Annotated in this window: 51 protein-coding genes, 4 tRNA genes and 1 pseudogene (2 of these 56 cut by a window edge); 30 read left to right on the top strand and 26 right to left on the bottom strand. The window is 64.8% G+C overall.

What is annotated here, in order from left to right; translation table 11 throughout:
- Both LK434_RS03725 and aroQ read left to right on the top strand, forming a co-directional pair.
- Positions 1–878 carry the 3' portion of a shikimate kinase gene (locus LK434_RS03725; RefSeq protein WP_227917838.1) on the top strand. It extends 394 nt beyond the left edge of the window, so only the last 878 of its 1,272 coding nucleotides appear in the window; its start codon lies beyond the left edge, outside the window; the stop codon is at positions 876–878.
- A 364-nt stretch (positions 879–1,242) separates the two neighbouring features.
- Positions 1,243–1,680, top strand: coding sequence for a type II 3-dehydroquinate dehydratase (aroQ, locus tag LK434_RS03730; RefSeq protein WP_040361218.1), 438 nt, complete (start codon positions 1,243–1,245; stop codon positions 1,678–1,680).
- A 172-nt stretch (positions 1,681–1,852) separates the two neighbouring features.
- On the opposite strand, the gene LK434_RS03735 is transcribed toward aroQ, so the two are convergent.
- From LK434_RS03735 to LK434_RS03750, 4 genes are all read right to left on the bottom strand, one after another.
- Positions 1,853–2,074 (bottom strand): hypothetical protein, encoded by a 222-nt coding sequence (locus LK434_RS03735; RefSeq protein ID WP_148334570.1) that lies wholly within the window; start codon positions 2,072–2,074, stop codon positions 1,853–1,855.
- A 226-nt stretch (positions 2,075–2,300) separates the two neighbouring features.
- Positions 2,301–4,592, bottom strand: a complete 2,292-nt coding sequence (locus tag LK434_RS03740) for a polyribonucleotide nucleotidyltransferase (RefSeq protein WP_227917839.1) — start codon at positions 4,590–4,592, stop codon at positions 2,301–2,303.
- A gap of 284 nt (positions 4,593–4,876) precedes the next feature.
- Positions 4,877–5,155 (bottom strand): 30S ribosomal protein S15, encoded by a 279-nt coding sequence (gene rpsO, locus LK434_RS03745; protein WP_006721138.1) that lies wholly within the window; start codon positions 5,153–5,155, stop codon positions 4,877–4,879.
- Positions 5,156–5,367: 212 nt separating this feature from the next.
- Complete coding sequence (locus LK434_RS03750; RefSeq protein ID WP_006721136.1) at positions 5,368–5,820, bottom strand: RrF2 family transcriptional regulator; 453 nt, start codon at positions 5,818–5,820, stop codon at positions 5,368–5,370.
- 191 nt (positions 5,821–6,011) lie between these two features.
- On the opposite strand from LK434_RS03750, the gene sufC reads away from it, so the two are divergent.
- The 12 genes from sufC (at position 6,012) to LK434_RS03810 (ending at position 18,103) form a co-directional block, all read left to right on the top strand.
- On the top strand, positions 6,012–6,902 hold the full coding sequence (gene sufC, locus LK434_RS03755; RefSeq protein WP_006721135.1) for a Fe-S cluster assembly ATPase SufC: 891 nt from the start codon (positions 6,012–6,014) through the stop codon (positions 6,900–6,902).
- Positions 6,903–6,912: 10 nt separating this feature from the next.
- The gene (gene sufB, locus LK434_RS03760) at positions 6,913–8,325 is read left to right on the top strand and encodes a Fe-S cluster assembly protein SufB (RefSeq protein ID WP_006721134.1); all 1,413 of its coding nucleotides are present in this window, start codon (positions 6,913–6,915) and stop codon (positions 8,323–8,325) included.
- A gap of 14 nt (positions 8,326–8,339) precedes the next feature.
- Positions 8,340–9,596, top strand: coding sequence for a SufB/SufD family protein (locus LK434_RS03765; RefSeq protein ID WP_227917840.1), 1,257 nt, complete (start codon positions 8,340–8,342; stop codon positions 9,594–9,596).
- A complete protein-coding gene (locus LK434_RS03770; RefSeq protein WP_006721132.1) occupies positions 9,593–10,945 on the top strand; it encodes an aminotransferase class V-fold PLP-dependent enzyme in 1,353 nt (450 codons plus the stop codon). Before LK434_RS03765 ends, LK434_RS03770 begins: the two co-directional genes overlap by 4 nt.
- Positions 10,946–11,062: 117 nt before the next feature.
- Positions 11,063–11,485 (top strand): Fe-S cluster assembly sulfur transfer protein SufU, encoded by a 423-nt coding sequence (gene sufU / locus LK434_RS03775; protein ID WP_006721131.1) that lies wholly within the window; start codon positions 11,063–11,065, stop codon positions 11,483–11,485.
- Positions 11,486–11,533: 48 nt separating this feature from the next.
- Positions 11,534–12,175, top strand: a complete 642-nt coding sequence (locus tag LK434_RS03780; protein WP_227917841.1) for an ABC transporter permease — start codon at positions 11,534–11,536, stop codon at positions 12,173–12,175.
- A gap of 22 nt (positions 12,176–12,197) precedes the next feature.
- Complete coding sequence (locus LK434_RS03785) at positions 12,198–13,106, top strand: glycine betaine ABC transporter substrate-binding protein (protein WP_006721129.1); 909 nt, start codon at positions 12,198–12,200, stop codon at positions 13,104–13,106.
- Between the two features lie 28 nt (positions 13,107–13,134).
- Positions 13,135–13,896, top strand: coding sequence for an ABC transporter ATP-binding protein (locus tag LK434_RS03790; protein ID WP_006721128.1), 762 nt, complete (start codon positions 13,135–13,137; stop codon positions 13,894–13,896).
- Positions 13,897–14,529 carry an ABC transporter permease gene (locus LK434_RS03795; RefSeq protein ID WP_006721127.1) on the top strand — a complete coding sequence of 211 codons (633 nt, stop codon included), beginning with the start codon at positions 13,897–13,899 and terminating at the stop codon, positions 14,527–14,529.
- Between the two features lie 143 nt (positions 14,530–14,672).
- Entirely contained in the window at positions 14,673–16,118 is a 1,446-nt protein-coding gene (locus tag LK434_RS03800; protein WP_148334569.1) for a lysylphosphatidylglycerol synthase transmembrane domain-containing protein, read from the top strand.
- Positions 16,119–16,346: 228 nt separating this feature from the next.
- On the top strand, positions 16,347–17,081 hold the full coding sequence (locus tag LK434_RS03805) for an iron-sulfur cluster assembly scaffold protein (RefSeq protein ID WP_006721124.1): 735 nt from the start codon (positions 16,347–16,349) through the stop codon (positions 17,079–17,081).
- A 17-nt stretch (positions 17,082–17,098) separates the two neighbouring features.
- The gene (locus tag LK434_RS03810) at positions 17,099–18,103 is read left to right on the top strand and encodes a GGGtGRT protein (protein ID WP_006721123.1); all 1,005 of its coding nucleotides are present in this window, start codon (positions 17,099–17,101) and stop codon (positions 18,101–18,103) included.
- 223 nt (positions 18,104–18,326) lie between these two features.
- Here LK434_RS03810 and LK434_RS03815 read toward each other — a convergent pair whose 3' ends face one another.
- Complete coding sequence (locus tag LK434_RS03815; RefSeq protein WP_040361434.1) at positions 18,327–19,316, bottom strand: D-isomer specific 2-hydroxyacid dehydrogenase family protein; 990 nt, start codon at positions 19,314–19,316, stop codon at positions 18,327–18,329.
- Positions 19,317–19,791: 475 nt separating this feature from the next.
- Between LK434_RS03815 and LK434_RS03820 the strand changes: the two genes are divergently transcribed.
- The 4 genes from LK434_RS03820 (at position 19,792) to LK434_RS03835 (ending at position 22,282) form a co-directional block, all read left to right on the top strand.
- Positions 19,792–21,717, top strand: a complete 1,926-nt coding sequence (locus LK434_RS03820) for an FAD-dependent oxidoreductase (protein WP_006721119.1) — start codon at positions 19,792–19,794, stop codon at positions 21,715–21,717.
- 290 nt (positions 21,718–22,007) lie between these two features.
- A tRNA-His gene (locus LK434_RS03825) sits at positions 22,008–22,084 on the top strand.
- A gap of 26 nt (positions 22,085–22,110) precedes the next feature.
- Positions 22,111–22,187: transfer RNA gene (locus LK434_RS03830), tRNA-Lys, on the top strand.
- Positions 22,188–22,208: 21 nt separating this feature from the next.
- A tRNA-Lys gene (locus tag LK434_RS03835) sits at positions 22,209–22,282 on the top strand.
- Between the two features lie 342 nt (positions 22,283–22,624).
- Here LK434_RS03835 and LK434_RS03840 read toward each other — a convergent pair.
- Both LK434_RS03840 and LK434_RS03845 read right to left on the bottom strand, forming a co-directional pair.
- Complete coding sequence (locus LK434_RS03840; protein WP_006721116.1) at positions 22,625–23,101, bottom strand: VanZ family protein; 477 nt, start codon at positions 23,099–23,101, stop codon at positions 22,625–22,627.
- Positions 23,102–23,106: 5 nt separating this feature from the next.
- A complete protein-coding gene (locus LK434_RS03845) occupies positions 23,107–24,297 on the bottom strand; it encodes a hypothetical protein (RefSeq protein ID WP_227917842.1) in 1,191 nt (396 codons plus the stop codon).
- A gap of 357 nt (positions 24,298–24,654) precedes the next feature.
- On the opposite strand from LK434_RS03845, the gene LK434_RS03850 reads away from it, so the two are divergent.
- Positions 24,655–25,431 (top strand): SDR family NAD(P)-dependent oxidoreductase, encoded by a 777-nt coding sequence (locus LK434_RS03850; RefSeq protein WP_006721112.1) that lies wholly within the window; start codon positions 24,655–24,657, stop codon positions 25,429–25,431.
- A gap of 269 nt (positions 25,432–25,700) precedes the next feature.
- Here LK434_RS03850 and rho read toward each other — a convergent pair whose 3' ends face one another.
- Positions 25,701–28,145, bottom strand: coding sequence for a transcription termination factor Rho (rho, locus tag LK434_RS03855; protein WP_006721111.1), 2,445 nt, complete (start codon positions 28,143–28,145; stop codon positions 25,701–25,703).
- A 256-nt stretch (positions 28,146–28,401) separates the two neighbouring features.
- Complete coding sequence (argS, locus tag LK434_RS03860) at positions 28,402–30,246, bottom strand: arginine--tRNA ligase (RefSeq protein WP_040361212.1); 1,845 nt, start codon at positions 30,244–30,246, stop codon at positions 28,402–28,404.
- Between the two features lie 321 nt (positions 30,247–30,567).
- On the opposite strand from argS, the gene LK434_RS03865 reads away from it, so the two are divergent.
- Together LK434_RS03865 and LK434_RS03870 are read left to right on the top strand one after the other, a co-directional pair.
- Positions 30,568–31,071 (top strand): CarD family transcriptional regulator, encoded by a 504-nt coding sequence (locus LK434_RS03865; RefSeq protein WP_006721108.1) that lies wholly within the window; start codon positions 30,568–30,570, stop codon positions 31,069–31,071.
- 280 nt (positions 31,072–31,351) lie between these two features.
- On the top strand, positions 31,352–31,951 hold the full coding sequence (locus tag LK434_RS03870; protein WP_006721107.1) for an HD domain-containing protein: 600 nt from the start codon (positions 31,352–31,354) through the stop codon (positions 31,949–31,951).
- Between the two features lie 21 nt (positions 31,952–31,972).
- Here the strand turns inward: LK434_RS03870 and LK434_RS03875 are convergent, their stop codons facing one another.
- The 12 genes from LK434_RS03875 to LK434_RS03930 all read right to left on the bottom strand — a co-directional run bounded on the left by LK434_RS03875 (position 31,973) and on the right by LK434_RS03930 (position 44,353).
- Positions 31,973–33,238: a glutamate-5-semialdehyde dehydrogenase gene (locus LK434_RS03875; protein WP_006721106.1), complete on the bottom strand. Its 1,266-nt coding sequence runs from the start codon at positions 33,236–33,238 to the stop codon at positions 31,973–31,975.
- Between the two features lie 10 nt (positions 33,239–33,248).
- Positions 33,249–33,491, bottom strand: coding sequence for a DUF2442 domain-containing protein (locus LK434_RS03880; RefSeq protein WP_148334567.1), 243 nt, complete (start codon positions 33,489–33,491; stop codon positions 33,249–33,251).
- A 9-nt stretch (positions 33,492–33,500) separates the two neighbouring features.
- Positions 33,501–33,767, bottom strand: coding sequence for a DUF4160 domain-containing protein (locus tag LK434_RS03885; RefSeq protein ID WP_006721104.1), 267 nt, complete (start codon positions 33,765–33,767; stop codon positions 33,501–33,503).
- A 270-nt stretch (positions 33,768–34,037) separates the two neighbouring features.
- The gene (locus LK434_RS03890) at positions 34,038–35,516 is read right to left on the bottom strand and encodes a glycoside hydrolase family 1 protein (RefSeq protein ID WP_006721102.1); all 1,479 of its coding nucleotides are present in this window, start codon (positions 35,514–35,516) and stop codon (positions 34,038–34,040) included.
- An 85-nt stretch (positions 35,517–35,601) separates the two neighbouring features.
- Positions 35,602–36,888: a PTS sugar transporter subunit IIC gene (locus LK434_RS03895; protein WP_006721101.1), complete on the bottom strand. Its 1,287-nt coding sequence runs from the start codon at positions 36,886–36,888 to the stop codon at positions 35,602–35,604.
- 12 nt (positions 36,889–36,900) lie between these two features.
- Positions 36,901–37,200, bottom strand: a complete 300-nt coding sequence (locus tag LK434_RS03900; protein WP_006721100.1) for a PTS sugar transporter subunit IIB — start codon at positions 37,198–37,200, stop codon at positions 36,901–36,903.
- 66 nt (positions 37,201–37,266) lie between these two features.
- Positions 37,267–37,617 carry a PTS lactose/cellobiose transporter subunit IIA gene (locus LK434_RS03905; protein ID WP_006721099.1) on the bottom strand — a complete coding sequence of 117 codons (351 nt, stop codon included), beginning with the start codon at positions 37,615–37,617 and terminating at the stop codon, positions 37,267–37,269.
- Between the two features lie 95 nt (positions 37,618–37,712).
- Positions 37,713–39,470, bottom strand: a complete 1,758-nt coding sequence (locus tag LK434_RS03910) for a BglG family transcription antiterminator (protein ID WP_187371210.1) — start codon at positions 39,468–39,470, stop codon at positions 37,713–37,715.
- 497 nt (positions 39,471–39,967) lie between these two features.
- On the bottom strand, positions 39,968–41,086 hold the full coding sequence (gene proB / locus LK434_RS03915) for a glutamate 5-kinase (protein ID WP_006721097.1): 1,119 nt from the start codon (positions 41,084–41,086) through the stop codon (positions 39,968–39,970).
- A complete protein-coding gene (locus LK434_RS03920; protein ID WP_006721096.1) occupies positions 41,086–42,597 on the bottom strand; it encodes a nicotinate phosphoribosyltransferase in 1,512 nt (503 codons plus the stop codon). Before LK434_RS03920 ends, proB begins: the two co-directional genes overlap by 1 nt.
- Positions 42,598–42,742: 145 nt before the next feature.
- Positions 42,743–43,249: a hypothetical protein gene (locus LK434_RS03925; protein WP_006721095.1), complete on the bottom strand. Its 507-nt coding sequence runs from the start codon at positions 43,247–43,249 to the stop codon at positions 42,743–42,745.
- A gap of 159 nt (positions 43,250–43,408) precedes the next feature.
- On the bottom strand, positions 43,409–44,353 hold the full coding sequence (locus LK434_RS03930; protein WP_050754981.1) for a radical SAM protein: 945 nt from the start codon (positions 44,351–44,353) through the stop codon (positions 43,409–43,411).
- Between the two features lie 492 nt (positions 44,354–44,845).
- Here LK434_RS03930 and LK434_RS03935 point away from each other — a divergent pair.
- The 8 genes and pseudogenes from LK434_RS03935 to LK434_RS03970 all read left to right on the top strand — a co-directional run bounded on the left by LK434_RS03935 (position 44,846) and on the right by LK434_RS03970 (position 51,280).
- Positions 44,846–44,921: transfer RNA gene (locus LK434_RS03935), tRNA-Ala, on the top strand.
- A gap of 202 nt (positions 44,922–45,123) precedes the next feature.
- Entirely contained in the window at positions 45,124–46,581 is a 1,458-nt protein-coding gene (gene rlmD, locus LK434_RS03940) for a 23S rRNA (uracil(1939)-C(5))-methyltransferase RlmD (protein WP_262360827.1), read from the top strand.
- 94 nt (positions 46,582–46,675) lie between these two features.
- Positions 46,676–47,221 carry a DJ-1 family glyoxalase III gene (locus LK434_RS03945; protein WP_006721092.1) on the top strand — a complete coding sequence of 182 codons (546 nt, stop codon included), beginning with the start codon at positions 46,676–46,678 and terminating at the stop codon, positions 47,219–47,221.
- A complete protein-coding gene (locus LK434_RS03950) occupies positions 47,218–47,769 on the top strand; it encodes a Maf family protein (RefSeq protein ID WP_006721091.1) in 552 nt (183 codons plus the stop codon). Before LK434_RS03945 ends, LK434_RS03950 begins: the two co-directional genes overlap by 4 nt.
- A gap of 173 nt (positions 47,770–47,942) precedes the next feature.
- Positions 47,943–48,968: a P1 family peptidase gene (locus tag LK434_RS03955; RefSeq protein WP_006721090.1), complete on the top strand. Its 1,026-nt coding sequence runs from the start codon at positions 47,943–47,945 to the stop codon at positions 48,966–48,968.
- Positions 48,958–49,317: a hypothetical protein gene (locus tag LK434_RS03960; RefSeq protein WP_006721089.1), complete on the top strand. Its 360-nt coding sequence runs from the start codon at positions 48,958–48,960 to the stop codon at positions 49,315–49,317. The genes LK434_RS03955 and LK434_RS03960 overlap by 11 nt, the downstream gene beginning before the upstream one ends.
- 91 nt (positions 49,318–49,408) lie before the next feature.
- Positions 49,409–50,883 (top strand): annotated as a pseudogene (locus LK434_RS03965) (basic amino acid/polyamine antiporter).
- A 145-nt stretch (positions 50,884–51,028) separates the two neighbouring features.
- Positions 51,029–51,280 carry a hypothetical protein gene (locus LK434_RS03970; protein ID WP_006721085.1) on the top strand — a complete coding sequence of 84 codons (252 nt, stop codon included), beginning with the start codon at positions 51,029–51,031 and terminating at the stop codon, positions 51,278–51,280.
- A gap of 192 nt (positions 51,281–51,472) precedes the next feature.
- Here LK434_RS03970 and LK434_RS03975 read toward each other — a convergent pair whose 3' ends face one another.
- On the bottom strand, positions 51,473–52,477 hold the full coding sequence (locus tag LK434_RS03975) for a nucleoid-associated protein (protein ID WP_006721084.1): 1,005 nt from the start codon (positions 52,475–52,477) through the stop codon (positions 51,473–51,475).
- A 376-nt stretch (positions 52,478–52,853) separates the two neighbouring features.
- Between LK434_RS03975 and LK434_RS03980 the strand changes: the two genes are divergently transcribed.
- Entirely contained in the window at positions 52,854–53,519 is a 666-nt protein-coding gene (locus LK434_RS03980; RefSeq protein WP_006721083.1) for a Crp/Fnr family transcriptional regulator, read from the top strand.
- 26 nt (positions 53,520–53,545) lie between these two features.
- On the opposite strand, the gene LK434_RS03985 is transcribed toward LK434_RS03980, so the two are convergent.
- From LK434_RS03985 to LK434_RS04000, 4 genes are all read right to left on the bottom strand, one after another.
- Positions 53,546–54,781, bottom strand: coding sequence for an Mbeg1-like protein (locus LK434_RS03985; RefSeq protein ID WP_006721082.1), 1,236 nt, complete (start codon positions 54,779–54,781; stop codon positions 53,546–53,548).
- A gap of 230 nt (positions 54,782–55,011) precedes the next feature.
- Positions 55,012–55,962: an L-lactate dehydrogenase gene (locus LK434_RS03990; RefSeq protein ID WP_006721081.1), complete on the bottom strand. Its 951-nt coding sequence runs from the start codon at positions 55,960–55,962 to the stop codon at positions 55,012–55,014.
- Positions 55,963–56,107: 145 nt separating this feature from the next.
- Complete coding sequence (locus tag LK434_RS03995; protein WP_006721080.1) at positions 56,108–57,274, bottom strand: pyridoxal phosphate-dependent aminotransferase; 1,167 nt, start codon at positions 57,272–57,274, stop codon at positions 56,108–56,110.
- Positions 57,275–57,376: 102 nt separating this feature from the next.
- Positions 57,377–57,671, bottom strand: the 3' end of a protein-coding gene (locus LK434_RS04000; protein ID WP_006721079.1) for a hypothetical protein. It continues 422 nt past the right edge of the window; only the last 295 of its 717 coding nucleotides appear in the window; its start codon lies beyond the right edge, outside the window; it ends in the stop codon at positions 57,377–57,379.

Here is a 57,671-nt window from a genome sequence, read left to right on the forward strand (position 1 = left end):
GTTCGGGAGGTGCGGGATCCACGGCGATGATGGTGCTCGCGGACCTCGGCATGCGCCCCGTGTCCATCGACCGCAGCGGCGAGAACACGTATGAGAACCTTGAGCGCCATGCCGACGCCGCCCTTGCGCTCAATTGCACTCCCGTGGGCATGTTCCCCGCGTGCCCCGCCGCCCCCTGCAGCCTCGAGAGCCTTCCCGCGCTCGAGGGGCTCATCGACATCGTGTACAACCCCGCTCGCACCGCGCTCATGATGGAAGCCGAGCGCCGCGATGTCCCGAACGCCGGCGGCCTGCTCATGCTCGTCGCCCAGGCAGCGCAGGCAGTCGAGCGCTACACCGGTGAGCACATCGACATGGCCCGCATCATGGATGTGACGGCGCGCCTCTCCGCCAGCGAGCAGAACGTCGCCCTCATCGGCATGCCCGGCTGCGGAAAAACCCGCGTGGGCGAGCAACTCGCAAAACTGCTCGACAGGACGCACGTCGACATCGACCGCGCCTTTGGAGAGGAGGTCGGCATGAGCTGCGCGGAGTTCATCGAGACGCAGGGCGAGGAGGCCTTCCGTGTGCGCGAGACGGAGGTGCTCGGACGCATCGCCGCGCAATCCGGCTTGGTCATCTCGTGCGGCGGCGGCGTGGTCACGCGTTCGGAGAACTACGCCCTGCTGCACCAGAACAGCATCATTGTCATGCTGGATCGACCCATCGACCAACTTTCCAAGAAAGGACGCCCCATCACCGCGCGCGATGGCATCGAGGCGCTCGCCGAGCGCAGGCTGCCCCTCTACCGCGCATGGGCGGACGTCGTTGTCCAGTCGCGCGAATGCGCCGCAAGCACCGCCGCGGTCGCGCGCGATGCGCTGCCGGCCATGCTGTAACGTCTCCGCAGGCCAGCCAAGGCGACTCCTCGATCTTGCGCATCGTGTCCCATACAGCATCCCGTCCGCCAGACTCACGCCGCCCGTAACTCCAACCCAAACGCTGCCGGCACGCCGCACACACCTCCAACCCAGGCGCCGCCATCACGCCGCACACAACTCCAGCGCAAGCGCCGCCATCGGGTGCGCTTGGCATGAACAGGCGGACGAACATGCCACTTGAGAGTCTTATTGTTGAGAAGACGCTCTCACCGACGTTTCCGACAAGATGGCGTTCTTCAAAAGCGCACGAGCATCAAGCTCGTTTCACCGTGCTGCGAGGGATATGCATCAGAAAGAACGAACTCGAAAGAGGGAGAACACCATGAAAGCACTCGTCATCAACGGACCCAACCTCAATATGCTGGGGATTCGCGAGCCGGGAATCTACGGCACGGAAACCTACGAGACGCTCGTCCAGATCTGCCAGGATGCTGCCGGCGACCTGGGCTTTGACGGCGTCGAGGTCTTTCAATCCAACCATGAGGGCGCGATCGTCGACCGCATCCAAGAGGCGTACGGCTCCGTGGACGGCATCGTGATCAACCCGGCCGCGTACACGCACACGAGCGTCGCCATCCTCGATGCCCTCAAGGCCGTGTCACTTCCCGCTGTCGAGGTTCACATCTCCGCCGTGGAGGACCGCGAGGACTTTAGGCAGATATCGTACGCCGGTATGGCCTGCTTTGCCCGCGTCACAGGCGAAGGACTGCAGGGCTATGCACATGCCCTCAAGCTCCTTGCGGAGAAGCTCGCGAAATAAATCAAGGAAGCCCGCCTGTCATTTCTGCATGAAGATATGAACGAATTGAGGATATGAACGATGCGATTTTTGCCTCTCACTTTGTGACGACGTTTGCCCAGCTAGAACCCCCGGCACAAATGGAGAATATGAATGATTCGTTCATATCCTCCATCCATGCCAGAAAAACCGTTCATATCTTCAAGTCGTTCACATCTTCCATTTGTGCCAAAAAATCGTTCACTTCCTCAACGCGTTCATATCCTTGGCCCGTGCCAAGCAAACCATTCATATCTTCCATCCATGCCGAACATAACGTTGACGCCAACAAAATCACTCTAAGCCTCTGTGCACCACAAAAATGGGGCTTATAGGACAAAAGCGTGTATCCGGCACGCTCCTCATCCCAATCCATGCGATACGGCTCCGAAGCACAAGCATCGAAGCCCATTTGGCCATCAGCCTCAGGGACCTTTGACCGCAAGAACAAGGTAATGAGGGCACAGAAAATCACGCCGCGCCCAGATGCCAAGGCGGCAAAACAGTCGCCTCTCTCGCTAACCTACAAAAGAAACCCCGGGCATCGAGCCCTGGGGTTTCCTTTTAACTACTTAGTTGTAGCGCAGCACGCAAAGTAACGGTTACTCCGCCTCGTGGTGGCGGCGCGGGGCGCGACCAGCACCGCCGTTGTCGCCGGGGTGACGCGGACGGTCGCCGCGCTCACGGCGCGCAGGGCGGTCGAAACCGCGCGCACCGGTGTCACGGGCACCGCGACCCGGACGGTCACCACGCTCGCGACGCTCACCGCCACGACCCTCGCCCGAACCGGAGCCAGCCGGGGCCTCGGGCTTGTCAAGGCGATCGAGGGAGATCTTGCCACGGTCGTCGATCTCGATAACCGTGACCTTGACCTCATCGCCCACGTTGAGGACGTCCTCGACCTTCTCCACGCGACCCTGGGCAACGCGGGAGATGTGCAGCAGGCCGTCCTTGCCGGGCAGCAGGTTCACGAACGCGCCGAAGGGTTGGATGGAAACCACGCGACCGGTGTACTCCTCGCCCACCTCGGGCACCTTGACGATGAGCTCGATGCGCTCGATGGCGGCGGCGACGGAATCGCCCACGCCACCGACGTACACGGTGCCATCCTCGTGGATGTCGATGGAGGCGCCGGTCTCGTCCTGGATGCCGCGGATGGTCTCGCCGCCCTTGCCGATGACGTCGCGGATGTTCTCCGTCGGGATGGTGATGCTCTGGATCTTGGGCGCGGTAGCGCGGGTGTCCTCGCGCGGGCCGGGGACGACCTCGAGCATCTTGTCGAGAATGAACGCACGGCCCTCCTTGGCCTGCTCAAGGGCAGTGCGCAGGATGTCGAACGTCAGGCCGGTGGCCTTGTTGTCCATCTGCAGGGCGGTGATACCGCGCTCGGTACCGGTGACCTTGAAGTCCATGTCGCCCAGGAAGTCCTCGAGGCCCTGGATGTCGGACAGGACCACGGTCTTGCCCTCCTCCTGGATGAGGCCCATGGCGATGCCGGACACGGGGCGCTTGATGGGCACGCCGCCGTCCATGAGCGCCAGGCAGCTGCCGCAGGTGGACGCCATGGACGAGGAGCCGTTGGACTCCATGACCTCGGAGACCACGCGGATGGCGTAGGGGAACTCGTTCTCGTCGGGCAGCACGGGAATCAGCGCGCGCTCGGCGAGGTTGCCATGGCCGATCTCACGGCGCTTGGGGCTACCCATGCGACCGGTCTCACCCGTGCAGTAGGGCGGGAAGTTGTAGTGGTGCATGTAGCGCTTGCCCTCGACGGGCTCGATGGTGTCCAGGCGCTGGCCCTCGTTGAGCATGCCGAGCGAGAGCACGGAGAGCACCTGGGTCTGACCGCGCTGGAACAGGCCGGAGCCGTGAACCAGGGGCAGGTAGTCGCCCTTGACCATGATAGGGCGGATCTCGTTGGCGGCACGTCCGTCGACGCGCTCGCCGGTCTCGACGACCATGCGGCGCATGGCGGTCTTCTCGAGCTTCTTGAGGTTCACCGGGATCTCGCGCTCCCACGCGGCCTGCTCCTCCTCGGTGAACTCGGCCTTGATGGCCTCCTTGAGCTCGGCGACCTTGTCCTGGCGAGCGAGCTTGTCGGCGTCGCGCAGGGCGGCGGCCATCTCGTCGTAGTGGGCGAAGATGCGGTCGTGGACCTCCTCGTTCGGCTCATCGAGCGGGTACTCGCGCTTGACGATCGCGCCGTTGACCTGCTCCCACTCGGCCACGAACTCGAGCTGGGCATCGCAGAAGGCGCCGATGGCCTCCTGGCCGAACTGCATGGCGGCGAGCATGTCCTCCTCGGAGACCTCCTCGGCACCGGCCTCCACCATGGAGATGAAGTCTCGGGTGCCCGCGAGCTCGAGGTCGAGATCGGAGGCGTCGCGCTCCTCATAGGTGGGGTTGACGATGAACTCGCCGGTCTCCTTGTCGCGGCCGATGCGCACGCAGGCGAGCGGGCCCTCGAACGGCACGCCGCCGAGCGTCATGGCAAGGGATGCGCCCATCACGCAGATCACGTCGACGGGGTTCTTCTGGTCGGCCACGAGGGAGGTGGCGACGACCTGGACCTCGTTGCGGAAGCCGTCGGGGAAGGACGGGCGGATCGGACGGTCGATCATGCGGGCGGTGAGGGTGGCCTTCTCGGAAGGACGGCCCTCGCGCTTGAGGTAGCCTCCCGGGATGCGGCCGGCGGCGTACATCTTCTCGTTGAAGTCGACGGTCAGCGGGAAGAAGTCGTAGTTCTTGCGCTCCTTGGAGACGACGACCGTGGTGAGCACGGTGGAGTCGCCCTGCTTGACGAGCGCGGCACCCGTGGCCTGCTTGGCAAGCTCGCCGGCCTCGAGCACGTAGGTCTTGCCGAACAGGTCAAAGGTCTTGCTTACGAGTGTCATTTCTTACTCCTATCCCCACGCGCCCCTTGCGCGCGGGCTTCTCAGGGTCGGCGGGACCCTCCCGCCGATCGGCTGCGGGGCGCTCGCGCGGCGCGGCCGCCCCGTGTGGAGACGCATGTCGATGTGCGTGTTAGGTGGATGAGGGAAGCGTAGTCCCAACCGAGGTGCTTGGCAGGCACCTCATCCAACCCAGCGCAAAAACCGATGCGCTCCGGGTTCGAGGCACCTGCCTCTCCCCCACATGAAAAAGGGGCGTCCCAGAAGGACGCCCCACCATGCGCGATTTACTGGATGTTGTCGCGGATGCCGAGCTCCTTGATGAGCTCACGGTACTCGTTGATGTCGTTCTTCTTGATGTAGGAGAGGAGACGACGACGCTTACCGACGAGCATGAGCAGACCGCGGCGGGTGTGGAAGTCCTTCTGGTGGGACTTCATGTGCTCGGTGAGCTCCTTGATGCGCTCGGACAGGATGGCCACCTGGACCTTGGAGTTACCGGTGTCCTGGGCGTTCTTGCCGAACTTGGCGGTGAGCTCCGCCTTGCGCTCCTTGGAAATCGTCATGATTTCACCTTTCTTGTTACGGCCGCGGGGATGCGCTCCCCCATGGCCTCGATTCGCCCCCAACTGGGAAGCCGCCGGTGCAGCGCGCATCCAAGACGAGGGTACCAACGGGCATGAATACTACCACAAGCCCCGTACCTGCGCGGGAACTGCATAACTTTGCGCGCGGAGACCGTCGCGCGACGGTCTCCGCTCGAGCGGTGGCGCGTCGATCACAGGGCGACGTCGAGCGATATCTCGGGCACATGCGCGAGCTCGGCGAGCGTCACGCCGTCAACATAGGCCTCGATCGTCTCCTCGAGGCCGGTCCAGAACTTCACGGTCGAGCACAAGTCGCTCCTTCCGCACGTGCCCTCCAGCCCCTCGCACGCGACCGTCGAGCGCTCGCCCTCGGCGGCGCGCAGGATATCGCCGGCACGGATGTCCTGCGCGGGAACGGCCAGCACGTATCCGCCGCCCTTGCCGCGCACGCTCCGGAGCAACCCCGCGTTCATGAGGGGGCGCACGAGCTGCTCAAGGTACTTGAGCGAGATCTGCTCGCGCTCGGCCACCTCTCGCAGGGAGACCGCGGGCGCTGCCTTGGCCCCGGCAGCCGGGTCCCCGCCGATGGCGGCGATGTAGATCATGAGTTTGAGCGCATAGCGGCCCTTGGACGAGATGAGCATGGGAAGACCCCCTTGCGAACATGGGATATGAAGCGCGCGAGGCGAGCGAGAACGTCGGAATATATACGCGAAAATCGGCTATCATCGTATCGTTAATCCGAGTGAACTTCTAGAGTTTAGCGCGGATCGCCCCGAGCGCACGCGCTTCTTGCGCATGGCGCGCGGGCCGCGCCCCCTCGAAAGGACTTGATATGAGCGCTACGCCTTTGCTCGCCATCGAGCGCCTCACCGCCTCGGTGGACGAGAAGACCATCCTGCACGGCATCGACCTCTCCGTCGCCGCGGGCGAGACCCACGTCCTCATGGGCCCCAACGGCGCCGGCAAGTCAACCATGGGCCACGTGATCATGGGCGACCCCGTCTACACCGTCAACCAGGGCACCATCACCTTCGATGGTGCCGACATCACCGACCTCTCCACCGACAAGCGCTCGCACGCCGGCCTCTTCCTCTCCTTCCAGGCCCCGGTCGAGATCCCGGGCGTGCCGCTGTCCAGCTTCCTGCGCGCACAGATCGCCGGGCGTCCCGGCCTGGAGATGAAGGGCAAGGAGTTCCGCCGCCGCGTCAAGGAGCTCGCCGCGGAGCTCGACATGGACACCGCCTACCTCAACCGCGAGCTCGGCGTGGGCTTTTCGGGCGGCGAGAAGAAGAAGGTCGAGATGCTGCAGCTCCTGCTGCTCCAGCCCAAACTCGCCATCCTCGACGAGACCGACTCCGGCCTGGACGTCGACGCCCTCGGCGTGGTCTCGCGCGGCATGGACGCCTACCGCCGCTCCACCGACGGCTCGCTCGTCATCATCACCCACAACACGCGCATCCTCGAGCACCTCGAGGTCGACCGCGTGCACGTCATGGTGAACGGCCGCATCGTGCGCGAGGACGATGCCTCGCTCATCCCGTGGATCGACGCGAACGGCTTCGACTCCTTCGAGCGCGAGGCCGCCCAGGCCGCGGCGGCCGACGAGGCCGATCGACCCGCAGCCTCCTCGATTCCGGTGAACCTCGGAGCGGGCATGTCGCAGTCCCTGCGATCCGTCCTGGATGCCGAGGGCCCCACCTGCGACGCGAAGAACGCGCAGTAGGGGGCGCGCCATGGCAAAGAACCGCACCGAGGTCGCGGACATCGACCGCAGCCTCTATGACTTCTCCTACGGCGAGGAGGGCTTCGAGCGCCTCGACGCCGGCCTCACGCCTGAGATCGTACGCGAGATCTCCGAGCGCAAGAACGAGCCCGCCTGGATGCTCGAGCGTCGCTTGAAGTCGCTCGAAATCTACCACAAGACCCCCAACCCCACCTGGGGCCCGGGCATCGACGGGCTAGACATGGACCACATCGTCACCTACGTCAAGCCCAACACGTCGCAGAAAAACGACTGGGACTCCGTCCCGGACGACATCAAGAACACCTTCGAGCGCCTGGGCATCCCCGAGGCGGAGCGCAGCTACCTCGCCGGCGTGGGCGCGCAGTACGACTCCGAGCTGGTCTACCACAACATGCAGGACACCGCCGCCAAGATGGGCATCGTGTACTCCGGCATCGAGGAGGCCCTGCAGGTCCCCGAGTGGGAGGCCCTGATCCACGAGAAGTTCATGACGCTCATCCCGCCCACCGACCATAAGTTCGCGGCCCTGCACGGCGCCGTGTGGTCCGGCGGCTCCTTCGTCTACGTGCCCAAGGGCGTCAAGCTCGACTTCCCCCTGCAGAGCTACTTCCGCCTGAACGCCGCGGGCGCCGGCCAGTTCGAGCACACGCTCATCATCGTCGAGGACGACGCCGACCTGCACTTCATCGAGGGCTGCTCCGCACCCAAGTACAACGTGGCGAACCTGCACGCGGGCGCCGTGGAGCTCTTTGTGGGCAAGCGCGCGCACCTGCGCTATTCGACCATCGAGAACTGGTCGAAGAACATGTACAACCTCAACACCAAGCGCGCCCGCTGCGAGGAGGAGGGCGAGATCGAGTGGATCTCGGGCTCCTTCGGCAGCCACGTGGGCTATCTCTACCCCATGAGCGTGCTCTCCGGCTGCAAGAGCCGCTCGAGCTTCACCGGCATCACGTTCGCGGGCGCCGGCCAGAACCTCGACACCGGCTGCAAGGTCGTGCTCGGCGCGCCCGACACCACCGCGACCGTGGAGACCAAGTCCATCTCCAAGGGCGGCGGCATCTCGACCTTCCGCAGCTCCATCGTGGCCACCCCGGCCGCCGAGGGCTCTGCGGCGTCCGTCTCCTGCCAGTCGCTCATGCTCGACGACATCTCGCGCTCCGACACCATCCCGGCCATGGACATCCGCGCCAAGAACGTCGACATCGGCCACGAGGCCACCATCGGCCGCATCGGAGACGACAAGATCTTCTACCTCATGAGCCGCGGCATCTCCGAGGAGGAGGCGCGCACCATGATCGTGAACGGCTTTGCGAACCCCGTGTCCAAGGAGCTGCCGCTCGAGTACGCCGTCGAGATGAACAACCTGATCAAGCTCGAGATGGAAGGGGCAATCGGATAATGAAGATGGATGCCATGACCATTAAGAAGGCCTCCGCGATGCCCGCCCCCACCTGGAGCTGGCTCAAGATGAACAGCGTCGACATCGAGGTCCCCGATGGACTCGAGCGCCGCTGCCGTGTCGAGATCGAGGCGGCCGAGTCGCTCACCGACAACATGAAGAGCTTTGAGGGCGCGCTCGCCGAGCTGCAGGCCCGCTTGGATGAGGCCCGTGCCGCGCAAGGTGCCGCCGCCGATTCCCGCGCGGTCGTCCGCGCCGCGCGGGGCGTCGACCAGGGCGCCGCGGACCTCGACACCCCCGCGCTCTCCGCCTCCGAGCGCACGGCGGTGCTCTCCGAGGTCGCCGGAGACGCCCAGCGCGACTTCGAGACCGGCGTGGGCATCAACGCCCGCTCCTACCTGAACTTCCTCGCGGGCGGCTCCGTCGTGCTCGCCACCGAGAAGGGTGCCGTCGAGGAGGCGAGCATCCGCGTGACGGCGCAGGCAGGCGAGGCGTCCGGCGCGAGCGTCGACGTGGTGGCCGCCCCCGACTCCGCGCTCACGCTCACCGTCTCCCTGGATTCCGATGCGAGCGAGCCTGCGTTCACGGGTTCGACGCTGCGCGTTTTCGCCGGCGCCCGCTCCCGCGTGGACGTCACGGTCTACGTGACGGGCTCCGACGCCGTGACGGCCGTCGAGGACTCCGGCTTCGTGCTGGACGAGGGCGCCCGCGTGAACGTGCGCCACGTGGTGCTCGGCGGCCGCTTTGCCGCCACCGGCCTGGCGGCCGACCTGCGCGGCGACCGCTCGCGCATCGACATCGACACGAGCTACCTGGCCGGCGGCTCCAGCCAACGCGACTTCAACTACGTGATTCGCCATCGCGGCAAGAAGACCGTCTCCAACATGGACGCCAACGGCGTGCTCACCGGCACCACCAAGAAATGCCTGCGCGGCACCATCGACCTCATCCATGGCGCCAAGGGCGCCGAGGGCAACGAGCGCGAGACGGTGCTGCTGGCCTCGCGCGGGGTCGACAACAAGACCATCCCCACCATCCTGTGCGACGAGGACGACGTCGCGGGCAACCACGGCGCGACCATCGGCCACGTCCGCCCCGAGCAGCTCTTCTACGCCGCATGCCGCGGCCTGTCGCAGGAGCAGACCGAGGCGCTGTTCCTCTCCGCCAAGCTCGAGGAGGCGGCGCTCACGGCCCCGACCGACGAGATCCGCGCCCATGTGATCCGTCTGGGCAACCAGATCATCCCTGATTTTGAGGAGGAGATCGCGTGATCGACACCGAGAACGTGACTTGCGATACCTGCACGGCTCCCTCCGAGTTCGTGTTCGACGCGTCCGACGAGCAGAGCCGCGGCTGGCCTCGCCTGGACATCGGCCTGAACCCCTTCAAGGGCGACTTCCCCCTGCTGTCTGAGCGCGACGACCTCGCGTTCCTCGACAGCGGCGCCACCGCCCAGCGCCCCGCATGTGTGCTCGAGGCTCAAAAGCGCTTCTACGAGACCATGAACGCCAACCCGCTGCGCGGCCTGTACTCCCTTTCCGTCGAGGCGACCGAGGCGATCGCCAAGGTCCGCGCCCAGATCGCCGAGCTACTCGGAGCCGTGGACGAGCGTGGTCGCGCCCGCTCCAAGGAGGTCGTGTTCTGCCGCAACACGAGCGAGGCCCTGAACCTCGTGGCCAAGGGCTTTGCCCCTCATGTCCTGAGCGAGGGCGATGAGGTCGCCATCACCGTGATGGAGCACCACTCGAACCTGATCCCCTGGCAGCAGGCCTGCCGTGCCGCGGGCGCCAAGCTCGTGTACCTGTACCCCACGCGCACGGGCCGCATCACCGACGAGGAGATCGCCGCCAAGATCGGCCCCAAGACCAAGATCGTCGCGGCGGCGCACGTGTCCAACGTCCTGGGCGTCGAGAACCCCATCGCCAAGCTGTCCGCCGCCGCGCATGCGAACGGCGCGTACATGGTGGTCGACGCCGCGCAGTCCGTGCCGCACATGGCCGTCGACGTCGATGAGCTCGGGGCGGACTTCCTCGCGTTCTCCGCGCACAAGGCGCTCGGCCCCATGGGCGTGGGCGTGCTGTGGGGGCACGCCGAGCTGCTCGACCGCACCGACCCCGTCCTCACGGGCGGCGAGATGATCGACGCCGTGAGCGAGCAGGATGCCACGTGGGCACCCGTCCCCGAGAAGTTCGAGGCGGGCACGCAGGACGCGGCCGGCATCTACGCCACCGGCGTCGCCCTCGACTACCTGGTCAACAAGGTGGGGTACAAGACCATCCAGGCGCGCGAGGCCGCGCTCGTCCACTATGCCATGAGCCGCATGGTCGAGATCCCCTTCGTGGACATCATCGGCTCCATCTACTGGGACCAGCACCACGGCGCCATCAGCTTCAACGTGCGCGGCATCCACCCGCACGACGTCGCGAGCATCATGGACATGGACGGGGTGTGCATCCGCGCCGGACACCACTGCGCGCAGCCGCTGCTCACGTGGCTCGGCGTCGAGAACCTCGCCTGCTGCCGCATGAGTCTGGCGTTCTACAACGACCAGAACGACATCGACCAGTTCATCGAGGCGCTCTATCGCGTGTGGCACACGTTCCACCCCGTGGGGGCGTAGCGCTCGAGCAGGACAGCCGCCGCAGTCGCCGCGACCGTCGGGTACGCGCCTGAGGCGCAATCCCCACCCGCGGCGATCTCGCGCACGCGAACGGCGCGTACCGGAAAGGAAACCACCATGGGCAACCTCTACAGCTCCGCGAGCTTCATGGAACACAGCTCCCACCCCGACTACAAGTACGAGATGGACGCACCCACCCACACGCACGACGGCATCAACCCCAGCTGCGGCGATGAGCTCACGCTCACGCTGCGCGTCGAGGACAACGTGATCGAGGAGGCCGCGTTCACCGGCCACGGCTGCGCCATCAGCCAGGCATCCGCCGACATCATGGCCGACCTCATCACCGGCGAGACCGTCGAGGAGGCCCGCCGCCTGAGCGGGCTCTTCCTTGCGATGATCCGCGGCGAGGAGCTCTCCGAGGAGGATTATGAGGACCTCGACGAGGCCGCGCAGCTGCGCGACATCTCGCACATGCCCGCGCGCGTCAAGTGCGCCGAGCTCGCCTGGCGCACGCTCGACGGCATGCTCGGCGCCTAGCCCCCGCCTCAGATTCGTGCCCGTCCCTACATTGAGGTGGAAGACGCCGTGAGTTATTTTGCCGAACGATGGCCGGAGTGGCTCGCGCTCGTGGGCGAGCACCTGTGGATCAGCGGCCTTGCCCTGGGGGCCGCGCTTCTCATCGCCGCGCCGCTCGGCATCCTGTGCAGCGCTCGCCCTTGGGCGGAGCGCCTGGCGACGGGCCTCACGGGCGTCCTGCGCGTCATCCCCAGCCTCGCGGTCCTCATCATCTGCGTACCGATTCTGGGCGTCGGCGACCTGCCGGCCGTCATCGCCCTCACCGTGCTCGCCATACCCCCGATCCTCATCAACACCTGCGTGGCGTTTCGCTCCGTCCCGCCGGCGATCATCGAGGCGGCGCGCGGCATGGGCATGAGCAGAACCCAGCTCTTCTTCTCCATCAAGGCGCCCTTGGCGTTCCCCCTCGCCTTCTCGGGCGTTCGGACCGCCGCCACGGAGGTCATCGCCTCCGCCTCGCTTGCCGCCTACATCGGCGCGGGTGGCCTGGGCGTGCTCATCTACACCGGCCTGGGCGCGCTCAGGACCGACCTGCTGTGGATCGGCGGCCTATCCGTCGCCGCCCTCTCCCTCATCGTCAACCGAGCGCTCGCCGCAGTCGATCGCCGCGTTCGCCGTTACGAGCGCGCGGCGGTTGCGACACGCCGCTGAACCCCTTGCGAAAGGACCATCCATGAACTCCCCCATCACCCGTCGCGGCGCTTTCGCCCTCATGGGGACCGCCGCCCTCTCCCTCGCAGGCACGGGAGCGCTTGCCGGCTGCGGAGCCGACGGCAACGACGAAGGCGCCGTGACCGTCGGCTCGAAGGCCTTCACCGAGGGCGTCATCCTCTCCGAGCTCTACGCGCTCGCCTTGGAGGACGCCGGGATCCAAGTCAAGCGCTCGTTCGAGATATCGGGGTCGCTCATCCACACGGCGCTCACCAGCGGGGACATCGACCTGTACCCCGAATACACCGGCACCGGCCTCATCAGCGTCTTGCAGATGGCCCCCATCACCGACCCGCAGAAGGCCTACGACACCGTCAAGGAGGCCTACGCGCGCGAGTTCGACCTCACGTGGCTCGACCAGTCTCCCGCCGCCGACGGCCAGGGGCTCGTCATCCGCACCGACGTCGCCGAGAAGTACGGCATCGAGACCATCTCCGACCTTCAGCAGCACGCCCCCGAGCTGCGCTTTGCGAGCCAGGGGCAGTTCGATGAGCGCCCCGACGGCCTGCCCGCCCTCGAGGCGACGTACGGCCCCTTCGACTGGAAGGAGCGCGCCATATTCGACGAGGGCCTCAAATACGAGGTCCTCAGGAACGACGAGATGGACGTCACGCCCGCCTACACCACCGAGGCGCAGCTCACCGATGACGCCTTCACCCTGCTTGAGGACGACAAGCGCGTCTGGCCGCCCTACAACGTGGCACCCGTCGTGCGCAGCGAGGTCCTCGAGGCAAACCCCGCCATCGCCGAGGCGCTCAACCGCGTGAGCGCGGCCCTCACCACCGAGGACCTCACGCGGCTCAACGCGCGCGTCGACATCGATAAGGAGGAGTACGAGGATGTCGCCCGCGACTTCTACGAGTCCCTGTAGCGAGCGCGGCGACAGAACGGGAACGGCAATGACCCCGGCAGTCGAATTCAAGGACGTGACCAAGCGCTTCGCGGGCGCGGCCTCGCCGGCGCTCGACCACGTGAACCTTACCATACAACCCGGCGAGCTCGTCTGCGTGCTGGGCACGTCGGGCGGCGGCAAGACGACCCTCATCAAGCTCATCAACCGCCTGCACGACCCCGATTCCGGCACCGTACTCGTCAACGGCCGTGACGTCTCCACCATCGATCCGGTCACCCTGCGCCGCGGCATCGGCTACGTCATCCAGCAGACGGGGCTCTTCCCGCACATGAGCGTCGCGAAAAACATCGCCTGCGTGCCCACCATCCTCGGATGGGACCGCGACCGCATCGACGCGCGCGTCGACGAGTTGCTGAACCTGGTCCACCTCGATCCCGCGGTCTTTAGAGACCGCTACCCCGCCCAGCTCTCGGGCGGGCAGCAGCAACGCGTCGGCCTCGTGCGCGCCCTCGCGGCCTCCCCCGACCTCATGCTGCTCGACGAGCCCTTCGGGGCCATCGACGCCATCACCCGCGCCAGCCTGCAAGACGAGCTCCTGCGCATACACCGTGACAGCGGCAAGACCTTCATCTTCGTGACGCACGACGTCACCGAGGCGCTCAAGCTCGGCACGAAGGTCCTGGCCATCGATGAGGGGCGCATCCAGCAATACGCCGAGCCCGACGAGCTGCTCGCGCACCCCGCCACGCCATTCGTGCGCGAGCTGCTCGCGTGCCAGGGCTACACGCGCGATGGTCGGAGGGGCTAGATGAGCGTGTTCGCCTACATGGCATCCCACGCCGACCAGCTCATCGAGGCGACGCTCGAGCACCTCGCGCTCTTGGGAGCCACGATGGGCATATCCTGCGTCTTGGCGGGATTCGTCACCCTCGCGTGCCTGCGACGCGAGCGCCTGGCGGACGCCGTGGTGGAGCTTCTGGGCGCCGTCTACTCGATTCCCAGCATCGCCCTGTTCGCGCTGCTCATCCCGCTCACCGGGCTTGGAAGTACCAGCGCGGTCCTGGTCATGGTGGTCTACAACCAGTTCATGCTCGTCCGCAACGCCCTGGAGGGGCTGCGCGGAGTGGATGCCGACCTCATCGAGGCCGCTCGCGGCATGGGATTCAGCGAGAGGCAGGTCCTGCTCGATGTGCGGCTCCCCCTCGCCCTTCCCGCCATCATCGCCGGCGTGCGTCTCGCCTCCATCTCCACCGTCGGCATCGCCACCATCGCCGCCACCATCAACGCCGGCGGCATGGGCGCGATTCTGCTCAGCGGCCTGCGCAGCATGAATATGGACAAGATCCTCGCGGGCACACTCTGCAGCGCCGCGATCGCGCTCGCGTGCGACGCCCTCTGCCGCGCGCTCGAGGCCCGGGTCCGCACCCGCATGCCGCGGTAAGCACGCCTCGACCGCAAGGCATCGCCGGCCGCAACGTATCCATCTTGTGCACCGCGCCAATCGCCGCGCAGATCCCCCTGTTCCGGGTACACTGTGTGGGTATGCGCGCACATGCGCGCCCATCGATGACCCGGAGGCAGAGCATGACGCCACAACACGATCGCGAGCCTGAGCGAGACGGCGCTCTCGGGAACGTCGAGGGCGAGAGCGGCACCCCGGGCCGTGAGCACCGCGCGCCCAAGATCAGCGTGGGCGACGCCTCTTCCGCCCAGGACCGCAAGGCGGACTCCTCCTCGATGAAGCAGGTCCGCACCACGTTCATCTTCCTCGGCTTCGTGTCCCTCGCCTACGTCGCGTACCTGGTCGTAAGCGGTCAGGTCGACGACTTCGTGCGCGCCCTCATCGGCGTCAATCCCGCTTGGCTCATCGCGGGCGTCGTCTGCTTTTTGTGCTATTACCTGTTCGGCATCCTCGCCTACACCGCCATCGTCGTGGTGGACCACGACTCCCCCGTCGGGTTTCGCGACCTCATGAGCGTCGAGGCGTCGGGCGTCTTCTTCATGCGCCTCACCCCCGGGGGCGCGGGCGTCATTCCCTCCCAGATCTATCGCCTGACCCGCGCGGGACTGCCCTTGGCAGACGCGTCGGCGTTGCAGTTCGTGCGCTTCACCCTGTACGAGGCGGGCGAGGGCATCTTCGCCGCCATCATGCTCCTGTTCTGCGGGGACTACTTCCTCACCACATTCTCGGACGTCAAGATCTTGGGACTCGATGTCACCCTCATCGGCATCTTCATGTTCGCCTTCAAATTCGTGCAGGTGGGCGGCGTCTTCTTGCTGTGTCTGCTGCCGGGCCCCATCCAAAAGCTCGGGGCGCTCGGCCTCAGGATCGGCCGCGCCCTGCACATCCTCAACCAGGAGCGCTACGAGCGCTACCTCGACTTCGTCACCACGCAGGTCTCCACGTTCTCGCAGGCGTTCCGCTCCGCCGCCTCCAACTGGCACGTGCTGCCCGTGGTGGAGACCCTCACCCTTCTCCAGCTTGGCTGCATGTACGCCCTGCCCTACTTCGTCTTGCGCTCATTCGGCCTCGAGGCGGACCTGCTCATCTGCCTCGCCTCGGGCTCCATGGTCGAGCTGCTGGTGAACGCCATCCCGCTGCCCGGCGGCGCGGGAGGCGCGGAAGTCGGCTTTACCTACCTGTTCCAGAACATGTTCGGCTGGCACCTCTCGGCGGGTCTCGCCATCTGGCGCTCCATCGAGTACCTCCTACCCGTCGTGATCGCCGCGCCCTGCATGGGCATGCGCTCCACCACGGGAGAGAGCATCTACAACCGCTGGAATCGCCGCATGCACAACATTCACCACGTGGCGCGGGGCGATTGGGGCGGCGTCAAGCGTCCCGAGGGCGTCAAGTTCAAACCCGCCGCGCGGCCGGGCGCCAATCGCTCCGGCACCTCGACGCGCGCGAAGACCCAGCGCCTTACCGACGGCGTCCCCTTTAAGCTCCCCACCGCGTCCGCCCCGGCAAAACCCGTGCGCTCCGAACGGGACGCGCGCGACGGCGCGGAGAAAGAGGAGCGCCGCTGACGTCCCGCCGCATCGAGGACACGCGCAGCCCCGCGCCCGCGGTTCATCTCGCACCGAGGCGGCATCTTAGCGAACGCTCATGCTTCGCCCATATTAGAACGTTTCAATCATGCTTTTCCCTCTCGATTCGCGCAAAACGGGTTAAAATGAACCTGCATGTCAGGTTTGCCTGGACGCGCCGCCGCACGGCAGGCTCGCCCGGCACCAACTACGAAAGAGAGGAGAGGCATGCAGTACTCACAGGAAGTGGAGAACATGTGCCCCGTTGCCAAGGGTGCATACCACGGCCCCGCGCCCATCCCGGAGGAGGGCAAGTGGGTCCAGGCCAAGGAGATCAAGGACATCTCCGGCCTTACGCACGGTGTTGGCTGGTGCGCCCCCCAGCAGGGTGCGTGCAAGCTCACGCTTAACGTCAAGGAGGGCATCATCGAGGAGGCCCTCGTCGAGACCATCGGCTGCTCGGGCATGACCCACTCCGCCGCCATGGCTTCCGAGATCCTCCCCGGCAAGACCATCCTCGAGGCCCTCAACACCGACCTCGTCTGCGACGCCATCAACGTCGCCATGCGCGAGATCTTCCTGCAGATCGTCTACGGCCGCAGCCAGACCGCGTTCTCCGAGGGCGGCCTGCCCGTGGGCGCCTCCCTCGACGACCTCGGCAAGGGCCTGCGCTCCCAGGTCGGCACCATGTTCGGCACCAAGGCCAAGGGCGCTCGCTACCTCGAGCTCGCCCAGGGCTACGTGACCCGCATGGCCCTCAACGCGAACAACGAGATCATCGCGTTCGAGTTCATGAACCTCGGCAAGTTCACCGACGCCCTCAAGGCCGGCAAGACCCCCGAGGAGGCTATCGCCGGCGCCATGGGCCACTACGGTCAGTGGGAGAACGCCGCCAAGTACATCGACCCGCGCACCGACGAGGAGACCCACACGGTCGCCAACGTCTTCCCGGTTCACGAGTAGAAAGGGAGGGATAGATAATGGCTGTTACTTTCGAAGGTTACGAGCGCCGCGTTGAGAAGATCAACGCCTGCCTCGCCGAGAACGGCATCGCCTCCCTCGAGGAAGCCGAGCAGATCTGCCTCGACAAGGGCGTGAACGCCCGCGAGATCGTGCACGACACCCAGTCCATCGCGTTCCAGAACGCCGAGTGGGCTTACACCCTGGGCTGCGCGCTGGCCATCAAGAAGGGCGCCAAGAGCGCTTCTGAGGCTGCCGCCATCATCGGTGAGGGCATCCAGGCCTTCACCGTTCCGGGCTCCGTCGCCGAGGACCGCAAGGTCGGTCTGGGCCACGGCAACCTGGGCGCCATGCTCCTCTCCGAGGACACCGAGTGCTTCGCATTCCTCGCCGGTCACGAGTCCTTCGCCGCCGCTGAGGGCGCCATCAAGCTGGCCCTCAACGCCAACAAGGCCCGCAAGACGCCGCTTCGCGTCATCCTGAATGGCCTGGGCAAGGACGCCGCCCAGATCATCGCCCGCATCAACGGCTTCACCTACGTGAAGACCCAGTTCGACTACTACACGGGCGAGCTCAAGGTCGTCGAGACCATCCCCTACTCCGATGGTCCCCGCGCTGCCGTTAACTGCTACGGCTCTGACGACGTCCGCGAGGGCGTTGCCATCATGTGGCACGAGAACGTCGACATCTCGATCACCGGTAACTCCACCAACCCCACGCGCTTCCAGCATCCCGTCGCTGGCACCTACAAGAAGGAGCGCATCGAGGCTGGCAAGAAGTACTTCTCCGTCGCTTCTGGTGGCGGCACCGGCCGTACCCTGCACCCGGACAACATGGGCGCCGGCCCTGCCTCCTACGGCATGACCGACACCATGGGCCGTATGCACTCCGACGCCCAGTTCGCCGGTTCCTCCTCCGTGCCTGCGCACGTCGACATGATGGGTCTCATCGGCATGGGCAACAACCCCATGGTCGGTGCCACCGTCGCCTGCGCCGTCGCCGTGAACGCCGCCATCAACGAGTAGCACTCACGTCGCACGCCTGAAGACTCGGCATGAGAAAGGCCGTCGTCCGCAAGGACGGCGGCCTTTTTGCGTCATGAGGGGCACCCGCACAGCAGCACGGCTGAAGCCTTCGAGCGTGTTCATGCAGCAACGTCATGTGGCGCCCCTGCGCACCTCCAAAGGCAACAGCAGGGCCATTCGGAGGCGTGCAGGGGCACGAAAACCGTAAGGGGGAATCCTTGCCTTAGAGCTCGGTGGCGCACTCCCCCGCCGCCATGTCGACCACGCCGCGGACACCCTGCTCCACCATGCTGTCCACATCGATATCGGTGTAGAACGCGATGTGCTGCGTCAGGATGACGTTGGGGAACTGACGCAGGTAGGCCATGTTGCGGTTGACGAGAATATCGTGCGTGCGGTTGACGTGATAGATGCCGTCCTCCTCGGCGAACACATCCATGGCGAGGGCGCCGATCTTCTCGCTCTCGACGCCCTCGATGAGCGCGTCGGTGTCCATGAGCTCGCCACGGCTCACGTTGACAAGCACCACCCCGTCGCGCATCTTGGCAATCGCATCGGCGCCGATTATGCCGCGCGTGGCGTCCATGAGGGGCACGTGCACGGTGATGAGATCGCTCGCGCCGTACAGCTCGTCAAGATCGACATACGTCACGCCGTGCCGCTCGGCGAACTCCGCGTTGGGGTACGGGTCATACGCCAGGATCTTGCACCCGAAACCGCTCAGGTACTCGATGACGGCGCGACCGATGCGGCCGGTGCCCATAACGCCCACGGAGAGCGTGCGGAGCTCGCGCCCCTGCAACCCCGCCAGGGAGTAGTCGTTTACCTGCTGACGCCACATTGCGGGCTTGTATTTGCGCAAAGCCATGAGCATGAGCATGACCGCAAACTCGGCAACGCCGTACGGCGGGTAGGTGGTGTTGCACACGTGGATGCCCAGACGCTTGGCGCTAGCGACGTCGATGTGGTTGTAGCCAATGCTGCGCGTGGCGATGTAACGGACACCGCGCTCGTGCAAAAGCTCGAGCATCTCGGCGTCGAGCGGGCTCTTGTTCACGATGACGATACCCTCGGCACCATCAAGCGAATCGATGGTCTCACGGGTCAAACATGCAGGCGACCAGCTCACCTCGCACCCCTCGGGCAGCGAGGCCGCGACGCGCTCGAAAGCCTTCAGCTCATCGTCGCGCAGTTCAAAGACTTTGATGTTCATGACGGGCACTTCCCATCTCATTCGGTGTGTACGTTGAGAAGACTATATCCCATGCCCCCGCGTTGCGCGCGACCGCCACAAAGCCTGCGCAGCCTGAGATGTCGAGCCGGCGACATGCCCAGCCAGCGACATGCGTTCGGAGATGCGTTTCCAACGATGTGCGGCAGAAGCGATGCGCGGCAGGAGACTGGTTCCGCAGACCGCGCGACGCGGATGCCGCAAGGCCGAACATCCGCGCGACGCGGATGTCGCAGGGCCGCGCGGCCTCGCACCGAGGCGCGTAACGGGCTGAACGCGGCGCGTCCAGGTTGGATGCACACGCGCACACCCCAGGCCCCCATCGACATCGCATATACGCACCGATCGCGCGCGCGATGCGACCGTCCGTGCACTTTTTTGCACGTGCCGCGCAACGCGGATTGCCGGCACTCGCGCGCTTGCGTACGCTATCACATGCATGACGCGAGGAGGACTTATGTGCACAAAATCCGACGTGTTGGTCATCGGCGGGGGCATCGCCGGAATCACCGCGGCGATCGAGGCGGCACGGGCCGGGGCCGCAACCACGATAGCCTGCGCGGGGCCGCTCTTTGGCGGTTCGAGCTTCTATCCCGGAACCTGGGGGCTGGGGCTCATAGGCCCCGAGTCCGAGGCGGACGAGGCGGACCTGATAGCGACCATCGAGGACGTTGGCTGTGGCATGGCCGACCACGAGTTGGTGGAGGTCTTCGTTCGCGGCATCCGGCCCGCCATCGCATGGCTCGAGGAAGACCTCGGCGTGCCCCTCAAGCGACCTTCCAGCGCGCAGAGCGCCAGAGACAAGACCTTCATACCGTGCTTCGACCACAAGCAGCGCCTATGGCGCGGCATCACCCGGCAGGCCTTCGAGACGGCGGCGCGGCGCACCTTGAAGGCCCTGGACGTCAATGTGCTCGAACGCACCGAGCTCATGGAGCTCGCGAGGTGCCATGAAGACGATGCGGCCGTGTGCGGCGCCGTCTTCTTCGACCACGCAAGCGCGAGCCTGCGGACATGCGCCGCTTCGAGCGTCATCCTCGCGGCGGGAGGCACGGGAGGGCTCTTCGAGCGCAGCTTGACCTCCGCGGATGTCCTGAGCTCCGTCCATGCCATCGCCATGAGTGTGGGCTGTGAGCTTGTCAATATCGAATTCATGCAGATGATGCCGGGGCTCGTGTCGCCGGTACGGGGCATCGTGTTCAACGAGAGGACCTTCCGATACGCCATCCCCGAAGATGCGAGCAGCATCCTTCCGCGCAGTGAAGCCGCACGTGCCGACTTGCTCGAAGTCCGCTCAAGCCACGGGCCTTTTACCTGTAGGCTCGACGATGAGCGCGTCGACCGCGCGATCGATGCGGCGGGGCCATCCGGTATGCCCATCCATTTCCGCTTCCCCAGCGATGATGTCCCGGAATTCGTGCAGACCTTCTCCACCTGGATGCAGCAGAGCCTGAATATCGTGCCCACCGACGAGCTGCGAATCGCCATGTACGCGCACGCCGCAAATGGAGGCGTTCGCATTGACCGGAATGCCTGGACGGGCGTCGAGGGGCTCTACGCTTGCGGAGAGCTCACGGGCGGCATGCACGGGGCCGACCGTATCGGCGGCCTCTCGAGCGCGAACGGCCTGGTGTTTGGTAGGATCGCCGGCAAGGCGGCCGCCCGTCACGCCAAGCAGGTGCCATGCGCCGATCAGCCCCTGGACCATGGCCGTACGCGGGGCGGAACATCATTGCATCGAGATGATGCCGAAGCGTCACACGCTCGTATGGACGACGTAGGCGCATCGACCTGCATTTCGTCGCAGCGAGATGATGTCGCGATGCTTCATGCCCGTATGAACGAAGCGGCTGAATCGACCTGCATTTCTCCGCAGCGGGAGGATGCCGCGACGTCTTACGCCTACATGGATGAGATGTGTGCATCGGCCTGTATTTCGTCGGATCGAGATGATGCAGCGATGCCCCAAACACGCATAGATGAAGTGGGGACATCGACGCACGCTGTCGAACGGCCGCGGAGCGCTTCGTGCGAGGAAGCCCTCGGCGCGGCGCTCAATGGCCTGAGGATGAACGCGGCGCCCCTGAGCGCAGCGGACGCGGACCGTATCGCACGGGACATGCGGCACATCATGGGTCAACACGCCATGATCACGCGAACGGAAGACGGCCTTAGCGAGGCGCTTGCGGATATAGAACGCCTGCAACGCGAAGCCGGCTACCACCAGGCATGCCGCGGCTGCGATATCCCCTCCGATGTATCGATAGCCAGAGGAGTACGTGTGGCATCCCAACTTACTCTCGCCCGCGCCATGCTACGAGCCATGCTCAATCGCCGCGAAAGCATCGGCTCGCACCTGAGGATCGACACCTTTAAAGACTGATAGGGGCAGCCCGCGTCCACCAACGTAAGTACGCCGAGTGAGCGCTTTTCCAACGTTTGAAGGTGTCCAAACGTTGGCAAAGCGCTCACTCGATATAAAGGGAGTCCCGTGGGGAGCTTACGAGTCCACTCCTTGTTGGGCGCCGACGCTCCCCCTGCTACATGCTGGTGCTCGGAGGCGCAATCGATCGCATCTTTCGCCGCCGGCAAATAGTTCAAATTTTTCTGAGATTACCCCTTGCATTGAGTTCGATAAGCATGCATAATACTCTTCGCTGTGTGACAGACATGGTGGGTGTAGCTCAGTTGGCTAGAGCGACGGGTTGTGGTCCCGTAGGTCGAGGGTTCGAGTCCCTTTACCCACCCCATTCCCTTTCACACGGTAGATGCAAATGGACCGTTAGCTCAGCTGGCTAGAGCAGGGGACTCTTAATCCCAAGGTCCAGGGTTCGAATCCCTGACGGTCCACCACATTGCATCCTTTGGATATACGGGCGATTAGCTCAGCTGGCTAGAGCAGGGGACTCTTAATCCCAAGGTCCAGGGTTCGAATCCCTGATCGCCCACCCATTGAATTTTTCAGTCCCATTTGGGACTGTTTTCTTATACCTCTATAGAATGCCCCGCGATATATGAGTCGTAGAGCATATCACGCTATATGACACGAATCACATCTACGCTTTAGACGGGCACCGCGTCTGCGGGTTCCCAATCGAGATACATCGATGTGCCGCTTGCGGGCATGGTGTATCTTCTCCCGCGGACTCCCTTTATATCGAGTGAGCGCTTTTCCAACGTTTGAAGGTGTTCAAACGTTGGAAAAGCGCTCACTCGGCGCACTCACGTTGGTAAACGCGAGCAACGGCGCAAACGCCGCAAACAGCGCAAACGGACCAAACAAAACGAGTCTATGGACGAGCCTTGCGATGCCTCAGAAGACGCACCACACAGAACCGCAGCACCATGGCTGCGGCAGCACCGCTGCAATCGAGCAGAACATCGGCCACCTGGCCGGAGCGACCCGCCACAAAGAGCTGAATGGTCTCATCGACGGCGGGGACGAACGCGCACAGGACGGCAGCGGCCGTGAGCGCGCCACGCGACAGGGTCCTTTTGGGATCGAGCGCCTGGGACGCGATGAGCCCCAGCACGAAATACTCGGTAAAATGCGCGGTCTTTCTCACCAGGAAATTCGTGACCCACGCATAGGGCAATCCGAGGGAGCGAAGCAGCGAATGGGCCGCCTCCATCACGGCGAGGCTCAGCGACCCGCTCCCCTCCCCAGGAACGAGCGAATTGCCCCAAATGAACAGCGCAAAAAACAAAGTAAGCAGCAACCAGGGCAGGCTCACCTTGGAACGCAGCTGGCGAAACAGGGAGTCCACGCGAATTACGCCTCCGCGGTTTGAAGCGAGGGCATGGCCGCGGTACCACCCTCGATGACCTTGAGATATTCATGCGCCGTATGATGCACGCTCTTGGAGGGCACGCGATTGAACTCCTCCTCGATCAGCTCGTTCACATGGCTGTGCTCGCGCGTGGCGCGGTTACCCTCGGCGATGGCCGCCATGCGACGCGCATCGATGTGCGAGGTATCTACGGTAGGAGAAGCCTTGGCGGCGGCTGCCGCGACATGGGCGGCTGACGCGACATGGGCGGCATGGGCGCCGGGAGCGGCCATGGAAGGCTCGAGCTCCTGGAGAATCGCAAGTGCGGCGGCCCACATACCCTCGTGCCCCGAGTAGTCAGCAACGGGGACCGAAATGTCGTCTTCGCGAGACGCAGCCGGTGCCTCGGATACGGCGGAACCCGACTGCACCTGCGCAGGCGCCGCGTTCGTTCGATCAGCTGAGGACGCAGCCTGCACCGCGACAGCCGGTGCGAGTGCGGACGCCGCGGACATGTTGGGAAGGACGGGGGCATAGGAGCGCTGCACCACGGCATCGCCGTACAGGGCGGCCATGGCCTCGTTGCGAGCGTTCGCCTCATCCGCGTCGCCCGCATACGCGGAAGACCCCGTGGAGGCCACATCAGCCTGCGGAGCGGACTGCGTCTGGGCGGCTGCGCGCTCAGCCTTGAGAAGCTCCTCGAGGGCGATTTGGTACATGTCCTTGGAACGAGCGGGATCGCAGCTGATCGGCGAGTCCTCGTTGAACATGGCGTCGATCTCGGCCCATGCCTCCATCTCGTCAAGGGCATCGACCGCGCGCGAGATGACCGGAACACCCGCGGGAGCGCCGCCACGTGCAAAGCGCTTTCCACGGGGCGCGGCGCCCTTCGTCATCATCTGCGCTGAATCGGCGCGCGTGGAGGAGCCGTCATACAAGGAGGCGAACCGTGCCGCCTCGGCCTCGTCCTCCGCGACGCGCTCGGCATGCCGGTCGATCAGGTGGCCGGTGAGGGCGAGCATGCCCACGCCGGCGACGATGCCCGCCGCGAACGGCAGGGCGTCCGCGCGCGCCGCGTCGTTCACGCCGTCGAACGGCAGCGTCGCGGCGTAAACGGCGAGCGGCAGCGCGATGCCCAGACCGGCCGAGATGCCGATTGCATTTCCGCGATACCCGATTTTAGCTGCGGCCATGGCGCGCTCCCTCAACAACCTCACGATTACGTACGGCTTCCCCGCACCCGCATGGACGGGCGCGAGAACCGGTCGGATGGAAAAGATGAAGAGCATGGCTTTAGGGCGAAAGGCACCCAAAGCAACGGATGGTGGTTCGTTTCATCTGCGTTTTCCGTCGCGATCTGTGATGATTATCCGAGAATTCGCAGGTATTTTCAAGCGCGTTCGGTAAATGGAGACGCCGCGCGCGCAAACCGCGCGCCATGGTTGGCGAACCCCATATTGGGGAACAAGATTCTCGAAAGAGACGCCGCGTGACGGCGAGGACATTCGTAACATACGTCGCGCGACGGCGAGGATATCAAAGGAGCGATCATGACGCGCATTGCCATCGTCACAGGGGCCAGCTCGGGCCTGGGAAAGGAATTCGTCAAGCACATCGATGCCGGAGCGAGCGGGCAAATCGACGAGATATGGGTGGTCGCCCGCCGCCTTGAACGGCTCGAGGCGCTCCAACGCACATGCGGGACGCCGGTGCGGCCCTTCTGCCTCGACCTCACCGACCCGGCATCGTTCGAGGTGATCGAAGGGGCTCTGGGCCAGACCCCGGGCGCCGAGGTCGCGCTGCTGGTGAACAACGCGGGGTTCGGCGTCTTTGGAAACGTCGCCATGCAGGACAAGCGCGACGGCGGAGCGATGGTGCGCCTGCTCATGCAGGCCCCCGTCGAGCTGATCTACCGTGCGCTCCCCTATCTGCGCCGGGGGTCGCGCATCATCAACATCGCCAGCGTCGCGGCGTTCCTCCCCCAACCCAATCTCGCGGTCTACTCGGCAGCCAAGCGGTTCATCCTCGATCTATCGCGTTCGCTCGACGCCGAGCTCGGGGGCTCCGACATCCATGTGACCGCGGTCTGCCCCAAGTTCATGCAGACGGAGTTCCTCGATACCCCGGGCGATGCGACCGCCGCCCGCGCAATGACGGCGATCGGATTCGAGCGCGCCGACCGCGTGGCCGCCCGGGCCCTGCGCGCATCGCGCCGCGGGCAATCGCTGTACATTCCGTCGCTCGACATGAAGGCCTACTACGTCGCCTCGCGCGTACTTCCCTACAAGACGGCACTGGCCGCAGAGCGGGCGCTGGGCATCATCTAGCGCACCATCGCACTGCGCCGGACCGTATCCGGAACGACGGCGCACTCAGGTCCATCCAACCAGATTTTTCCATCTACCGCCAAAAAAGAAGCCCTCCCTGCCATCGAACGAAAAGCAGGGAGGGCTTACTGCACTCAAGCGGGCGCCTCGATCAGCCCACGGGAAACGCTCCGCCAGCGGCAGACGCGGTCGATCCCAAGCGAAGGACGGACGAAACCTTGCCCCATCGCTGCGCATGAGATCGCACGGGCAAACGATCCTTAAGCTCGTTAGAGCGCATCCGGGTGATCGGCGGCCTTCTTGGCCGTGCGGATGAGGAAGTCCTGGTTGGAGTTCGTCCCCTTGAGGCCCTTGATGAAGGACGCGGCGGCGCGCTCGGTGTTGTTCATGCCGGCGAGGATGCGGCGGATGCCCCACATGAACGGGCGCATCTGCTCGTCCACCAGCAGGTCCTCGTTGCGTGTGCCGGAGGCGATGGGGTCGATCGCCGGGAAGATGCGGCGGTCGGCCAGGTCGCGGTCGAGCTTGAGCTCCATGTTGCCGGTGCCCTTGAACTCCTCGAAGATGACCTCGTCCATCTTGGAGCCCGTGTCGATGAGCGCGGAGGCCAGGATGGTGAGCGAGCCGCCGTTCTCGATGTTGCGCGCTGCGCCCAAAAAGCGCTTGGGCGGGTACAGCGCGGCGGAATCCACGCCGCCGGAGAGGATGCGGCCGGACGCGGGCGCGGCGATGTTGTACGCGCGGGCGAGGCGCGTGATGGAGTCGAGCACCACAACCACGTCGCCACCCATCTCCACGATGCGCTTGGCGCGCTCGATCACGAGCTCCGACACGCGGGTGTGGTTGTCGGCAGGCATGTCGAACGTGGAGGCGACCACATCGCCCTTGATGGAGCGCTGCATGTCCGTGACCTCCTCGGGGCGCTCATCCACCAGCAGGCAGATGAGGTGCACCTCGGGGTTGTTGATGGCGATGGACTGGCAGATCTTCTTGAGGATGGTGGTCTTGCCGGCCTTGGGCGGCGAGACGATGAGGCCGCGCTGACCCTTGCCGATGGGGCTCACGATGTCGATGGCGCGCCCGGTGATCGAGTCCTTGCCGTGCTCCATCTTGAGCGGCTCGTTGGGATAGATGGGCGTGAGGTCGGAAAACTTGGGGCGCTTCTTGACCTGCTCGGGATCCAAGCCGTTCACGGAACGGAGCTTGGCCAGGCCGGGAAGCTTGTCGTTGGCGCGCATGGGGCGCAACGTGCCCGCGATCAGGTCTCCGGGGCGAAGACCGGCGGAGCGGATCATCTGCGCGGGAACGAACGCGTCGTCGCGGCTGGGCATATAGCCGTGCGCGCGCACATAGCCGAAGCCCTGGTTGTCGATATCCAGGATGCCCTCGATGTCGCGGAAGCCCTCTGCGCGCGCGGCAGCGGCGTAGACGACCTCGATGAGCTCGGGCTTCTTGATGCCGGTGGGGTCGATCTCGAGCTCGCGGGCCTTCTCGCGGAGCTCGGCGACCTTCATAGCGGCGAGCTCCTCGCGGGTGAGCGAGGGCTCCGCGGGCGCAAAGCGGTTGTTGCGCTGCTTGCGGTTGTCCTTCTGGCGCTCACGGCGGTCGCGACGGTCGTTCGCCTTGCCGGTATTGCCCTTATCGGCGCGGTCAGAGCGATCGGGGCGGTCGGCGTCACGGCGCCCCTTGTGCGTGCGCGGTGCCTGCTTGGCATCCGCGGCGCCCTCGGCGCAAGCGTCCTGCGGCACATCCGTCGAGGCCTGGTCGGCACCCTCGGTGGCGTTGGCGCCCTTGGCGGCGTCACGCGCGGCGGACTTGCGGGCGCGCGACCCGCGACCGGGACGCGCATCCTTCTTCACGTCCTCGGAATCCACATGCCCCGAACCCGTGGCATCCTGCGTTTTCACGGCGGCGGCGTCACCAGGTGCGTCCGTGCGCTCCTCGGCGGCGCCTTCCGCACGCTGCTGATCGCGTGCGGCCATGAGGGCCGCCTGACGCGCGGCGAGCGCGGCCGCGGCGGCCTTCTCGGCCTCGATGTACGCCTTGGGCTTGCGTCCGCGACGATGCGGGCGCAGCGCCGGGTCGATCACGGGAACGGCGGGAAGCTCCACATCGACCAAGGGGGCGACAGGAGTGTCGGAAGGTACCGGATCGGAGGCGGGCTTCGCCTTGACCCGATCATTCTCGACGCGCTCGGGAGCGGGCATCACAGGGGCACCGGACGCGGCGGCGTCGGCGGGAGCATCGGAGCGGGTCGCCCTTTTGGGCTTTGCCGGGCGCTCATCCATTTGCTCGTCAGAATCAGCAGCGAGCATCTCGGCCGCACGCTCAGCCGCACGGCGCTGACGGCGCACGACCGACGCCTGGCTGATCTGCGCAAGCGCGCGGGCCTGTATGATCTCGCTCGAAGCGGGGGCCGCCTCCTCGCGGACGGCGGCGTTCTTGGGCTTGCGGCCACGGCGCTTGGGCGCCGCGGGGCGATCGCCGGCCTCATCAGGGCCATTGGGGGAAGCATCGGCAGGAGCATCCTGCGACGCGCCGGCCTCCGCCTTGGGCGTACGGCCACGGCGCTTGGGCTTCGTCTCCTGCGGGGTCGTCGCCTCGGCGCTCGTCGCAGCCGTCACGTCGGCAGACGCGGGCGTATCGGACTTCTCGTCAGACGGGGCGACAGGCTCGACGATGGGAGCCTTCTCGATCGCGTTCTCGGTATTCATTTCTTCAGACACGCGGTTCTACTTTCTTCTCGCGTTTCATATGCGAGCGCTCTCATCACGCCGGGAACGAGCTCGAAAGGGAATTCGCTATAGAAGGGGATTGAAAGCGCAGGTCGCGTTGGCAGAAATATACCACATTCGCGCATTGCGGCAATATTGAGCTGCAAGTTTGCAAAAAGCAGCGTATACAGAAAGCCGCCCGCGCAAAACAGGCGCGGGCGGCAATGGGGCGCTATCGCAAAATCGGATGCAAGAGTTACATCTTGGTGGGGGCGGAGACGCCGATAAGGCTCAGAACCAGGTCGAGGACGGAGCGGACGGCGTCGCAGGCGGCGAGGCGCGCACGGGTGACCTCGGGCTCGACCGGACGGCCCTCGCTCGGCAGCACCTGGCAGGCCTGGTAGAAGCTGTGAAAGCCGGCGGCCAGCTCCTCGGCGTAGTGGGTCAGGCGGAACGGGGCGCGGTCGCGGGCGCACCCGGCGATGAGGTCCTCGAGCTCGGAGATCTTGCGGGCGAGCGCAAGCTCGGTCGGGTCGGTCAGCAGGGAGTAGTCGACATTGGCGCCGATGGCCTTGACGGCAACGTTCTCCATGCCCATGAGCTCAGCCTGCTCGAAGGTGACGCCAGCGGCCTTGCGAAGGATGGAGCAGATGCGGGCGTGGGCGTACTGGACGTAGTACACCGGGTTGGACTGGCTCTTCTCCTTGACGGCATCGATGTCGAAGTCGATGGTCTGGTTGGAGGAGCGGCTCACCAGGGTGTAGCGGGCGGCGTCGGCACCGACCTCGTCGATGAGCTCGCGGAAGGTAATCATCGTGCCCTTACGCTTGGACATACGGACCGGCTTGCCGGAGCGGAGCAGGTTGACGAACTGACCCAGCGGCACCTCGAACTGGCCGGGGTAGCCCAGGGCGTCGCAGACGGCCTTGACGCGGGGGATGTAGCCGTGGTGGTCGGCACCCCAGATGTCGAGGACGAGGTCGACGCGCTGGAACTTGTTCCAGTGGTAGGCGATGTCGGAGGAGAAGTAGGTGTAGTCGCCGTTGGACTTCTTGATGACGCGGTCCTTGTCGTCGCCGAACGCGGTCGACTTGAACCACAAGGCTCCGTCCTCGGTGGTGTAGAGGTAGCCCATCTTATCGAGCTTGTCGTAGGCGCGCTCGACCGGGGACGTGCCCGTCCAGTCCTTCTGGTACATCGTGCGCTCGGACATCCAGACGTCGAAGTCGCAGCGCACGTCGTGGCAGGTGTCCTTCATGTCCTTGAGCATCTTCTGGTAGCCGCGCTCGCGGAAGGAGAGCATGCGCTCCTGGGGGTCCGCATCGACCCACTTGTCGCCGTCGGACTTCCAGAAGGCCGCGGCCTCGTCGATGATGTAGGTGCCGCCATAGGAGTCCTTGCCGAGATCGGCGGTGAACTCATCCATGTAGGGATGCGAGTCGAGGTGCTCGTCGGCCTCGTCCTGGACGTAGTTGTCGCGGTCTTGGGCCAGGAAGTCGCGGGCGGCATCGATGTCGCAACCCTGCTTGGCCATGATGTCGGCGAGCTGCATGTAGCGCTTGGAGATGGAGTTGCCGAACGTGTTCATCTGGTTGCCGTAGTCGTTGATCCAGAACTCGCGCTCGACCTCGTAGCCCGCATGCTGCATGACGTTGCACATGGAGTCGCCCAGCGCCGCCCAGCGGCCATGGCCCACGTGCATGGGGCCGACGGGGTTGGCGGACACGAACTCGATCTGGGTCTTGACGCCCCCGCCCACGTTGGACTTGGCGAAGTCGCGACCCTGCTCACGCGCCACGCCGAAGATGGCGTTGTTGGCGGCGGCGTTGAGATAGAAGTTGATGAAGCCAGGCCCGGCGACCTCGACGTGCTCGATCTCGGCGCTCTCGGGCATGTGCGCCACGACGGCGTCAGCGATCTTCCTAGGCGCGCAATGGGCGAGCTTAGCGGACTTCATGGCCATCGTGGAGGTCCACTCACCATGAGAAGTGTCGGCCGGTCGCTCCATACCACAATCCTCAAGCTCGAATGCGGGCAGGTCGCCAGCCTCCTGAGCAGCGGCCAGTGCAGCACGTACCAGCTCTTCAATCTTCTCCGGCATAGAGGTCCTCCTCATCGTATGGCCCTGAGATGTCCTTCTCGCAGGGCTCACGTACAGACGCACTGTACTTTAGCACAGTGAATCCTCGAGACATCCTGAAATGGAGGTATTTGCATACTCCAGACGCGTTTTCTTTGCCTTTTTCACATCATGACGAATAATCCTCGTTCGGATTATCAGTTAATCGATTTGTCTTCACTGGATTTTGCATTTGCTTATTCATTTGAATTATCAGGTTTTGGTGCTATTTACCTAATTTCCGCACGTATTCGTGGTAATATAAAACCTATAGAGCGCGTAGAGTATTCAGTTGGAGGAAGCATGTTTCACGTTGGCCAGCACGTCATCCACCCCGGGCAGGGAGTCTGCACCGTCACCGGATTCACCGAGGACGCAGTGCATCCCATGATCTTGCTCAGTGCGAAGTCCGGCCACACGGAAACCCACCTCATGTACCCCCTGGCGCAGCAGGACCGCCTGCATGCCGTCATCTCGCGAGAGGACGCCGAGGATCTCTTGGGCGGCTACGCCGATTTGGATGTCGACACCTTCACCGAGCGCAACAGCTCCCTTGAGGAGACGCACTTCAAGCAGCAACTCAAACTCGGCGCGCCCGAGACCGTGCGCGTCGCCAAGACCATGCGCGCGCGCATCAGCGAGGCCGAGGCCCATGGCAAGAAGCCGAGCAGCTACTACACGCGCGTGCTCAAGGAGGCGAGGCGGCGTTCCGTGGAGGAGTTCGCCGTGGCACTCCACGTCGACGAGGACGCCGTCGAGGAGCGCTTCGAGCAGGCTATCGCCCAAGCCGCCATCGCTTCGAATTGAGGCCTGCCCCTTAATTGAGGTTTGAGCCGACGAGGCCCCGACCGTCAGAAGACCCGAAAAGAGCTTCCATGATTTGGGGACAGGGCCGGGTCGAGGTCGCATCGGCATGACCGGTTACGCGCCAGCGCGTGCTATAGTGTGGTGCAGTAAGCCTCCCCCTTCACCGAATGGGGGAATCAAGGTGTCCGGTCCCCGGCCGTAGGTGCGGCGCTTCCAAGGCGTCGAAGATCGGGGGCCCGGGCGCCTTTTTGCACTTCGGCGCCATCACCTAGGAGGAACCATGGCACAGATCAACGCCGGCATGACCCGCGAGGCAGCATTCGACCTGCTCTGCGAGCACAACAAGGACCCCTTCCACATCGAGCACGCCGAGACGGTCGAGCAGACGATGCGCTATTTCGCGCGCGAGTACGACCCTGAGAACGAGGAGTTCTGGGGCATCGTGGGGCTGCTGCACGACCTCGACTGGGAAGAGCACGACGACGACCCGATGAACCACACCATCTACGCCGCGAAGGACATCGAGGCGGCCGGCGGCAGCCACGAGCTCATCCGCGCGATCCAGACGCACACGAGCGACTTCAACACGAGCCTTCCCAAGCCTGAGCTCCAGATGGAGAAGATTCTGTTCGCCACCGAGGAACTCACGGGCCTCATCGGCGCCGCCGTGGTCATGCGCCCCTCCAAGAGCGTGATGGACTTCAACGTCAAATCGCTCAAGAAGAAGTTCAAGGACAAGCGCTTCGCCGCGGGCGTCTCCCGTGACGTCATCCGCTCCGGTGCCGAGATGCTCGGCTGGGAACTCGACGAGCTGTTCGCGCGCACCATCGAGGCCATGCAGAGCTTCGCCCCCGACCGCGACACCTTCACCTCAAATTAGGGACTGTCCCTAAATCGAGGTTTACGGCCGCACCTGCCCCGCGCCTCGGAGCTCATACTTGTACGTTGTGAGCGCCTCAGCGGCAAATGGGCCACGAGCGTGCAGTTTCTGGGTCGAAATGCCGATTTCGGCGCCCAAGCCGAACTCGCCGCCGTCGGTGAAGCGTGTGCTCGCATTCGCGTACACGGCGGCGGCGTCCACCTCGCGCAGGAAGCGCTCGCACGCGGCCTCGTCCTCGGCGACGATCGCCTCGGAGTGGCCCGTGCCGTAGCGGTTCACGTGCGCGATGGCCTCATCGATCCCGCTCACGACTCTCACGCTGATCTCGAGCGCAAGATACTCGCGCCCCCAATCCTCTTCCGTCGCATCGACGAACTCACCGGCAAAGGCGACGCCGCGGACGCGCTCATCGCCGTGAATCACCACGCCGGCGGAGCCGAGCTCGGAGAGCGCCTCTGGCAGGAAGGCATCGGCGATCGAGTCGTCCACAAGCAGGGACTCGCACGCATTGCACACGCCTACGCGCTGGGTCTTGGCGTTCATGATGATCGCGCGAGCCTTGGCAAAATCGGCGCTCTCATGAACGTAGATGTGACAGTTGCCCGTGCCCGTCTCGATAACCGGCACCAGGCTCTCACGAACACAGCGCTGGATGAGGCCGGCACCACCGCGCGGAATCAGAACATCCACCACTCCGCGCAGCGCCATGAGCGCCCCCGTTGCAGCGCGATCGGTCATCTCGATGATGGAAACCGCCGCCCTGTCGAATCCGCTCGCCTCTACGGCATCCGCCAAGATGCGGGCGATTGCGACACAGCTGTTCTGAGCGATGGAACCTCCACGCAAAATGCAGGCGTTACCCGTGCGGACGCAGATGCCGGCGGCGTCGGCGGTCACGTTGGGACGTGCCTCGTACACCATCGCGACAAGCCCCAAAGGCACGCTCACGCGCCTTAGATGAACGCCCTCGCTGATGTCGCGCTCATCGAGCACGCGCCCCACGGGGTCGGGCAAATCGGCGAGCTTATCGAGGCCTGCGGCCATGCCCTCGACGCGCTTCGGCGTGAGCAGTAAACGGTCGAGCAAACCCTCGGATGTACCCGCGGCGCGCGCGGCGTCCATATCGAGGGCGTTCGCCTCGAGAACCTCGTCGGCACGCTGGCGAAGCGAGGCGGCCATGGCGCGCACCGCGGCGCGGCGGGCCTCGTCGGAGGCAAATCCCAATGAACGCGAGGCTTCCTTCGCGTTTCGAGCAAGCTCCTCTACATAAGCGTTGATGTCTGCCATAGTTGCCCTTCTAAACCGCGATGCTCAACTCATACAGCTCATGGGGAGCGATATCCTGACCATTCGGCCAGGAAATGCCCCTGCCTCCAGCAAGCATACTGACGCAGTTGAAATAACTTGGCTCAAGCAGCTCACCGAACCAAGATCCCGTCATATACGGAGCGACGTCAAAAACCCTGCGCTCACCCGAATCATATTCAAGAAGAAGACAGTGCCCGTCCTGCGGGGTCACGCTCGTCAAAAGCGGATACATGGTCATCTCCTAACGAAGGGGATCGATACGGAAGGACTGCTCTCCAGCGGAAAGCAGGTCCCAGTTCGCCCGCAGTTCGTCCTTATGTATTTCCATCCATGCCAGCAACAACTTGAGCTTGCTCTTGGGAATGGAACCTTCGAGTATTTCGCCCTCGAGGCTGACGACGATTTCGTCACCAGAAAACATCGCATGGACATGCGGGAGCTTGTGCTTGCCGCCAAGCTCCCGATACATATAGACGACGATACCGAAAAACATACTCAACGCCGGCATAGGACCCCCAAAATAATAACCGTTCCCCAAGTCTACCCAACATGAACGGCGATGTGCAAAATGCACCCTTATCCAGATTAATCATCGGGGGTCCGTCGCATCGATTCCAAGGTCGACTTCTCCATGCGATCGATTCGGCCCCGAGCGCATACGACAAAACCATCAAACGCGAAAACGGTCGCCTGCATATGCAGACGACCGTTTAACAAATCATGCGGCGAAGCGCTCACTTCTCACGCGGAAACCGAATATCGGTCCGTCATCGAAGCGTCAATCCAAATCCTCGCCATTTGACTCGATGCACTTCTTGTACCAGAAAAAGCTGTCCTTACGCCTGCGCTCAAAGGAGCCGGTGCCATCGTCGTGACGGTCGACGTAAATCATCCCGTAGCGCTTGTGCATCTCGCCTGTGGACGCAGAGACCAGATCGATACAACCCCAAGGGGTGTAAGCGATGAGGTCGACACCATCGGCGATGGCCTCACCCATGGCGCGGACATGCTCGCGCATGTAGTCGATGCGATACGGATCGTGGATGGAGCCGTCCTCCTCGACTGTGTCGATGGCACCGAGGCCGTTCTCGACCACCATGACGGGAATCTGATAGCGACCGTAGATCTCGTTGAGCGTGTAGCGAAGACCATCTGGATCGATGCTCCAACCCCAATCGGAATACGTGAGATAGGGGTTCTTGGCGCCCATGACCAAATTGCCCTTGCCGCTCATCTCGACATCCTCATGAGTGGTCACGCAGGAGGTCATGTAATAGGAGTAGGTGATAAAGTCGACCGTCCCCGAACGCAGGATCTCCTCGTCACCCTCGCCGAACTCCACCGTCACGCCGTCGTGCTCCCACATGCGCTTTGCAAACGCGGGGTACGCGCCGCGCACTTGGACATCGGCGCTATACCAGAAGGAGTTCTGGTTCTCGATCTGCGCCGCGATGATGTCCTTGGGATCGCAGGTGAGCGGGTAGGCGGAGGGCCCACCGGCAACCATGCAACCCACCTTGCAGTCCGGATCGACCTCATGGGCCCGCTTGACGGCGCGGGCGCTCGCGACGAACTGATTGTGCAGGCTCTGGTAGCGGTCCTGCACCATGGTGTGAGGCATGTTCGGAATGAACTTGAGCGTCATGAGCGCACAGTTGATCTCGTTGAACGTGAGCCAGTACTTGACCAGGCCCTTGTACTCGCGGAAGAGTACTTCGGTGAAGCGGTCGTACAGCGCGATGACTTCGCGATTGGACCAGCCACCGAGCTCTTCCTCGATATAAAGGGGCGTGTCGTAATGGCTGATGGTAACCAGCGGCTCGATGCCGTATTTCTTGAGCTCCAAGAAGACATTGCGATAGAAGTCGAGGCCGGCTTGATTCGGCTCCTCCTCGATGCCCTTGGGGAAGATGCGGCTCCAGGAGATGGACATGCGGAACATCTTGAAGCCCATCTCGGCAAACAGCGCGATGTCCTCCTTGTAATGATGGTAGAAGTCGATGGACTCATGATTGGGGTAGTACTCCCCATCCAGGACCGCTCCGCGCGCCTCTTTGGGAACGGGCGTGAACTGGGAGAACTTGGTCGTGGTGCCATCGGGCATCCGGACGGTGATGTAGCGGGGGGAATCGGCGGTGCCGACAGTGGTCACATCGGTGCGCGCGGGACCGCGCCCATCGACGTTCCAAGCACCCTCGCACTGATTGGCGGCCGTGGCACCGCCCCAATAAAAGCCCTCGGGAAAAACGTTGCTCATGTTTCCTCCTTTTCAAAGCGGGGCGCGACTCACGTGCGCCCCGCACACGACGAGCGGTACGTACCCAGTTGGAATGAACGGCGGGTTACTCAGACGCGGTCTCGTTCGCCAAGCACTGCTTGTCGTACATCTTGACGAACGGGGCGTAAATGAGGAAGCCCAGGACGAAGCCGATGACGGGCAGCAGGCAGTTCTGCCAAGCAAGGGACTGCAGGAACTCCTGCAGGATGACGGGCAGGGCGGTCATGATGAGCACATGCGGTGGCTGGAAGAACCCAACCATGAAACCAGCGTAGAAGATGGCGGTCATGATCACGGCGTTCAGGATGAACGGAATGCACAGGATCGGGTTGAACATGATCGGCGCGCCGAAGACAATCGGCTCGGAAATATTGAAAATCGCGGGCACGACGCTCGCCTTGCCGATGGCGCGGCACTGCTCGGACTTGGCGTGCAGGAAATGGACGGCCAGCGGCAAGGTGTTACCCGTACCGCCGCAGCATGCAGCGGCGCCGAACAGGAAAACGGGATTGAACACGGGGTCGGCGCCAGAGGCGACCAGCTCGGCGTTCACGCCGTACGCCTGCATCATGACGGGCATGATGACCATATAGGCGATCATGGTGCCGTGGATGCCGACGCTCCAGAAAAGCATGGCTATGAACACGATGACGATCATGCCGGGACCGGAAACAAGTGCGTTGAGCGGGATGGACAAGATGCCCATGATCGCCGCAGGGATGTTCGCGCCCATGACGTTCTGCAACAGCGTGTTGAGGCCGAGCCAAAGCACGATATTGGCGAGCAGCGGAATGAGCGTGGCAAAGGAGTCGGAGAGGAACGGCGGCACGGAATCGGGCATCTTGAGGGCGATGTGATGGTCCTGGAAGAACTTGATGATACGCACGACCAAGATCGCCATGATCATGGCGGTGAACATGCCGCTGCCGCCCAAGAAGGAGGTGTCGAGCATGCTCTTGGTGGAGCCGTCGGCGAGCGTGACCTGCTGGACGGGAGCGCACACCATCATGAACAGGAACATGGACACGAAGCCGTTTGCAACCTCGCCCTTCATCTCCAGGTTCTTGGTGTAGCTATAGGCGACGCCGAACGACGCGGCAAGGCCCACGACGCCCATCGTCATGTTGTAGGGCAGCTGAAGCCACTGGTAGACGGGATCGGTGGTCTCCAAGATGCCGGAGATGTTGAGCAGCATCGAGATGATGGAGAACACCGCGCCGGCGAGGATGAGATTCATCGTGCCCATCATGCCGCCGCTGATGGAGCTGAATATCTTGTTGGACTGCATCTTGCCGCCGAGCTCCTGTAGCATCTGGATCGGCTTCGATTCAAACAACTTGTCAAAATTCATAATCTGAGCCTCCTATCCCTGAACGAGCCCATCGATGAGCTTGAAGATGTTCGCGCAGTTGCCGATACCGTAATCTGCGGGCGGAATGACGGCGACGGGGATCGGGTCGACGGCCTTCTCGACATTCGCCTTCTGATAGGAGACCTGAGGCCCCATGAGGACGCAATCGGCGCCCTCGCACTCGACGGCGGCGTTGCTCACGCCCGTCGCCGAGATCTCGAACTCGATGCCCTGCTCGGCGGCGTACTTCTCCAGCTTCTTCATGAGAATGCTGGTGGACATGCCCGCAGCGCAAACCAATAAGACTTTCATGGCTGTTCCTTCCTATCCGAGCGCCCCTCCCTGTGGGCGCTTGAGACGCCTTCCGCGCGCGACGACCTACTCGGCGTGCGCCATCTGCTTGTAGAGGTACACGATCTCCTCGATGAGTTCTTGGGCCAACATCGAGGTCATCAGATGGTCCTGGGCATGGACGAGCATGACGTCCACGGGCGTGTGCTCGCCGTTCGCCTCCTTCACCAAGAGCCCCGTCTGCTGGTGATGAGCTTCAATGCCCGCCTGCTTGGACTGCTCGAGCAGCTCGTCGGCGCGGTCGAAGTCACCCTCGCGCGCCGCGTGCAGCGCCTCGAAGGCAAGGCTGCGCGCGTTGCCGGCTGCGGCGATGAGGCCGAACGAGAACATCTCCATGCCCTCGTCGGCACCTCCATTCTCAACGTCATGCTCTGCCATGTTTCTCCTTTCCTCGTGGGCTACCAGCCCGTTTCCTCGAATCCGCGACGGGCGCGTCTGGCGCCCGCAGAATCCACTCCGTAGACATGCGCTCCTCAGGGGCTCTCAAGCTGGAAAAGCTCCATGAGGGTCGACCAATCCTGATGCTCGATGAGCCGCGAGATCGCCTCCTCGTCGGTGAAGACGTCAGCCAGGGCGCTCAAGAAGGCGTCGAGTTCCGGTCCGCCGATGCGCGAGAAGCAGATGAGGAACACCGCTCGCACGCAGGTGCCTATCTCGTCCCAAACGACCGGCTGGTCGAGCAGCGCGACAGCGACGACGGTGTCGTCGCTCACCGACTCCAGCGGGTGAGGCATGGCGACCATGTTGCCGAACGAGGTCGTCGCGGCGGCCTCTCGCTCGAAGACGAGCGGCTCCAGCTCCTCATAACCCGAACGGCCATCGCGCACGGCGGCGCACAGGAAGTGCAGGACCTCATCCTTCGACGTAAGACGCATATGGGGAAAGAACAGCTCGGGATCGAAATGACCGGCGACTATGCACCCTTTGTCCCCAAAGCGCAGCAAGTCGCGGATCTCATCCGCCGCCGCGTCATCGAAAAAGAACGGGACCTCGCGTACCGGGACGGGGAGCTTCGCGGAGATGGGCACCGTGGTGAACACATAATCTATACGGGAGAAGTCCACGTCGGCGACGTGCATGACATCACAGGTCTCTATGGACTCGACATATGAGCCGAACTCCTTTTGGCAGCGGCACTTCAGCAACCGGGCGCTCCCCGCGCCGGAAGCGCACACCACGAGGAGGCGCTTGCGGGGCGCTTGGCTGCGTTGGCGCTCCAAGGCGAGCGCAAACGCCATGGCGATGTAGCCGATCTCGTCGTTGGACGGGGCGGTCCCGAATTCCCGGTGCAAGACCTCGCAGGCATCGACCGCCATGGACCACGCTAGCGGGTAATGAGTCGTGATATCCCCCAACAAGGGGTTCTTGAGGTTCATCTGGCTGCGAAGACGGACCGCAAGCGGAACGAGGTGCCGCGCGAGGTTCATACGCAGCTCGATGTCCTCGTCGAAATCGAAATGAAAATGCGTTCGGACGGAATCGAGCATGTCGCTCACGAGCGCCCAGATCTCATCGGATATCACAAGGCCGCCCTCGGGCTCCTCGTTGCTCAGGGCGTCATTCAGCGTGCGCTTGCCCGCAAGGTGAATCGCGATGTAGGCGACCTCCTCCTCGGGCAGCTCCATGCCAAGCCGGGACTTGATTCCCCCAGCGACGCGGCGGGCGGCTGCGTACTCACTGCGGCGCTCGATGTCGGACATGTCCTCGGACGCCAAGGGGACGTAGCATCCCGCGTTGATGCGCACGAGCGCGATGGCGATGTGCACCAGCAGATTCTGATATGAGATGGCATTGATGTTGATGGGGCCGTCGGTAAGAGCGTCCTCCACACTCGCCGCGATCACCTCGAGAGACTCGCGCTGCATCCCCATGCGCTGGAACAACGATTCGGGAGCGGACGATGGGGCGGGCGCGGCGTCACCGATACCGCCGAGGAGGCACGTCGCATCGCCCATGGCGCTGGCGGCAAGGCACAGGCGCCGATTGAGCTCGAGACCGGAGACCCGCATGCCGTAGCGGGGACGGCGCTCCAATACCAAATCGTACCGGTTGAGGATGCGCTCGACGTCACGCAGGTCGAGGGAAAGCGTGCTGCGTGAACATGCGCAAGCATCGGCGAGATCGTCGGCGAATACCCAGTCGTTGCGCATGAGCAGGTCGTTCAGCAGATAGACCACTCGCTCGGCGCGCGTCGCGGGAACCCCGTGAACGAGAGAGGGGGAGCTGTGCATGAGGGCACGGTATGCGCCCTCATCGGCGATCTCTAGGAAGTATCCCCCCCCCCCCGACGCTTTGCGAGGGAGGCCGCACGTCCGAGGCGCTCATTCGCCTCGCGCGCGAAGGAGCGGATGCTGCGCGTGCTCACACCCATGCGGGCGGCGATGGCATCGGGAGTGATACCGGGCTCGGCCTCGACGCATTCGAGCAACTCGCGCCAGCGCATGCTCCCCCCTCTCTCAGACGCACGCCGCCCCGCGGCGCCACATTCGCTTCCAAGGGAAGTCTAACCCGAGGGGGAGCATCCGCTCCAACGCGACTCTTGCCGTGAATATTGGCAAAGTCTCGGATGGAGACAGGATTGCCAGATAAACAGGGTTCTAGGCCGAGTCGACGCCGAAGACGGCATCGGAGCTGGCACCGCGCGGTGGAAGAGGCGCGCCGTTCACGGAAAGATTCAGACCGCTCACGGGCGAGAGAACGGCCGAGCATCAATGACGGGCGCAGTCCCTTACGCGAAGACGATCAGGTTGTCGCGGTGGATGGCGGGCTTGTTGGCGAGCGCGGCGAGCAGGTGGTTACCCGCGATGTCCTCCTGGCGGCGCCCGGCGGCGAGCTCGAGTACGTCGCGGCCGGCCTCCGCGATGCCGCGGGCGAGCACGAACCCGCTCGCGTCGCGCACATCGAGGACGTCGCCCGCCGCAAAGGAGCCCTCGACGGATGAGATACCGACCGGCAGCAGCGAGCTCCCCCGCTTCACAAGCGCGTCGGCCGCGCCCGCATCAACCGTCACCGACCCATGGGCGCTATCGCCGAGCGCGATCCAGAGCTTGCGCGGAGCGATCTCCAGACGGCCCGTGGGCGGCACGAACCGCGTGCCCACCTGCTCGCCGTTTGCAAGGCGCACCAGCGGGAGCTCCTCGGCACCCGAGCAGATGACGCTCTCGATGCCGGCCGTCATAAGGATGCGGCAGCTGCGGATCTTGGTGATCATGCCGCCCGTGCCCACCGTGGTGGTCGAATCTCCCGCAGAGCCGATGATCGCGGCGTCGATCTTGTCCACACGCGGAATGAACTCGGCATTCGGATCAAGCGAGGGGTTGGCCGTGTACAGGCCGTCGATATCGGAGAGCGTCACGCACAGATCAGCGGAAACCAGGCAGCTCACAAGGGCGGCGAGCGTGTCGTTATCGCCGAACTTGATCTCGTCGACAGCGGTGGTGTCGTTCTCGTTCACGATGGGCACCACGCCCAAATCGACGAGGCGCGTGAGGGCATCGCGAGCATGCAGATACGAGGTACGGCGTGCCGTGTCACCACGCGTGAGCAGGACGAGTGAGGTGAGAAGACCCACCGCCCGAAACTCCTCATCGTAGGCGGCGGAGAGTACGCACTGCCCCACCGAGGCGCACGCCTGCAGGCTCGGCATGTCCGCGGGCCTGCGCTCAAATCCGAGCAAAGGCGCGCCGCACGCGATGGCGCCGGAGCTCACTACGACGAGATTCCACCCGGCCTCGCACAGGTCGCGCGCTTGGGAGGCGAGGGCGGAGATGAAATCACGCCGCAGCTCACCGTCCTCGACCAGTGTCGAGGATCCGATCTTCACGACCATGGTCTTACGTGCAGTCATCACTTTGCCTTCCAGGGGAGAACGGAGGGCGTGGCAGCCATGCGCTCGCGAACGAGCTCGTCGCACACGGCGGCGAGGCCCGCCTCCATGCCCACCACGTACGACTGTGGATACAGAAAACGCTTGTAGGCATCGTCAAGTGACTCCAAGGCACTCGCGCAACGAGCCCGCGCCACCTCAATGTCCTCGCGCGGCGACGCCGCCGCGCCATTGCGGACCTGCGGTACGAGGAGCTCGCGATAGAAGAACTCGGAAACGTCCGTCACCAGGGCCGCGTCATTCACCGCCACCAACGTGTGGCCGCGGCACTCGCCCTCCACCATAAGATGATCGGGGTCGTAGATCATATCGCACACAGGTGCACCCGCGGTATCCATATAACGGCGCACCTGCTGAACGCCCGGGATCGTGCGCTTGTAGGGCTGCTCGGAAAACTTCATGACGGGCGTCCAGGCTTCCGATGCGCCGTCGCGGCGCGCCGAGAGCTTATACACGCAGCCAAGCGCTGGCTGGTCGTAGCAGGTCGCCAACTTGGTGCCCACGCCGAACGCATCGACCGGGGCGCCCTGGCCCAACAGGGAGCTGATGGTGTGCTCGTCGAGATCGTTCGACACGACGATCTTCACGTAGCCGAGGCCCTCCTCATCGAATCGACGGCGCGCATAGGCGGAAAGCTTGGCGAGATCGCCCGAATCGATGCGGATGCCGGACAAGCGCTCGCCTTCCGCCTCCATCTCCCGCGCCACGGTGATGGCGTTTTCCACGCCCTCGCGCACGTCGTAGGTGTCCACGAGCAGGGTGCAGTTCTTGGGCGAGCTCTTGGCGAATGCGCGGAACGCCTCCAACTCGGTTGGGAAACTCAGGACCCAGCTGTGCGCGTGCGTGCCCGAGACGGGGATGCCGTAGCGCCGCCCCGCGAGCACGTTGGACGTCGAGGCGCAACCGGCCACGTAGCTCGCGCGCGCCACCGCCACGCCGCCGTCCGGGCCTTGGGCGCGGCGCAGGCCGAACTCCGCGACGGGCCTGCCCTGAGCCGCCTGGACCACACGGGCGGTCTTGGTCGCCACGAGGGTCTGAAACCCGATGATGTTAAGCAGGGCGGTCTCAAGCAGCTGGCAATCGAGCATGGGGGCGCTCACGCGCACCATGGGCTCGCGCGCGAACACGAGCTCGCCCTCGGGGATGGCGTCGATATCCACCTGCGGACAAAAGCCGCGCAGGAACTCGAGGAAGCCGGGTTTAAACAGGGCACCGCCACCCGGAGCCTCAAGCTCGGCCAGATACGCGATGTCCTCATCCGTGAACCGGAAGTTCTCGATGAACTCACCGAGCTCGGCGGTGCCGCACATGACGGCGAAGGAGCTGCCGAAGGGCGCTTCGCGGAAAAACGCGGTGAAGCAGCCCTGCTCCTCCACCTTGCCGCTCTCCCACAGGCCCTGCGCCATGGTGAGCTCGTACAGATCGGTATTCATGGAGACGTCGGTGGGCCTGGTTATGTCGGTCAAGGCCATGGGAAGATCCTTTCCGAAGTGATGCGTAAGGGGCGCTAGGCGCGTCGTGCAGACGAACGAGGTCGATCGACGCACGTCCGCGCGACATGAATCCACCCTCGTGCGGGCATGCCGAGCGGCCGGAACGCCACGGCGTGCCGGACGGCTAGCGCGTCACGGTGTAGATGGCAAACGCCACGAGAGCGATGCAGGCGATGACGAGGATGATCTTTTGCGCCATGGGCATGGTGGGGATGCCATCCCCATCCACGGCGTCGGAGGTCACCATGCGCTCGCCAAAGCTCTTGGATGCCGAACCGCCCTGCGGATCACCCTGCGATGGCGCCGAAGGGGGCGTCGCGAACGAGACAACACGGGCGGAGGCGGCGGAGGAGGGCACCTTCTCGGACCGCCCCGCTGCGGCCTGCCCCTCTGCGGACGACGCACCTGCGGGCTGCCGGGCGGCCTCATGTCGCTGCTCGGCACACTCGGCCAAAGCACGCTCGGCCAAAATCTCGGCGTCGATGCGCTCCTGCTCGGCGCGCAGCGCCTCGAGCTCCTCGCGCTCGCGACGGGTACGCTCTTCCTCCTCGCGGCGAGCCTTCTCGGCGCGCAGGGCCTCGAGCTCCTCGCGCTCCTCGTCGGTCAGCGGGTTTGCGGTCGTATCGGTCATAGCGAACCCTTCCCATGGCAAAGGCGGCAGCCGCGGCGCCGCCATCGCATATGTATACAGATGGAATGCAGTATACCCGTTCGACGCAGCGGCCTTCCAGTACGGGCCGCACAGCCGGAAATCGACTCATCGACGCGATGCCGCAGACGCCGCCTCGACCTAGCCCGCGTTCGCCGATCGCAGCACGCCCGTCGTGTCGAAGGCCGGGGTGAAGCTCTCGTCCACCGCACCGCCCTCCTGCCAGAACATCGTGGTGAACCCCACGTCGTCGGCGTGGTCGAGCACGAGCTCGTACTCCTCATCCGTCACCGGCCGGGCGAGCTCCCCTCCCACGGCGCGCATGCGCGCATTGGGGGTGTATTGGTTCATCACGGAGATGGGCACGTCGCCCGCGACCCGCCAGATGCGATCGAGCACATCGCGCGAGTCGTCGGCGTGCCCCGGGAGCACCAGGTGCCGCACGATGACGCCGCGCCTCATGAGGCCGTCACCATCGACGAGCTCGCCGCCGCGTCGCGCCACCTCGGCGCACATGCGGGCCAGCGAGCGCGAGGCGACGACCGGGTAATCGGGAACATGGGATAATTTGCGGCCGAGCTCGGCGCTGGCGTATTTGTAATCGACGAGCCAGACGTCGACCAGGTCGCCGAGCTCCGACACGGCCTCCTCGCGCTCGTAGCCGCTCGTGTTGTAGACGATGGGAACCGCAAGGCCCCGAGCGCGGGCGGCGCGGATGGCCTCGGGCAGCAGATGCGCGTAATGGGTTGCCGTGACGAGGTTGATGTTGTGCGCGCCCTGCTCCTGCAGCTCGAGCATGATCTCGACCAGGCGCCCCGGCGTGACCTCGATGCCGAATCCGCCCGTCGAGATCTCGTGGTTTTGGCAGTAACAGCACTTGAGCGGGCATGACGAGAAGAACACCGTGCCGGAACCGCGCTCCCCCGAAATGGGAGGCTCCTCCCAAAAATGCAGGGCGGCGCGCGCGATCTTGAGCGTTGCATCGGCCCCGCAAACACCGCGCGTGCCCGCCGCGCGGTTTGCCCCGCAACGACGGGGACACAGCTCGCAATGGGCAAGACTGGACGGACTGAGCAGCTGGGCCACGCCTGACTTCCCTTCCGGATCACGCTGGTATACAAAGAAAGCCGCATTGACGCGGCTCCGTCCCCCATCGTCTCCCAACAAGTTTTCTAAGTCAAGACTGGTATCGTAAATCGCATGCCGTATGATGAAGGTGTTCCGCCCCCCGCGGAGCAACTGGGTGAACCGTCGCGTTTATTTAGGGAGCCCGCACAGTCGTGCACAGTACAGGTATCCTTCGTTGTTAAGGAAGCTGGAACCGCTCGATGAGGGCACCCACCTTGCAGAGGTGGGTTCATTTTCGTGAAGTGGGGGGCGGTTTTCCATGCCGCGGCAAACCCCTCTCTCGCACATCGAAATCGCGCCTGGTCGGATCGCAGTCGCACGCTCCGGGTAACAGGCCCGCTCGCCGCCCGCAACATAAAATCGATCGACGCCGGTGGCGTAGGCCGAAAAAAAGATGTCGATTTTTCCGTTGACATCGTGCGAATGGTTGCTAATATATTCACTTGTCCTGGGGACGTAGCTCAGCTGGGAGAGCGCCTCGGTCGCATCGAGGAGGTCGAGGGTTCGATCCCCTTCGTCTCCACCACAGGATATGTCAAGGCCTCGGTAACGAGGCCTTTTTCATGCCTATCGTCTCTATTGTCTCCGCGCTGCAGCGGCATGCACCGTCCGCAGGCGCAGGGTTGCGCTTAAAAACATACGCGTTGCGTGATGCGTCTCACCACCCGCACCCGGCCGGCATCGCCTCCTCACGCAACGAGCCTTGATATCACCCGCGCACGCGGCATATCAGACGGTATGCTATACATCACACATCGGCTGCGGATGCGCTCGCGCGCACGCGGGGTCGTCCCAACACCCCGCCAGAAACCGCAGACGCAGGTCACCGCAGAGAACCCGCAACGTCGGTCACCGCTCAGAAAGGCCATGCCATGAGGCTCACCATCGAAACCATGACGTACGGACCGGACGGGCTCGCCCGCACGCCCGAGGGCAAGGCCGTCTTTGTCGCGGGCGGCCTCATCGGCGACACCGTCGAGGCGCGCATTTGCGAGGACGGCCCCTCGTTCTCGCGCGCGGTAGTCGAGGAGGTGCTCGAGCCCTCCCCCGACCACGTCCAGCCCCCCTGCCCCTTCATCGGCATCTGCGGCGGCTGTCCCTGGGGCGGCTTGTCACACGAGGCCCAGCTCCAGGCGAAGGAGGAGAACCTGCGCTCCGCGCTCGCGCGCATCGGCAAGTTCTCGCCCAAAGAGGTCGACGATCTCATGCGGCCCATCCGCCACGCCAAGGACGCCTGGGGGTACCGCAACAAGATCGAGCTCGCCCCCGTACACGAAAACGGCAAGTTCCGCCTGGGGATGCATGGACGCGACGCCAGCCAGATCATCAAGGTCGACGCCTGCCCGCTCTTCGAGAAGAAGCACGCCAAGGCCGTCAAGGCGGTCGCCGGCGCCCTCGGGTTCCTCGGCAATTCGCGCGATCTCCAACTTGAGCGCGTGGCCATCCGCTCGAGCCGTCGCACCGGGGCCCTCGAGGTCGCGCTGTGGACCCCCACGGGGGCGTTCCCCCGCGCGCAGGTCTCCCGCGTCCTCGGCGATGCCGTCCGCGCCACGAGCGTGGTCCGCGTCATGTCCAAGGGCGAAAAGCGCGCCCGCCGTGTCTCGGGCGTCGAGGCGCTCGCCGGTGAGGGTTCATGGACCGAGAAGATCGGCGATGAGACCATGCGCCTGTCCGCCCCCTCGTTCTTCCAGGTGAACACCCGCGCGGCGGAAATTCTCATCGACCTGGTGATGGAGGCGCTCGATCCGCAGCCGCACGAGCTCGGCATCGACCTGTACTGCGGCGCGGGCACCTTCACCCTGCCGCTCGCCCGCCGCTGCGAGTTCGTGAGCGCCGTCGAGTCCTACGGCCCGGCCGTGCGCGACCTGCGCCGCAACCTCGACATCGCCAACATCACCAACGTGGACGTGATCGGCGGCGACGCGGTGCGCGAGTTCCCCGACGAGGACGCCGACGTGCTCGTGGTCGACCCGCCGCGCGCGGGGCTTGCGCCCGAGGCGATCGACCTCATCGCGAGCACGAGCGCCCGCGACGTGGCGTACGTGAGCTGCGACCCCGCCACCCTCGCCCGCGACCTGCGCCGTTTTGTGGAGGAGGGCACCTTCCGTCCCGTCTGGGCCACGCCGGTCGATCTGTTCCCGCAGACCTTCCACTGCGAGACCGTGGTGAGGCTCACGCGCGCATAGGCGAGCACCCCGGGCATTTGGGGGCGAAACGAATGGCCTGAGGGCGATACGGGTATAACCTCGGCGTCGCTGCACCTGACCGAGAGGATTTGCCATGCCCGGAGTCGCCATTCTTGCCGCCGATGGATTCGAGACCATCGAATGCCTGACCGTCGTCGACGTCCTGCGGAGGGGCGGCGTCCACGCCGCGCTCGTCTCCGTCATGGACACGCGAGACGTGGTGACCTCGCAGCAGATCCCGGTGACCTGCGACGTGACCCTCGACGAGGTCGACTTCTCCAACTACGACTACTTGGTGCTCCCCGGCGGCATGCCCGGTGCGACCAACCTGCGCGCCGACGAGCGCGTCTGCGACCTCGTGCGCGAGTTCGCCGCGACCAAGCACGTGGCCGCCATCTGCGCCGCCCCCTTCATCCTGGCCGAGCTCGGCGTCCTCGAGGGACATCGCGCCACGTGCTTCCCGGGCTTCGAGGCGAGCTTCCCCGAGGGGTGCCACGCCGGTGAGCGCACCGTGGTGGTCGACGGCAACATCATCACCGCGTCGGGCATGGGACAGGCCCTCCCCTTCGCCCTCGCCATCCTCGAGGACATCGCCGGTGAGGTGGCCGTCGAGAAGGTCAAGGACGGTATCCAGCTGTGATCCTCGCATCCCAATCCCCGCGCCGCATCGAGCTCATGCGTGAGGCCGGTTTTGACGTACAGGTCATCCCCGCCGACATCGATGAGTCCGCACGTCCGGGCGAAGGTCCGTTCGAGCTGGTCGAGCGCCTCGCGCGTGCCAAGGCGGAGGCGGTCTCCAGCGCGCATGCCGCACCTGGCGAGACGGTCGTCGCCGCCGACACGATCGTGGCGCTCGACGGTGAGCTCCTCGGAAAACCCGCCGATGAGGCAGATGCCCGCCGCATGCTCCGCGCCCTATCCGGCAAGACGCATCAGGTCGCCACGGGCGTGTGCATCGCACGTGGCGAGCGCATCGACTCCTTCGTCGATATCACCGACGTCACCTTCTACGAGTTGAGCGACGCCGAGATCGACGCATACGTTGCAACCGGAGAGCCCATGGACAAGGCGGGGGCCTACGGCATTCAGGGCACGTACGGCCGCATGCTCGTCGAGCGCATCGACGGGGACTTCTACAACGTGGTGGGCCTTCCCATCGCGAAGGTCGTGCGTGCATTGAATACCTAACATGTGTCCCGAGCCGGGCGTATAAGGCCCGTCGCGAGTTCCGCACGAGCCGGAGGCCCCTGTGGGGCCTCCGTGCGAGCAGGACTGTTCGAGCAGCGGGTCTTATACGCCCGGCTCGGGACACCAGACGGGCTTTCATTACGAAACCACACCTCAAGCGAGAAGGAACACCCATGTCGCAGCTCACGCCCATCCCCATCACGTCCATCCCGGGCTTTGCGTTCGGGCATTACACCGACCTCGACGCGGGCACGGGCTGCACCGCCATCGTGGCGCCCGAGGGCGCCGTGGGCGGTGTGGACGTTCGCGGCGCGGCACCCGCCTCGCGCGAGACGGACTTGCTGAGGCCCGAGAACACCGTGGATCGCGTGCACGCGGTCGTGCTCTCCGGCGGCTCAGCCTTTGGGCTCGAGGCGGCCTCGGGCGCCATGCGCGAGCTTGAGGAGCGCGGCATCGGCCTCGACGTGGGCGTGGGCAAGGTTCCCATCGTCTGCTCGAGCTGCCTGTTCGACCTCGCCTTTGGCCGTGCAGATGTGCGCCCCTCGAGCATGAGCGGCATCCTCGCAGTGCGCGACGCGTTCGACAGGACCGAGCGTAACGAAACCGGCCTTGAAGAGGGCTGCGTGGGTGCGGGGACGGGCGCGACCGTGGGCAAGCTCGCGGGCCCCGAGCGCTGCATGAAGGCCGGCCTTGGCGCACGCGCGTTCCAACTCGGCCCGCTCATGGTCGGCGCGGTCTCCGCCGTCAACGCCGTGGGAAACGTCATTGACCCCGCTACCCTCCGGCCCATCGCCGGCATGCGCGCAACTGCGGATGGGGTGGACATCCTCAACATGGAGGAGGCCATGCTCGCCATGGCGGATCAGCTCGCCATGCCGCTCGACCGAACGAACACCACCATCTCGTGCATCGTCACGAACGCCACCCTCACCAAGGCGCAGGCCACCAAGGTGGCCCAAATGGCGGCAGACGCCTACGCGCACACCATTCGCCCCACGCACACCACCAACGACGGGGACTCCATCTACGTGCTGGCATCCGGCTCGCTTCCGGCAGATGCGAGCGAGCGCATCCCCCTCGACCTGATGGGCCTTGTCGCCACCCGCACCCTCGAAGCCGCCATCGTCGCCGGCTGCACCGAGGCCACGGGGCTGCTCGGCATCCCCGCACAGAGGGACCTGACATCCGATGTCGCGTAAGAGCAAGGCGGTCTGCATCATTCTCGACGCACTCGCCGCGGGCATCGCGCTCATTCCCATAGCGTGGTTTTTCGCCGGCGCGTCGTCGTTTCCACCCGAAGTCCCGCTGCACTTTGGCGTTGGGGGCGCAGATCGATGGGGAGACCCCATGGAGCTCGCGCCGGTCGCATTCCTCCCCTTATGCCTCACCGCGTTTTGCATCGTGTCCCAAATTCTCAATCTCGCGAACCTGCCTCTGGTCGTCACGCGCGAAAAGCGAACGGTCATCGTGGCGGTCATAACGCTGGCGAGCTCCATCGCGGCTGTCGCGCTATCGATGTGGCTTTTCGGCTTGTCGTTTGGCGGATAGGACCCGATACCCGCCGATTGGCGTTTTGAGCCCGCGCGCAAAAGCGGTACGGTATGAAAGATACGACCGCACCGAGACGGAAACAGGGCACATGGACGACTCAACCGCTCAATCCACCGGCAGCACGCGCGGCATCAGCCTTATCGGCCTCATCGCGCTCGTCATCAGCTCCTCGATCGGCTCGGGCGTCTTCGCCCTTTCCACCGACATCTCCGCCGCCGCGGCCCCGGGACCCGCGCTCATCGCCTGGCTCATCACGGGCATCGGCTTCATGGCGCTCGCCACCACCTTCGGCAGGCTCTCCGTGGTGCGCCCCGACCTCAACGGCATCGTGGACTACGCGCGCGAGGGCTTTGGGCCCTTCGTGGGCTTTGTCTCGGGCTGGGGATACTGGCTGTCCATCTGGATCGGCAACGTCGCGTTCGGCGTCATGCTCGTCACCGCCATCGGGTACTTCTTCCCGCCGTTCTCGAGCGGGCTGACGGCCGCGGGCGTCGCCTTCATCTCCGTGCTCAACTGGGCCATCGTCCTGCTCGTCAACAGGGGCGTCGAGGAGGCGAGCGCGCTCAACGCCATCGTCATGGTGTGCAAGCTCGTGCCCATCTTCGCCTTCATCCTCGCCATGGTCGTCATGTTCGACCCCGCGGTGTTCGCCGCCGATTTTTGGGGAAACCTCGCCAACAACCTCTCCGACCCCGCGCTCGCCCCCGGATCGGTACCCACCCAGATCGTCAACTGCTTCATGGTCATGATGTGGGTGTTCGTCGGCATGGAGGGAGCCAGCGCGCTCGGGCACCGCGCGCGGCGCAAGTCAGACGTGAGCCGCGCGACCATCTTGGGGTGCACCGCGCTCGTGGTCATCTACGTCGCCGCCTCCATCCTGCCGTACGGCTACCTCACCCGTGAGGAGCTCATGGCGCTCGGATCGCCCTCCATGCCCTATATCTTCGAGCGCGTGGTGGGTCCCCCTGGGGAGGCGCGTTCATCTCGGGCGGGCTCATCATCTCGATTTTCGGCGCGTGGCTCTCCTACACCATCTTGGCCTCGGAGGCCATGCACGGCATGGCGCGCATGAAGCTGCTGCCCAGCGCGTTCGACCGGCTCAACACGTACAGCGCCCCCACGGCCTGCCTGTTCACCACGGGAGCCATGATTCAGCTGCTCTCGATCGTGATGCTCTTCTCCGAGCGCGCCTATCAGTTCGCCTACTCGCTGTGCACCGCGTCGATCGTGATCAGCTGGACGCTCGCCGCCGCGTACATGGCCAAGGCGTGGCTCGCGCAGGAGCGCGGGCAGGGGGCATCTGAGGCCCCGCGCATCCGCGCCGTCGACGGCATCTGCGCCGCATGCTCCGCCGCGTTCCTCGTCGTCGCCATCGCCGTCTCGGGCGTCGAGCAGCTCATGATGTGCTGCATCGCCTACATCCCGGGCATCGCCTGCTACATATGGGCGCGCGTCGAACAGCACCAGAAGGTCTTCACCGCGCGTGAGCGTCTTTTGGCCATCATCCTCGTCGCAATCGGCATCTTCATGATCGGCTACGTGGGCGCTAACGGCATCCTGTAGGCACGACCCCTTCGCCTCCCCCTATGCCCCGCCGAAGGCACCGCTCATCTGATTGGTGGTGATCGCGGGGGCGGAGCGCAGGCTTTCGAGGTAGCAAAAGGCTGGATTCGTGCACCATGGCACGCGGCTCTCATAGGAGGAAGCAATGGGCTTTTTCAGCAAGATCAAGGGCGTGACCCACAACGTCGAGGAGGCGGGTGACATCGTGGCCGCCGGCCAGCCGATCCTGACGTTCGATGGCGAGGCCATCAAGGCCGCGGGTCACGACGACGTGGTGACCCGCGTGGTGAGCAACCCGCAGGACTTCGATTCCATCGAGCTCACCGGCTCGTCCAACACCCTGCTCGGCGGCCGCCCGCTCGTCAAGGTGGGCGATCCCCTCATGGTGACGAAGTAGCCCCCGCGCCCCAACACCCGCGCAGACATGCGCGTGCGAAGCGGCGCTCACGACAACGACCCCGATAGACCGCGCCCCGAAGGACCTGAAAGCCCTTTGGGGCGCGGTCCTTTCATGCGGCGAAGATCGCCCTCCCGAGCCCCGTCACCCGGCTACGCGACGACACACACGACGCGCTGACGCCCGGGCGCCCTACCGGTTCTCGATGCTGCCGATGTTCTTGAGCTCGATGGAGATCAGGCCGTTCGGCTCGTTGACGAACTGCACGTACTGGGAGTCCTTGAGCATCTCGGCGGGAAAGCTGATCTCGATGCCCGTGTCGGTGCGGATCTTGTGGTTGCGCACAGGGGCGCGCTCCACCACGGCACGCTCGACCGGCACGCGCTCGGGCAGGCGCTCCTCGCGCACGCGCTCCTCCACGCGCTCCTTGAGCACCGGCTCGTCCTCGAAGATCTCCTCCGCGATATCCCACGGGGCGATCTCCTCGTCGGCCTCGACCACCTCGGCGACGGCGGCCTTCGCCTTGGCGAGCGCCACGGCCGTGTTGGCGCCGTGCTCCTCGGCGACCTCCTCGACGATGCGCGTCACGGTCTCGATGACCTCCTTGCCCGACACGCCCGCCTCGCACTGGAGCAGGCCCTCGGGGATGATCATCGTGTCCTCGCCCATGATCTTGCGCTTCTTGTCCACGTACAACGCCTCCATGGAGCTCGCGCGGACCAGGGCGTAGGAGCTGACCTTTTGCGAGGGGGCGGGCAGGATCGCGTAGCGCTTGGCGATGTCGTTGCGCACCTCGCCGGCCTCGCGCGCGACCTCGTGCATGAAGGCGGTACGGCTCGCCATGAGCAGGACCGCGAACCAGCGCACGTCCTCGTCGTCCTCGAAGTCGGCCACGAGCACGTCGGTGGACTCGAGTTTGTCGGCCTTGGCGAGCTCGGCGCCGAAGAACTCCGCGATTTGCTGGGAGAGGTCCACGAACTCGCGCTCGCCGAAGAAGTACCCCTTGAGCTCGCCGGCAAACGCGCTGTCCTCGGCAAAGCTCGCGCGGCGGTTGTCCACGCTCGTGCGGGCGCGACGCAGGTGAGAGGTCACGAACGAGCGGACCGCGCGCGTATCGAAGTCGAGCTCGCGCTCGCTCATGACGTTGACGGCGGAGTCGAAGTCGAGGATATGCAGGATGGCGTGGTTAATCTTCATGCGGTCGGGCTCCCTTTGACGTCGTTCGAACGCTCGCCATTATACCCGTGGGCGCATGTGCGGCGGACTTGGTGACAAAGTCACAGACAGCGGCCGCGTGGATGCGTATCGCCTGCGTGGGCGACTGCGGCCTGCCCGTGGGCGCGTAAACGCGACCCCACGCGTCCGCGTACTTCCGCAGGCATAGACCCGCCCCTACGTTCACTTCGCCCGCGTGGCGCACCCTCCCCCTTCGCGCCGTCAGCGAACGCCGGGCTCCGTTTTTGTCCCTCGGCATCACAAGGTGCCGAGGGGCTCGTGCCGTAACGGCGAATCAGAAGAACGCCGGCTCCACCTGTACAATGGACCCGTCCCCGTTTACCCATTTGGAGCCGGCATGAACGAAGAAGACCTCGCGCGCCTGGTGCCGTTTTGGCGCGAGCTCACCGACAACCAGCGGGCGATTATCGCCGAGCGGAGCCGCCATGCGCGCTATGCCGCCGGCGAGCACGTGCAGGGAGCCGACCACGGCTGCGCGGGCGTCGTCTTTGTGAAGACAGGGCGCCTGCGTGCGTTCATGCTCTCCGAGCAGGGTCACGAGGTCACGTTGTTCCACGTGGGTCCAGGCGAATGCTGCGTGCTGGCCGCCTCGTGCATCCTGCCCATGATCACATTCGACATCGCCCTCGACGCCGCCGAGGACTCCGACCTGCTCGTCATCGACTCCCAGACGTTCGGCGCGCTCGCCCAGGACAACATCTACGCCGAGGTCTTCACCTACCGCCAGGCGACCGAGCGCTTCAGCGACTGCATGTGGGTCATGCAGCAGGTGCTCTTCATGGGGCTCGACGCCCGCCTCGCCATCTGGCTGCTCGACGAGGCCGCCCGCGGCGGAAGCCCGCGCATCGTCGGCACGCACGACGAGATCGCGCGGCATCTGGGATCGGCGCGCGAGGCCGTGAGCCGTATGCTCAAGTATTTCGCCCGCGAGGGGCTGGTGCGGCTGTCGCGTGGGGCGGTCGAGATAGCGGACGCCCGCCGGCTCCGGCAACTCACGGCGTAGCGGGCAAGACGCGCGCCGCGCGCCGACTACCCCTCGTCCTCCGCACCCGGCGCGCCGGAGCCCAGCAGGGGCCGCGCGCTCTTGATGGTGTCGATCAGGCCGCTCGCCGCGCCGCCCACCTTCTCCACGGTCGCGGTGCGCGCAAACGAGCGGATCACATCCTTGACGAACTGCTGCAGATCCGGATCGAGCCCGTCGATCGCCTCGAGCATGAGCGGGGCGTTCGTCTTGATGTCCGCCATGATGTCCGAGAATCGGCTCGCGCCCGTCACGCCGATCACGTCGAAGAGCGCGTCGACGAACCGGCCGCGCTCGGCGAGGGAGTATTTGTCCATCCACGCGTCGAGCGTCGAATCGAAGAACCGAGAGGATGCGGTAAAGCCGTCGGCCGCAACGAACGTCGCCGACCGGACATCGACCTCCCACAAGAAGGGGTTGTGCTGGAACAGGGAGAACCCCTCGCTCTCCACGATGACAGGAGCGAAGTCGGGCGACTCGGAGAGCACCGCGCCGATCATGGTCGATTTGGGCACGGTCTTCTCCATGATCGGCATGACGCGGCGGTAGGGCTCACCGGCGCAAAACGCACGGTGGAAGCCAGGGCCGTCATGCGAGAACACGCGCCGCACGCGCGAGCGCACCTGCTCAGAGCACATGGCGACCGCATACACGGCCAGGTTGCCGCCCTTTGAGTGTCCGCCCACGTATAAGGGACCGCTCGTCGTGGCAGCGACCTCCTCCAAGTAGGCCGCGGCCTCCTCCTGAGCCGGCACGGGGCTCAGAAACGTCATGTTGAAGTCCTCTTTCCACCCCACCACGGTGGAATCGGTCCCGCGAAACGCCACGTACGACGTCCCGTCGGGCAGGCGGAAGGTCATCGCGGCGAACTGCTCCTCACTCACCTTGTCGGTCTTGAAGCGAAAGTCCGTAAGCCGCGCGCAGCGAAAGCGCGGGCTCGCGCAGACGGCGAACAGCAGGTCGCGGCTGCCCTGGGCGTCCCAGGTCGAGCCGAACATCTCATCGAAGTCCTCGGCGCGTAGCAACTCATGCAGGGCGATGCCGCGCACCGTGCAGGCGCGGTCGTGTGCGGTGGTGAGATGGGTGTAGGCGAGCCAGGAGAACACCAGGCTGTCGATGGAGCATAAGGGCCGCTCGGAAAACGACTCCATCCGCTCGCGCGCGTACGCGAGAAAATTCCCCGTCTCACGTGTATCTCGAGATTCCCGAGCCTTGAGAACCCGCGCGACCTTCTCCTCGACCATGCGCCCACGCCTTTCCTGTGCCGATGTATCGCTCATTGTAATGCGCCGAGGGGCAGCCACCCCGCACCGCGCGCGATGTGTTGAGAATACAGACGACCGTCTTCATGATGCCCGTCCGGGCTGTACGCATGGGAAAACCCCGACCCGGCATGGGAGCTCTCCGCATGCCGGGCCGGGGCCTCACCGGGCGGGCGTGCACAGGCACGCCCGCGCACGTATTCGCGTATGCGCTAGTCGTTCAGACCGGCGTCGTCGATGATGGCCTTGAGGGCGGCGGCGGACTTCTGGAACTCGGCGTTCTCATCATCGGACAGGGCGACGGGAACGCGCGTCACCACGCCGTTGCGGCCGATGACGGTCGGCACGGAGATGCACAGGTCGTTGAGTCCGTACTCTCCCACCATGAGGCTGGATACCGGCAGGACCGTGTCCTCATCGCGCATGATGGCGGTGCAAATGCGGCGCACGCTCATGGCGATGCCGTAATAGGTGGCACGCTTCTTCTCGATGATCTCGTAGGCGCTGTTCTTCACGTCGTCGGCGATACGAGCCTCCGCGGCCTTATGGTCAAAATGGCCGTGCAGCTCACAGTAATCATTCAGCGGCACGCCGGCAACTGTGGCGCTGGACCAAGCGGCGACCTCGGAATCGCCATGCTCACCCACGATGTAGGCGTGGACGTCGCGCGGATCGACGCTCAGGTGCTCCCCCAACATGTACTTGAGGCGGGCGGTGTCGAGCACGGTGCCCGAGCCAATGACCTGGCACTCGGGCAGGCCGCTCATCTTGATGGCGGCGTACGTGAGAACGTCGACCGGGTTGGACACGATGAGCAGGATGCCGTTGAAGCCGCTCTCGCGAATCTGCGGGATGATGCTGCCGAAGATGGCGACGTTCTTGTTGACGAGGTCGAGGCGGGTCTCGCCGGGCTTTTGGGCGGCGCCGGCGGTGACCACGATCACGGCGGCGTCGGACACGTCGGAGTAATCACCGGCGTAGATCTTCATGGGGCTGCCAAAGGACACGCCGTGCGCGATGTCGAGGGCCTCGCCCTCGGCGCGGTTGCGGTCAACGTCGATGAGGACCATCTCGGAGAACAGGCCGCTCTGCATGAGGGCGAAGGCCGAGGAGGAACCGACGAAGCCGCAACCGATGACGGCGACCTTGCGATCGTTCACCATGTGAACACTTCCTTTCTGCCGCCAACCGTGCGCAGGCGGCTTGTACCTATGCCTGATGGCATTTCACGGATTAATTGCCTACGTTCGCCGAATTAATACTTGCGCTCGTTAGCAGACTCGATTATATGACATGGGACCGGTAAACCTACCCGAAAATACCGGCCTTCTCAATTGCCGCGACCGCCTCGGCGAGACCGGCGGGCGGCAGCACGAGCGCCATGCGGACATAGCCCTCGCCGTGCGGCCCAAAACTCGCCCCCGGGGTGACGATGACGCCCGCGCGCTCCATGAGCTCCTCGCAAAACGCCATGGAGTCGGTGCGCCCGCCCGGCAGCTTGACCCACACGAACATCGAGCCGTGCGCATTGGGGCGCTGCCACCCCAGGCGCTCCAGGCCGTCGCACAGGGCGTCGCGGCGCTCCTGATACTTGAGGCGCTGCTCCTCGACCTGATCGAGCGGGCCCTCGAGCGCGGCGATCGCGGCCCTTTGGATGGGCATGAACATGCCAAAGTCGATCTGGCTGCGCAGCTTGGAAAAGGCGGCCACCACATCGGCGCGTCCCACCAAAAAACCGATGCGCGCACCCGTGACGTTGAAGGACTTGGAGAGCGAGAGGAACTCGACGCCCACCTCGAGCGCACCGGGATGCGCCAGGAAGCTGCCGCCGGCGGGGCCGTCGAACACGATGTCCGAATAGGCGTTGTCGTGCACGATGAGCAGGTCGTGCTCACGGGCGAACGCGATGATCTCGTCGTAGAGGGCGTCGTTGCCCACGGAACCCACCGGGTTCGCCGGCAGCGACACGATCATGTACTTGGCGCGATCGGCGACGGCCGGGTCGATGCCGCCCACGTCGGGCAAAAAGCCGTGCTCGGCGTCGAGCGGGTAATAGGCGAGCTCGGCGTCGGCGATCTTGGCGCCGGCCTCGAACACGGGGTAGCACGGGTCGGGCACGAGAATCGTGTCGCCGGGGTTGAGCAGGGCGAGACCCAGGTGCCCCACGCCCTCCTGCGTGCCGTTGCACGACGCCACCATGTTGGGTGTGATGCCCTCCACGCCAAAGCGGCGGGCATAGTAATCGCACACCGCCTGCTTGAGCTCGGGCAGGTCGCGCAAGGAGTACTTCCACATCTGCGGGTCTTGCGCCGCGCTCGTGAGCGCCTCGACCACATGCGGGTACGGGGCGAAGTCGGGGGTGCCCACCGAGAGGTTGTAGATGGTGCGCCCCTGCTCCTCGAGCGCCACGCGCCGGGCGTTGAGGGAGGAGAACACCTCCGCGCCGAAGCGGTCGAGCCTATCTGCGAATTCCATATCGGACCTTTCTCTCAATGCGCGAACGCGTCCATTATGGCACGCCCGGGGCGAGCGGGATGAAACAGGTTCAAGGGCGCGGGGGCGTCCGCAAGACGGGCCCTACCCTTCCGCACCTCCCGGAGCCGCCCATAGGACGACGTTGGAACCCGGGAGGTACTCGAGCTGCAGCGATGCGGCGGACACGTCGCGAAAATGCTCGTAGAACCCCCTATCGACGACGCTGTAGAAGGACTCGCCCTCGCGCGTGGTCCCCGACAGCGAGTAATTGCCCTTGCGGCTGCGGCTCACCTCGAACTCGACGAGCTCGGTGTTGCTCGGATGCCATGCGCCGGACGCATCGATGAGCGGCAAGATGCCGAACGCCCAGAAAATACCAACGCCCAAAAGGAGCGAG

The organism is Collinsella stercoris DSM 13279, assembly GCF_020735465.1.
GTDB lineage: Bacteria > Actinomycetota > Coriobacteriia > Coriobacteriales > Coriobacteriaceae > Collinsella > Collinsella stercoris.

What these genes read in the sequence shown, in the direction of transcription:
- LK434_RS03845 (WP_227917842.1), bottom strand. Translation starts at nt 24,297, where the DNA reads ATGGCCGCAGCTAAAATCGGGTATCGCGGAAATGCAATCGGCATCTCG.
- LK434_RS03880 (WP_148334567.1), bottom strand. Translation starts at nt 33,491, where the DNA reads ATGTATCCGCTTTTGACGAGCGTGACCCCGCAGGACGGGCACTGTCTT.
- rpsO (WP_006721138.1), bottom strand. Translation starts at nt 5,155, where the DNA reads ATGACGATTTCCAAGGAGCGCAAGGCGGAGCTCACCGCCAAGTTCGGC.
- LK434_RS03905 (WP_006721099.1), bottom strand. Translation starts at nt 37,617, where the DNA reads ATGGCAGAGCATGACGTTGAGAATGGAGGTGCCGACGAGGGCATGGAG.
- LK434_RS03990 (WP_006721081.1), bottom strand. Translation starts at nt 55,962, where the DNA reads ATGGTGAACGATCGCAAGGTCGCCGTCATCGGTTGCGGCTTCGTCGGT.
- LK434_RS03735 (WP_148334570.1), bottom strand. Translation starts at nt 2,074, where the DNA reads ATGGATTGGGATGAGGAGCGTGCCGGATACACGCTTTTGTCCTATAAG.
- LK434_RS03810 (WP_006721123.1), top strand. Translation starts at nt 17,099, where the DNA reads ATGGCTGTTACTTTCGAAGGTTACGAGCGCCGCGTTGAGAAGATCAAC.
- LK434_RS03850 (WP_006721112.1), top strand. Translation starts at nt 24,655, where the DNA reads ATGACGCGCATTGCCATCGTCACAGGGGCCAGCTCGGGCCTGGGAAAG.
- LK434_RS03820 (WP_006721119.1), top strand. Translation starts at nt 19,792, where the DNA reads ATGTGCACAAAATCCGACGTGTTGGTCATCGGCGGGGGCATCGCCGGA.
- LK434_RS03980 (WP_006721083.1), top strand. Translation starts at nt 52,854, where the DNA reads ATGAACGAAGAAGACCTCGCGCGCCTGGTGCCGTTTTGGCGCGAGCTC.
- aroQ (WP_040361218.1), top strand. Translation starts at nt 1,243, where the DNA reads ATGAAAGCACTCGTCATCAACGGACCCAACCTCAATATGCTGGGGATT.
- rho (WP_006721111.1), bottom strand. Translation starts at nt 28,145, where the DNA reads ATGAATACCGAGAACGCGATCGAGAAGGCTCCCATCGTCGAGCCTGTC.
- LK434_RS03800 (WP_148334569.1), top strand. Translation starts at nt 14,673, where the DNA reads ATGACGCCACAACACGATCGCGAGCCTGAGCGAGACGGCGCTCTCGGG.
- LK434_RS03795 (WP_006721127.1), top strand. Translation starts at nt 13,897, where the DNA reads ATGAGCGTGTTCGCCTACATGGCATCCCACGCCGACCAGCTCATCGAG.
- LK434_RS03895 (WP_006721101.1), bottom strand. Translation starts at nt 36,888, where the DNA reads ATGAATTTTGACAAGTTGTTTGAATCGAAGCCGATCCAGATGCTACAG.
- LK434_RS03925 (WP_006721095.1), bottom strand. Translation starts at nt 43,249, where the DNA reads ATGACCGATACGACCGCAAACCCGCTGACCGACGAGGAGCGCGAGGAG.
- argS (WP_040361212.1), bottom strand. Translation starts at nt 30,246, where the DNA reads ATGCCGGAGAAGATTGAAGAGCTGGTACGTGCTGCACTGGCCGCTGCT.
- LK434_RS03765 (WP_227917840.1), top strand. Translation starts at nt 8,340, where the DNA reads ATGACCATTAAGAAGGCCTCCGCGATGCCCGCCCCCACCTGGAGCTGG.
- LK434_RS03960 (WP_006721089.1), top strand. Translation starts at nt 48,958, where the DNA reads ATGTCGCGTAAGAGCAAGGCGGTCTGCATCATTCTCGACGCACTCGCC.
- sufC (WP_006721135.1), top strand. Translation starts at nt 6,012, where the DNA reads ATGAGCGCTACGCCTTTGCTCGCCATCGAGCGCCTCACCGCCTCGGTG.
- LK434_RS03970 (WP_006721085.1), top strand. Translation starts at nt 51,029, where the DNA reads ATGGGCTTTTTCAGCAAGATCAAGGGCGTGACCCACAACGTCGAGGAG.
- LK434_RS03995 (WP_006721080.1), bottom strand. Translation starts at nt 57,274, where the DNA reads ATGGAATTCGCAGATAGGCTCGACCGCTTCGGCGCGGAGGTGTTCTCC.
- LK434_RS03805 (WP_006721124.1), top strand. Translation starts at nt 16,347, where the DNA reads ATGCAGTACTCACAGGAAGTGGAGAACATGTGCCCCGTTGCCAAGGGT.
- LK434_RS03790 (WP_006721128.1), top strand. Translation starts at nt 13,135, where the DNA reads ATGACCCCGGCAGTCGAATTCAAGGACGTGACCAAGCGCTTCGCGGGC.
- LK434_RS03865 (WP_006721108.1), top strand. Translation starts at nt 30,568, where the DNA reads ATGTTTCACGTTGGCCAGCACGTCATCCACCCCGGGCAGGGAGTCTGC.
- sufB (WP_006721134.1), top strand. Translation starts at nt 6,913, where the DNA reads ATGGCAAAGAACCGCACCGAGGTCGCGGACATCGACCGCAGCCTCTAT.
- LK434_RS03890 (WP_006721102.1), bottom strand. Translation starts at nt 35,516, where the DNA reads ATGAGCAACGTTTTTCCCGAGGGCTTTTATTGGGGCGGTGCCACGGCC.
- LK434_RS03885 (WP_006721104.1), bottom strand. Translation starts at nt 33,767, where the DNA reads ATGCCGGCGTTGAGTATGTTTTTCGGTATCGTCGTCTATATGTATCGG.
- proB (WP_006721097.1), bottom strand. Translation starts at nt 41,086, where the DNA reads ATGACTGCACGTAAGACCATGGTCGTGAAGATCGGATCCTCGACACTG.
- LK434_RS03985 (WP_006721082.1), bottom strand. Translation starts at nt 54,781, where the DNA reads ATGGTCGAGGAGAAGGTCGCGCGGGTTCTCAAGGCTCGGGAATCTCGA.
- LK434_RS03785 (WP_006721129.1), top strand. Translation starts at nt 12,198, where the DNA reads ATGAACTCCCCCATCACCCGTCGCGGCGCTTTCGCCCTCATGGGGACC.
- LK434_RS03910 (WP_187371210.1), bottom strand. Translation starts at nt 39,470, where the DNA reads ATGCACAGCTCCCCCTCTCTCGTTCACGGGGTTCCCGCGACGCGCGCC.
- LK434_RS03955 (WP_006721090.1), top strand. Translation starts at nt 47,943, where the DNA reads ATGTCGCAGCTCACGCCCATCCCCATCACGTCCATCCCGGGCTTTGCG.
- LK434_RS03740 (WP_227917839.1), bottom strand. Translation starts at nt 4,592, where the DNA reads ATGACACTCGTAAGCAAGACCTTTGACCTGTTCGGCAAGACCTACGTG.
- sufU (WP_006721131.1), top strand. Translation starts at nt 11,063, where the DNA reads ATGGGCAACCTCTACAGCTCCGCGAGCTTCATGGAACACAGCTCCCAC.
- LK434_RS03750 (WP_006721136.1), bottom strand. Translation starts at nt 5,820, where the DNA reads ATGCTCATCTCGTCCAAGGGCCGCTATGCGCTCAAACTCATGATCTAC.
- LK434_RS03815 (WP_040361434.1), bottom strand. Translation starts at nt 19,316, where the DNA reads ATGAACATCAAAGTCTTTGAACTGCGCGACGATGAGCTGAAGGCTTTC.
- LK434_RS03875 (WP_006721106.1), bottom strand. Translation starts at nt 33,238, where the DNA reads ATGGCAGACATCAACGCTTATGTAGAGGAGCTTGCTCGAAACGCGAAG.
- LK434_RS03945 (WP_006721092.1), top strand. Translation starts at nt 46,676, where the DNA reads ATGCCCGGAGTCGCCATTCTTGCCGCCGATGGATTCGAGACCATCGAA.
- LK434_RS03870 (WP_006721107.1), top strand. Translation starts at nt 31,352, where the DNA reads ATGGCACAGATCAACGCCGGCATGACCCGCGAGGCAGCATTCGACCTG.
- LK434_RS03900 (WP_006721100.1), bottom strand. Translation starts at nt 37,200, where the DNA reads ATGAAAGTCTTATTGGTTTGCGCTGCGGGCATGTCCACCAGCATTCTC.
- LK434_RS03920 (WP_006721096.1), bottom strand. Translation starts at nt 42,597, where the DNA reads ATGGCCTTGACCGACATAACCAGGCCCACCGACGTCTCCATGAATACC.
- LK434_RS03975 (WP_006721084.1), bottom strand. Translation starts at nt 52,477, where the DNA reads ATGAAGATTAACCACGCCATCCTGCATATCCTCGACTTCGACTCCGCC.